A 57671-nucleotide genomic window follows, 5' to 3' on the forward strand; every position below is an offset into this window, starting at 1 on the left:
GGCTCGCTCCCACACTGATTTCGGGTGGCCGCCAGAGCCAGCTCCACCGCCAATCCCCTGTGGGAGCGAGCCTGCTCGCGATGGCGGCGGGACGGTTGGCGGTGATGTTGGCAGAGATCAGATCTTGAAGCTGTCCACCAGTTGCTTCAACCGGTTGGCCTGTTGCGACAGGGCATCGCAATCTTTCAGGGTTTCATTGAGGTTGGCGACGCTTTGCTGGTTCAACAGGTTGATGTGGCTGACGTCCATGTTGAGGGTTTCCACCACGGCGGTCTGCTCTTCGGTGGCCGCGGCCACCGACTGGTTCATGCCGTCGATTTCGCCAATGCGCTGCGTCACGCTGACCAGCCGCAAGCCGGCCTGGTTGGCCACTTCCACGCTTTCTTCGCTGGACACCTGACTGGCGTTCATCGTCGTCACCGCTTCACGGGAACCGACTTGGAGCGAGGTGATCATCTTGTGGATTTCTTCCGCCGACTCTTGGGTACGGTGCGCCAGGTTACGCACTTCATCGGCCACCACCGCAAACCCACGTCCGGCTTCACCGGCACGGGCCGCTTCAATGGCAGCGTTCAACGCCAGCAGGTTGGTTTGCTGAGAGATGCCCTTGATCACGTCCAGAATGTGCCCGATGTTGTCGGTGCTGGCGTTCAGGGTTTCGATCTGGGTGCACGAGAGGCTGATCTTCTGCGACAGCTCGGTCATGGCCTGGATGGTTTTTTCCACCACCTGGCGTCCGTCATCGGCTTGCTCGCTGGCACCACTGGCCTGTTGCGAGGCGTCGGCGGCATTGCGGGCGATTTCCTGAGTCGCGGCGCCCAACTGATTGATGGCCGCTGCCACGCTGTTGGTGCGGGCGCTCTGCTCATCGGAGCCAACGAGCGAGGCATTGGACGAAGTCATCACCCGCTGCGACAGGTCATGCACTTGCCGAGTGGCAGAAGACACTTCCGAGATTGACGCGTGAATCCGTTCCACGAACTGGTTGAATGAACTCCCCAGCTCACCGAACTCATCCTTGCCCTGTACCACCAGACGCCGGGTCAGGTCGCCTTCACCTTGGGCGATGTCCTGCATGGCGCGCCCCATGGTGGTCAACGGACGCATCAACACCTGGATCAACAAGCTCAGCAACAACGCAATGGCCGCCACCGCCACAAACATCGCAATCAGCGCCGAGGTACGGAAATGGCTCAACGGTGCGTAGGCCTTGTCCTTGTCGATCGACAGACCGATGTACCACTGAGTATTTGGCAGGCCCGCGACGGGGGTAAACGAAAGAATGCGATCCTGGCCATTGAGCTCAACCTCCTGGATACCTTTCTCGATGCTCACTGGCGTACCGGGGTAGATGTCCTTGAGATTCTTCATCACCTGGTCCTTGTCCGGGCTGACGATGACCTGACCGTCGCCGCTGACCAGAAACCCATGGCCAATGCCGCCGAAATCCACGGAGTTGATGATTTTCACCAGGGTTTCCAGGCTCAGGTCGCCACCCACCACACCGAGCAGCTCACCGTTGTGCTTCACCGGCAGGGCGATGGTCACCACCAGGCCGCCCACCGCTGCCATGTAGGGCGGGGTGAGCATGGTTTGATCGATGGTGACTGCCTGTTTGTACCAGGGGCGCTGGCGCGGGTCGTAGCCGTCGGGCATTTTTGCGTCAGGGCGTTGGGTGAAGACGCCGTTGGCCTGGCCCACGTAGGTGAACTGGAAATTCGACGTCAACGCCGGCTGATCCACCAGCCCCGGCAGATCGGCACCCGCGCCTTGGTGGGCAATATTCTGCGCCAGGTTTTCCAGCACCAGCACCCGGCCGCTCATCCAGTTCTGGACGCTGCTGGCCGTCAGGTCGCCGGACTGCTGGATGGAAGATTCGAGACTGCTGCCAATGGTTTTTCGTTGCAGGTAGTCGTTGTAGAGCGTGAACAGGGCAAAAGCCAGAACGACCACACCAGAGGCGGCCAGAAGGATTTTATGGCTGAACTTCAGATTCATCGACAGGCTTCTTATGCAGGGAGTGGGGGTGCATTCCGATTGCAGCATTCATGTCACAGCGTGGGCGGACTTTTGGTCTGCTCCACTTTGGTGCACGCATATAACGCTGTCGGCAAAAGTTAAAAAAATATGAGCCCTTTGAACAAATGGGCGACGGAAGGACATGGTGCGTCGAACGGTGGTTGCAAATTCACTGACCGCTGATGACAATGCGACCTATTATCATTTGTGATATCCAGGCCTTCGCGTTCATGTCTTCTCCCCAGTTTGCAGTTCAGGCGCTCTACAGCAACCATCACGGCTGGCTTCACACATGGCTGCGCAGCCGCTTGGGCAATGCTGCCGACGCAGCGGACCTGGCCCAGGACACCTTCGTGCGCCTGCTGCAACGCACCGAACGCCTTGAGCTCAAGTCGCCCCGCGCCTTTCTACGCACCATCGCCCAAGGCCTGGTGATCGATCATTGGCGCCGGGAAGAAATCGAACGCGCTTACCTGGAATCCATCGCCCACCTGCCACCCGCCCAAGCCCCCGACACCGAAGCCCAGGCCTTGATCCTGGAGTTGCTGGAAGCCATCGCCAGAATGCTGGAGGGCCTGAAGCCGAAAGTGCGCAGGGCATTTCTGCTGGCCCAGTGCGAAGGCCTGACGTACAAGCAGATTGCCGAGCAGATGGGCATTTCCTTGCGGTCGGTGGAACGATACGTCGCCGATGCGCTGTATCACTGCTACGTGTTGCGCTATGAAAGCTGAGCCAGTGGATAACGTGTTGAGTCGACGCAGCGGCCCATCCCAACAGGTAGTCAGGCAAGCGATCAACTGGCTGCTGCGCCTGCGCAACCATGCTGCCAATCCGGCCTTGCGCCAACAATGCGAGGTCTGGCGCGCCGCCCATCACGAACACGAATTGGCCTGGCAGCGGGTGCAATCGCTGCACAGTGAATTGACCTCGAACCTGAGGGCGGTCCCCGGCGCCCACGTCGCTCTCGACACCCTGGAAAACAGCGCCCAGCGACTCGGTCGGCGCCAGGCCTTGAAACTGTTGTCGGGGGTGGCGCTGATAGGCTCCGCCGCCTGGCTGGGCAAGGATCTGGGCTGGCAGTCGTGGAACGCGGATTTCGCCACCACCACCGGTGAACACCGAGGCTTCCAGCTGCCGGACGGTACGCGGCTTGAACTGAACACTGACAGCGCCGCCGACCTGGACTACACGACCGAGCATCGCCTGATCAGCCTGACGCGGGGTGAAATCATGCTCACCTGCGGTCACGATCCCGAGCGGCCGCTGCTGGTGCGCAGCCAACATGGTCTGTTTGAAGGGCTGGACGGGCGCTTCGTCGTGCGGCAGGACAATGCCTGCACACGCCTGAGCGTCACCCGTGGCAAGGTCGCGATCCGTTCGCACCGCGGCGGCGATGGGACTGCGCTGATGGTGAGCGCCGGGCAGAGCTATCTGATCAGTTCATCAACCGCGACCATGACGCCGCCGCTGGATATGGACGTCGGCGCCTGGGCGGACGGTTTGCTCGTTACGCGCAACATGCGCCTGGAAGACTTCCTCAACGAGGTAGGACGTTACCGCCAGGGCTATCTGAAATGCGCTGCGTCGATTGCAGACTTGCGCTTGTCAGGTGTTTTCCGCCTGGAAGACACCGACAAGTTACTGGCCGTTCTGCCGCGCACGCTCCCCGTGCAATTACGCTATCGGACCCGCTGGTGGGTCACGGTGCAGGAATCGGCCTGATTTTTTTTGGCGGGTTTTGCGCGCAAGTCCGGCTAGGACAGTAAGCAACGCTTATCTGCCCTTAGCGACTCCAACGGAAACCCACAATGACTGAGCGCGTAAACCTCAACACCCCCTTTGGCTGCTCCTCGCAAACAGGCCTGTTGCGCCATGCCATCCGTGCTGCACTGTTCTGCACGGTGTTGAGTGCGGGCGCCGTGCCGATGTTCGCCGTCGCGGCGCAAGACGGTGTCACCACCGCGCGCCAGAGCTACGACATTGCCGCCGGCCCCCTGAGCGATGTGCTGAACCAGTTCGCTCGTCAGGCCGGCATCACCCTGGCAAGCACTCCGCAGCAGACCAGCGGTATCCAGTCCCCGGGACTGCACGGCGAGTATTCGACGGACCAGGCCCTGAGCCAGCTGCTCAGCGCTTCGGGCCTGACCGCCGTCAGCACCGATGGCAGCAGCTATGTGCTGCAAACCGAGGCCTCGGGCGGCACTTTGGCGCTGCCGACCACCGACATCAAGGGGTTTGCCCTGGGTAACGCCTTGGGCAGCATGGCGGGCTACAACGCCACCCATAGCCAGGTCGCCACCAAGACCAGTACCGCCCTGCGGGAAACCTCGCAAAGCGTCTCCGTGGTAACCCGCGAGCAAATGGACGACCAAGGCGCGCAAACCGTCTCCCAGGCCATGCGCTACACCCCCGGGGTATTGACCAACCCCTACGGCGCGACCCATCGCTACGACTACGTGGCGATGCGCGGCTTCAACGATGGCTCGGTGGACAACATCTACCTCGACGGCCTCAAGTCCATGGGCGACAGCGGCACCTACAGCTCCATGCAGGTCGACCCGTACTTCCTTGAGCGGGTCGACATTCTCAAAGGCCCGTCTTCGGTGCTCTATGGCCGCAGCTCCCCCGGCGGGCTGGTGGCGCTCACCAGCAAGAAGCCACTGTACGAGGCTTATCACCAGATCCAGGCCACGGTCGGCACCCAGGGTCAACGTGGCATGGGTTTCGACTTCAGCGGACCGCTGGATGAAGACAAACGCATCGCCTATCGCCTGATTGGCCTGGCGGACACCTCCGACACGCAGTTCGACCACACCAAGGAAAAGCGCTTTGCCCTCGCCCCCACGGTGAGCATCGACTTTACCGAAGACACGTCGCTGACGCTTCAGGCCTACCTGCAGCACGACCCCGACGGTGGTTATCACGGCGGCATGCCGGCCGACGGCACCTTGCATCAGCGCAACGGCAAGCGTATCTCGGAAAACTTCTTCGAAGGCGAGCCGGGGGTCGATGGTTATGAACGTGATCAGCAGTCATTCGGCTACCAGTTCGAACACCGTTTCAACGATGTCTTCACCGCCCGGCAGAACTTCCGTTATTTGGACTCCCAAGTCACCAATGATCAGGTCTATGCCTACGGTTGGACCACGCCAACTAGCAACGAGCTGAACCGCTACTACACCGGCGCCGAAGAAAAACTGCATTCGTTTATCGTCGACAACATGCTGCAGGCTGAATTTTTCACCGAGGCGACCAAGCACACCGTGTTGATGGGCGCTGACTATCAGCGGCGCAAGACCGTGGTGGACTGGACCAGCGGCAGCCTGGCCCCGATCAACGCCTTCGACCCGGTCTATGGCAACTCGGCTATCACCTACTTCAGCCCCACCAGCTACCTGCGGCGCCTGGAACAGACCGGTGTCTACCTGCAAGACCTGATCGAGATGGATAAATGGCGTTTCTCCCTGGGCCTGCGTCAGGACTGGGTGAAAACCTCGGATGAAAACCGCATCGCTGAGTTCGGCCGCCCGCAAGGCACCGAGATCAACGACAAGCGCAGCAAGCTCACTGGCCGCGCCGGGGCGCTGTACCTGTTCGACAACGGCCTGGCGCCGTACGTCAGCTACTCCGAGTCGTTCAACCCCAACTCCTACGCCGACAGCGCCGGCAATCCGCTGCCGCCGACCGATGGCAAGCAATGGGAACTGGGCCTGAAGTATCAGCCACCGGGTACGGATGACCTGTACACCGCCTCGCTGTTCCGCATCGACCAGGAGAACCTGGCGACCAAACTGCCCCAGGAAAACTTCTACCGCGCCGTCGGTGCCGTTCGCTCCCAGGGCCTGGAACTGGAAGCGCATCTGCAGTTGACCGAGCAGTTCAAAGTGCTGGGCAGCTACACCTTCACCGATATCGAGTATTCGAAATCGATGATCAGCACGTTGAGCACCGCCACCGACATCATCGAAAACAAGGGCAACTCACCGACCCAGGCCCCACGCCACATGGCTTCGGTGTGGGCGGACTACAAGTTCGACAGCGGCGCGCTCGATGGCCTGCGACTGGGCGGTGGCGTACGTTATGTCGGCTACAGCTGGGCCGATGCGGAAAACACCATGAAGGTGCCGTCCTATACGTTGTTCGATGCGTCGGTGGGGTATGACCTGGGCAAGGTCGGCTTGAAAGGCGTGGACGTGCGCCTGAACGCCAACAACCTGACCAACGAAACCTACGTCGCCTCCTGCGCCAGCCTGAGCTACTGCTACCTGGGCGAAGAACGCAACGTGGCGGCTACGGTGAGTTACCAGTTCTGACCTGCTTTCGCAGGACTGTGTAGGAGCTGGCGAAGCCTGCGATCTTTTGATCTTTCACTTGGGATTCAAGCGTCAGGGGAAAGATCGCAGCCTCGTTGCACTCGTCAGCTCCTACACAGCTCCTGCAGGCCCGGCGGGAGCTTCCTTGCGCACCACCCCCTCTTCCCGCACAAACCGGTTCGCCCGGCCAAACGTGCCGAAATCATTGAACCGCACCCCCATCTCACGCATCACTTTGTGGGCCACCGGCACCGTCATCTGGCGGATGTAGAACGGCTCTTTGACCACGAAATGATGGACCCCGTGGCTGCTGCCAAAGTTGAAGCAGAACGCCTGCAACGGCCACAGCCACCACGGGTTGAGTACCTGGGTTTGCTGGATGACATTGCCCGCCTCGATGTCGCCGTAGTAATGCATGTTCGAGCTGATGAAATGCAGGCAAAAGGTGCGCAATACATTCGGCCCAATGATCACCACCGCCGCGATGTCGATCACGTGCATCGCTGCCAGCGTAGTCGCCGACCAATCAATCGACGTGCCAAGCAGATGGGCGACAGTGTTGGACCCATGGAAACCGAGAAATACGTACCACGCGCCCCAGTGCAACAGCGCCAGGGGGAAATACACCTTCAGCGTGCGCCTGAGGATGCTGCGCTTGTGCGCCCAGGTCTTGGCCCGCAGCAGGCGAATGAAGGCCGACATCACGTTGTCGCCCACCATCAGCAAGCGCGCCACCCCCCAGGGCTCGCCGTTGGTGATGGCGCGTTCCTCCATGTCGGCCTCGCTGCCGGACACTTTGTGATGATTGAGGTGCAGGTGGCGGCGGATCCACGGGTTGATGGTGCTGGGGCGCGCCAGCCAGACCAGGCCCATCATCAGGTTGTGGGGTACGCGTTGCTTGCGGAAATACATGCTGTGGATCAGGTCGTGTTCCAGCTCGTGGGTCAGTGAGGCGAAAAAAGCGTTGAGTAGCAGGCACGCCCAACCGGCCAGGTAACCGTTGATGTAGAGCAGTGCCGAACCGACCATCCCGGCCAGGGCGAACGCCAGGATGCCCGCGCCCAACGCATCCTGATGCCGCAGGATCGGGTAGCGCTGGCGCAGCTCCTCGCCACGGGCCAGGACCACTTGGCGAATATGGGCGGACCGCTGTTGTGCATTCAATCGCTCGGGGCTTGCGCAAGTGCCGTGCATGGCTTACATCCTCTGTTAGAGATGTGCTCATCCTGCCGGGCGATGCCCCCTAGGGTGGTAGCCGTAAACGCCAACCTGTTGACCGCAAGCGCCAATCACCATGACTGAACCCACCTCCCTCGCCAGTTGGACCCGCGCCCTGCGCAAACAGCTTGATGCGCTGGGCCTGGACAGCCATGCCCTGTGCCTGGAGGCCGGGCTCGATCCGCAATGGATGGACGACCCGAATGCCCGGTATCCGCTCTCGGCCACCACGCGCCTGTGGGAGCTGGCCGTGCAGGCCAGCGGCGATCCGGCGATCGGCCTGCGGGTTTCGCGCTTCGTCAGTCCCACTACGTTCCACGCGCTGGGTTATGCCCTGGTGGCCAGCGGCAGTTTGCGAGAAGTGTTTGAGCGGATCGTGCGTTATCACCCGGTGGTCAGCGATGCGTTGATACTGCAACTGAGCCGCTGCGAAGACCGTTACCGCTTCACTCTCGATGTGCCCCAGGGCCGGGCGACGCCGGCCTTTGAAGCCATCGATGCATTCGCCGCGATTTACGTACGCACGTGTCGCAACCGACTGGGCCGCGATTACGCACCGCTGGCGGTGTACTTGCGGCGCCCGGAACCATCAGACCCTGGCCCCTGGCATAAAGTGTTTCGTTCACCGGTGTATTTCGGCGCCGAGCAAGATTGCCTGGAATTCAACCTCGTCGATTTCGACAGCCACCTGGACGACGCCAACCCGGAGCTGGCTGAACATAACGAGACGGTACTCAAGCGCACCCTCGCCCAACTCCAGCCGCTGACCTGGGAGCGCAAGGTGCGAGCCGCTATCGAGGCCCAACTGCCCGAAGGCGAACCCAGCGCCGAGCGCATCGCCCAGGCCATGCACCTGAGCCTGCGCAGCCTGCAACGGCATTTGGCCGATGAAGGCTGCCGCTTCGACACGCTGCTTAACGAATGCCGGGAAAACCTGGCGCTGCTGCACCTTCGCGACCCGCAATGTTCGCTGAGCGAAGTCGGTTATCTCTTGGGCTTTGCCGACGCCAGCAGCTTCAGCCGTGCGTTCAAGCGCTGGACCGGAATGACGCCAGGGCAGTTTCGTGACGGCTTGCGCTAGGGGTTTGCGCTGGCCGGGCTGGCCCTATCGCGAGCAGGCTCGCTCCCACATTCGATTTATGGCGCACACAAACCCTGTGGGAGCGGGCTTGCTCGCGAAGACGGCAGCACAGTCAACATCACAGCCAACGGGCCCATCGCTTTCGCGAGCAAGCCCGCCCCCACAGATGCCGGGCCGGCCTCAGGCCGCAGTCAACGCCCGCAACCGCTCGATATCCAGAATTTCGATCTCGCCATAACCCAGGTGCACAATGCCCTGGCCCTGCAAGTCCTTGAGGATCTGGTTGGTGGTCTGGCGCGACAGTGAGAGCATCAGCGCGAGTTGCTCCTGGGGCAGTTGCAAGACCCGTCGCGCCGGTTCGATTTCGCCGTAGCCTTCGGCGATCATCAGCAGGCGATGGGCAACACGTACCGGGGCGGGCATCAGGCTCAGGTGTTCGAGATTGATGAAGGTCAGGCGCAGTTTGTGGCTCATCAGCCGCGCAATATCTCGCCAATAGACCGGGTGTTCTTCCAGAAACGCCATCAACGACGCCTGAGGCAAGTGCAACAAGGTGCACTGGCCCACGCCCACCGCGTCATGGGTGCGCGGCTGGCCATCGAACAGGCAGATTTCACCAAACCAGTGGGGCGCTTCCACCACGCTGAGCAGTGCTTCCTTGCCCTGTTCGTTCACTGCGCCGATCCGTACCGCGCCCTCCAATACGGCGTACATCCCGCAGGGCGGGTCACCGCGCTGGAACAGCCGGTGCCCCGGCACCAGGCGGCGCACCCGCGACATTGCCAACAGACTATTCTGTAACTCAGCGGGCAAGTGGCTGTACCAGTGACCGGCCAACAGGTGCGAGTGCCAGGGATGCGTATTCATGGAAACTCCGGGACAAGTGTCGGCTAACTGACAGAACGCCTCGTGGAACCTGGGCATCATGCAGGCATCACCTCAGGAGGAACAACAATGAAAAGCCTCGTTGATCATCTCAGTCAATACGCCGCCTACCACCGCGATCCACGTAACATCGCCACGCACTTCATCGGTATTCCGCTGATTTTCGTCGCCGTAGCTGTGCTGTTGTCACGGCCGGGTTGGCCGGTGGGCGAGCTCCTGGTGTCGCCGGCGCTGCTGGTAGCGGTAGCCAGTGCCTGGTTCTATCTGCGCCTGGAGTTGCGCTTGGGGGTGGTGATGACGGTACTGCTGGCCCTGGCGCTATGGCTGGGCCAGGTGCTCGCCGCGCAAAGCACCTGGGTATGGCTGGGCAGTGGCTTGGGGATGTTCGTGGTGGGCTGGGTGATCCAGTTCGTCGGCCACTATTACGAAGGCCGTAAACCGGCGTTCGTCGATGACCTCACCGGGTTGATTGTCGGACCGCTGTTCGTGGTGGTGGAGGCGGGTTTCCTGCTGGGGCTTCGTGGCGAACTGAAGCGGGCCATTGAAGAGCGCGCCGGGCCCGTGACATTGCGCAACCAGCGCTCGGCCGTCTGAAAAACAATGCAACGCCAGACTCTGTGGGAGCAAGGCTTGCCCGCGATGCAAACACCTCGGTGTAGCTGCTAGACCGAGGCGATGCCATCGCGGGCCAGCCTTGCTCCCACAAGAGTCAGGCCCTACCCCTCAAGTTACAGCGCACCAAACTCGACCCGTATCGTCAGCGCGCCGGTGTTATCTTTCAAGCCAGCTCCATATTGCCCGGTCAGGTCATCGTTGATGCACAGTTGCAGTTCACCCTGCTGGTCGCCCGGAACCTGCGCCAGATCACCCACCAGGAACGGCTTGCCACCATCGCCCACACGACCGATCAAGGCGCCTTCGGCGGCACCGGGCAAGGCATAGCTGCTGTAGTCGATGTGCCTCGACCCGCCCTTTCCGTCGACATTGCCCCCCTGCGGGCTCGCGCACCATAGCCCACTGACGTAGCGAACCACGCGCGGTACCAACCCGTTGATCTGCACTCCAGTGCCCTGCCAGGCGATGTTGGATTGGACCTGCATGGTCACTGCCTTCAGGTCGTTGGCCACGGTGTCCCCGGCCTGGAACGACAGCGCCGCAATCGTCAGGCTGGGGTTCGAGGTGCCCGTGCTGGGGAACACGCCATCACCCACCAGGAACAGGTTCTTGTGGTCCCAACTGCGCTGGTATTTGTCCACCACCGACTTGGCTGGATCATCGCCCATGCGATAGGTACCCATCAGATGTCCGGCGCCCTGGAAGCTGTAATCTTCGCCTTTGTAGTTGAAGGTTCCTTTGCCAATGGGGGCTGTCAGTTCCACGGCGCCGAGCAGGTCCTTGATGATGTGGCTCGCCAGTATCTTCGCCTGCCTGAAACCTTCCTTGGTGTAATCGGACAGGTCGTAGTGGATTTCCGGCCGAAGAATGCCGAGCCCGTCCTTGTAATTATCCGTCGAGGGCACGATGTAGCTATTGGCCTGGTCGGGATGGTCTTCCACCTGTTCCACCAAGAAGCCGATCCGAAACTGGCGGATGAACAGCTCGTTGAGTTTTTTGATCAGTGCCGTGCCGTAAAGCGCCTCAGTGGGCGGCGCCGGTGTCTCTTTCGCTGGCAATGGGTTGGTGCGGCTTGTGTTCGTCCCATCGATAAAATCAGCCACGGTGACGTAAGGATCGCCAACCGGCCAGTTCCAGCCCTCATTGCCGATTTCGATGCGCCATGCCGCTCGCTGGCTGCGGAAAGCACCGTCGCGCAGGCTCTCGATGCCCGCCGTGGACACCGGGCCACGATAGGGGAAAACCGTCTTGCCTTCTGGCATCAGCCCCCACGCCAGGTAAATCGGATGGTCGGACAGACTGCGTCCCACCTGCCCGCTGCTGTTGGCCACACCTTTGGGCCAGTCCGGGGTCTTGGAGTTGAGCAACAATTTAGGGGTTTCGATGGCATGGGCCGCGAGCACGTATCGCTGTCCGATGGCCACGCCGTTTCCCGTCTTCGGTCCCTCGCCAAGCTGATATTGAATGAATTCGACACCGTTGATGTTCTTGTCCGAGCCCACGGTCACTTTGCTGGCTACGGTCCGATACATGACCCGGACCTTGCCGGTGGCCAGGGCCTTGTTCATGGTCACCGTGGCGTCGTACTTGGCCTGAATCGGGCAGATCGGTGTGCAGTTGGTATTGCCGGCACACACCCGGCGCCCGGCGTAAGGTTGGGAGTTACGCCCAGCCGGCGTCGGGCTGACGACCAATGGCAAGCCATCGAAAGACTGCCCTGTCACCGCCGTGACGAAACTGCCGTCGACCAGCGACAGCGGGATGCTGTGCATCGGGAATGAGTAGCCCTCGGGAAAGGTCATGCCCAGATAAGCCTGGTCGGCGACATTGGCCGACACACCGATTTCCGCCTCGGCCCGGCAATAGGCACTTTGCAGATCGTCGTAGCCGATCGGCCAGTCCACCCCGACGCCGTACTTGCTCTTCAGGCGAAAATCGTTCGGTACCATGCGCAGGCACGTCCCCACCCAATGCCAGGTCGTCCCGCCGCCCACCCGTTCATAGGTGCTGTTGAAGGGCAACGGACCTTTCTGCACCAGATAACTGATCGCCGGTTTGTCCCAACCCAGGATCAGATCGGCGATGGTTGCCCGCGGGGCATTTTCCTTGGTCGGATCACGCGGTGTATCCAGGGTCGATACCGGAGGATAGGGTGATTCCGGGGTTTTCAGGGTCGCGGTGTAGAAGCGCTCCAGATACTGCGTACGATTGGCCGGAATCTCCGGGCCCGATTCGAGCACCAGCACATCCACGCCAGCCATGCCCAATTGATAAGCGATGATGCTGCCGGCCAACCCCGCACCAACGATGACCACCTCTGCTTGTTCGGTACTCATGACGAAGCTCCTTGCTGCGTGTTGGCGGGTACCCCGGTGTAATCCTCAAGGCTGGGCGGCGTCGTATTCCAGTAGCCGAAGAACATCTCGCTGTAGCCCATGGGATGAGCCTGGGCGGCTTTCCAGGCCCATCCATTGATATAAGCCTGGTCGGACACCACCGTCTGCTCATCCTTTTTGAAACTCGCCGCGTCATAGGGCTGGTACCAGACGCCCAGCAACCACAGCTTCATGATCGAACGCGCGGCCTTGGCGGTCTGCGTGTCGGCCGGTAGCGCTCCGTCCATCAATACCGCTTGGGCGATCTGATCCGGGGATTGATTGTCCCCCGCCAGGTTGGCGTATTGAGTCAGCAATGTACTGAGCACATCAGGCGTGACTCTTGGCGTGATGAATTCAAGAAACAGCGGTGGCAAACCCACCTGGTCGATCTCCGGCGCCAATCGCTCAGTGGAAATGCCAGTCAGGACCGATGAAAGGCCTACGAAATTCTCCAGATCACTGCTCATGCTTGACTCCTTGTCCAGTCGTGGACTGCGCGCGTTCGAGCAAATAGGTGAAATCCGCGAAGCTGGTGCGCGGGGATTCGGTGACATGGGTCGCCGCATTGCCATGACACGCCATGCAACTGGAAGACCCTTGGGGTACGGTGCCCTGGATGTAGGTTTCCAGCGTGGCGTTGGCCAGGAACAACGGAGCGGGATTGCCTAGCGGGTTGGCGGCTGATATCTGACAGTTGGGCTGTGGTGCCGACGGCCACTGGGTACTGATCAGTTGATAGTTCGCCCAGACGCTCTGCGGATTGACTGTGCGCAACAGGGCCTGATAGGTGGTGTTCAGGGTTTTGGTGGCTTCGGTCAGCGGTATCTCACGCACGATCTGCGAGGGTGTTGCCTTGACCGCCGGATTCCATGGCCGGGGCGGCGGCTGGTTGATGTCGCTTTGGCTGGCAGTGTTGTAGAACAGATAAGGCCCCATTCGTTGGGCCGGGGGCGTGGTCTTTTCGGGTACGTTCTTCACATGTTCAAAAGTCGACCAGACCCATTGCGCTGCGCTGTCGGTCTTGTGAACGATGTGCAGTCCCACCAATCCCACCGGTTCGGACTTGCACGACTCCCCGACAATGGGTCCTTTGCTCGGGTCGCTGTTTCCCGGGGTATAGACCAGCGCATCGACGGTGTGAAAATCCTGCGGGCGATCATTGGCGCCCAGCACTTTCCACGAGGCTTTCACCATCAGCGCACCGACGTCCTGTGTCTTGGTCGAGCCGCAACTGAAAGCCACGGTGTTGGTCGGGTTTGCGGCAAAAAACTGCTGCTGACCTTCGATGCTGTACAGACCATTGTCGACAATTGAATCGAACATCGATCGGTTGACCACGATTTCGTTGCGCGTATAGGCACCGTTCTGATCCACCAACGGGCCACTCTCGAAGGGTTGGATAAACTCATCCAGCACATCGGGCACCTTGCCCATCTGCTGCAACAGGCGACCGGGTTTGAGCGACTTGCACGCCTCGGGCAGCGTCGCCGGCGCGTCCCAGGCCAACGGCGCCTGACCCTTGGCCCGGAAGATCTGGTAGCTCTCTTTCCAGCTTTCCCACACCGTCGCCCCATCCTGCTTGCCGATGGGAGTGCCGGTATTGGGATTGCCGTTGTCCAGCGCAGGCCAGTTCAAGGCAATGAACGTCTGCCATGACAGGTCATCGAAATCGCGCTGAAGGCTGGCCAGAGTGGGATGTTCCTCGGCAACCGTGACATCGAAGGGTATCTGCGGTGACAACGAGGGGGTGGCGCTGACGGATGGGCTCAATAAAACGCTTAGCAAGGCACAGCCAAACGGGCCATGCCGACTGACTTCCATTCTCATGCTTTATCTCCTTGGCATCAGGGCGCCAGGAGATAACACCGGTCCGTCATGAACTCTCACTTGCCTCCTGGCAAGTCAGAGTCTAGGTAGGGATTTAGATGGGAAAAGGTATTGGTGTAGAACCAATCGAAGCAAGGTGGGGCGGGGTTATTCAGATTCTGATCGGCGCGTCAGCGGCACCGTCATCGCGAGCAGGCTCGCTCCCACAGGAGACTGGGGGCTGGGCCGCAGATGTTGTGGCCGACACCGATCCACTTGTGGGAGCGGGCTTGCTCGCGAAAGCGGCGGGTCAGATTGCATCGAGGGTGAATGTGACTACGCCTTCGCGAGCAAGCCCGCTCCCACAGGTTTTTGGGTTGCCCAAAGACTTGTGGTCAAGCCCATTCCACTGTGGGAGCGAGCCTGCTCGCGATGCTTTTGATCTTAAAGGTTCGAGACTTTCTGCCAGACCTTCGGCTTGAAGAACAGCGTCTCGCCCTTCGCCAGGCCCACCAGGCTGTCGTGGTCCTTCACCACTTCAGCTTCGATCAGATCGCTCTGGCCTTCCACCTTCAGGGTCACCCGGGTGGTGGCGCCCAGCGGGCGGATGTCGCGCACTTCGGCGGCGTGGTGCTCCTCCAACTCCGAACGCGACAGCGAGACTTCGTGGGGGCGGAACAGCACATGCCGATCCTCACCCAAGTGCAGGCGGTTCGAGTCGCCGAGGAAGTGATACACAAAGTCGCTGGCGGGGTTTTCGTAGACATCGCCCGGCGAGCCAATCTGCTCGATCACACCCTTGTTCATCACCACGATCCGATCGGCGACTTCCATGGCTTCTTCCTGGTCGTGAGTCACGAACACCGAAGTCAGGTTGATGTCCTCGTGCAACCGCGCCAGCCAGCGCCGCAGTTCCTTGCGAACCTTGGCGTCGAGGGCGCCGAAAGGTTCGTCCAGCAGCAACACCTTGGGCTCCACCGCCAGTGCCCGGGCCAGGGCGATGCGCTGGCGCTGTCCGCCGGAAAGCTGTTCGGGATAGCGGTCGGCAAGCCAGTCCAGTTGCACCATGCCTAACAGTTCGTGGACCTTGGTTGCGATCTGGCTTTCGTTCGGGCGTTGGTTCCTGGGCTTCATGCGCAAGCCGAAGGCGACGTTGTCGAACACGGTCATGTGGCGGAACAAAGCGTAGTGCTGGAACACGAAACCCACGTTGCGATCGCGCACATCGTGGCCAGACACGTCCTCGCCATGGAACACGATGTTGCCTTGGTCCGGGGTTTCAAGGCCGGCGATGATCCGCAGCAACGTGGTCTTGCCGCACCCCGACGGGCCGAGCAGCGCCACCAGCTCACCGCTCTGGATGTCCAGGTTGATGTTGTCCAGAGCCTTGAAGGTGTTGAAATTCTTGCTGACGTTACGGGCTTCGATCGACATGACTTATTCCTCCGCGCTGCTGTTGCGCAGACGGTTGATACGGTTTTCGCTCCACTGCTTGAGCAGCAGGATCAAGAGCGCCAGGATCAGCAACAGGCTCGCCACGGCGAACGCGGCCACGTGGTTGTATTCGTTGTAGAGGATCTCGACGTGCAACGGCAGAGTGTTGGTGACCCCGCGAATGTGCCCGGACACCACCGACACCGCGCCGAACTCACCCATGGCCCGGGCCGTACACAGCACCACGCCATAGATCAGCCCCCACTTGATGTTCGGCACGGTGACATGCCAGAACATTTGCCAGCCGTTGGCGCCCAGCAGGCGCGCGGCTTCCTCTTCCTGGGTGCCCTGCTCCTGCATCAGCGGGATCAGCTCGCGGGCCACGAAAGGCACGGTGACAAAAATTGTCGCCAGTACGATGCCTGGTAGCGCAAACACAATCTGGATGTCGTGATCCGAAAGCCACGGCCCGAACAGCCCCTGGGCGCCGAACATCAGCACGTACACCAGGCCTGCGATCACCGGCGAAACCGAGAACGGCAGGTCGATCAGGGTCACCAGCAAGCTTTTGCCACGAAATGAATATTTGCTCACGCACCATGCGGCGCTGACACCGAACACCAGGTTCAGCGGCACCGAGATCAGCACCGCGATCACCGTGAGCTTGAGCGCCGACAAGGCATCGGGTTCGAAGATTGCGGTGAAGAACGCCCCCAGGCCCAGCTTCAGTCCCTGGGAGACCACGATGAACAGCGGCAGCAGCAGGAACAGCGCAAAAATCAGCCAGCCAAGGCCGAGCAGGACTCGCCGCGAAGCTGCACTGCCACGGCGAGCGGCGTTGGTGGAGGTCGCGTAAATAGACGTTTGGGACATGTCCGTGCCTCCTTATGGGGTTTCGATGCGCCGCTGCAGCAGGTTGATCACCAGCAACAGAAGGAAGGAAACCACCAGCATCAGTACGCCGATGGAGGTGGCGCCGGTGTAGTCGTATTGGTCGAGTTTGACCATGATCAGCAGTGGCAGGATCTCGGTTTTCATCGGCATGTTGCCTGCGATGAAAATCACCGAACCGTACTCACCCACACCACGGGCAAACGCCAGGGCGAAACCGGTCAGCCAGGCCGGCAGCAACGCCGGCACCAGGATGTGACGAACCACTTGCCATGGCTTGGCGCCGAGACAGGCGGCGGCTTCTTCGACTTCACGGGGAATATCGGCCAACACCGGTTGCATCGTGCGCACCACGAACGGCAGCGTTACGAAGGTCAGCGCCAGGGTAATGCCCAGCGGGGTGTAGGCGATCTTGAAACCCAGGTCGGTGGCAAACTGGCCCACCAGACCTGTCGGCGCATACAACGCCGTCAGCGCGATGCCGGCCACGGCGGTAGGCAGGGCGAATGGCAGATCGATCATTGCATCGATGATCTTGCGACCGGGAAAGGTGTAGCGCACCAGCACCCAGGCCAGCAGCGTACCGATCACGCCGTTGATGATCGCCGCGCACAGAGCCGTGCCGAAGCTGAGCTTCAAGGCCGCCAGCACTCGTGGCGCCGAGATGATTGCCCAGAACTGCTCCCAGGTGAGCTGGGCGGCATGCACGAACATTGCCGCCAGCGGTATGAGCACAATCAGACTGAGATACACCAGGGTGTAGCCCAGCGTCAGCCCGAAGCCGGGTATGACCGGTGAGATGCGACGCGACATAAAGGTCCTTGGGTGAACACATGCAACTGTGGCGAGGGGATTTATCCCCGTTGGGGCGCGCAGCGGCCCTAAAATCCGATTGCAGATAACACTTGGGGCTGCTGCGCAGCCTAACGGGGATAAATCCCCTCGCCACAAGTCTGCGTACAGCTTCATTTTTGGCTTGTTTGAGCCTGCTTCAGCTCACTGCGCCTGATAAATCTGATCAAACACGCCGCCATCGTTGAAGAACTTCGGCTGGGCGGTTTTCCAGCCGCCGAAGTCCTTGTCGATGGTCACCAATTCCAGCTCAGGGAACTGCCGGGAATACTTGGCGGCAACGTCTTTGTCCCGCGGGCGATAAAAGTTTTTCGCCGCGATCTCTTGTCCAGCCGGGCTGTACAAGTGTTTGAGGTAGGCTTCGGCGATCTCGGCGTTGCCCTTTTTCCCGGCGTTCTTGTCCACCACTGCCACCGGCGGTTCGGCGAGGATCGACAACGACGGCACGACGATGTCGAACTTGTCCGCGCCACCGTCTTCCTTCAATGCCAGGAAAGCTTCGTTTTCCCAGGCCAGCAGTACGTCGCCCTGACCGTTGTTGACGAAGGTAATGGTCGAACCACGGGCGCCGGTGTCGAGGATCGGCACGTGCTTGAACAGCGCTTGCACGTATTGCTTGGCCTTGGCTTCGTCACCACCGTTAGCTTTGAGGCCATAGGCCCAGGCCGCGAGGAAGTTCCAGCGAGCGCCACCGGAAGTCTTCGGGTTCGGCGTGATGACCGACACGTCCTCCTTGATCAGGTCACCCCAGTCTTTGATGCCCTTGGGATTGCCCTTGCGCACCAGGAACACGATGGTCGAGGTGTACGGCGTGCTCGCTTCGGGAAGACGCTTTTGCCAGTCCACTGGCAAGGACCTGCCCAGCCTGGCGATTTCATCGATGTCGCCGGCCAGGGCCAGGGTCACCACATCGGCCCGCAGACCATCGATCACCGCCCGGCCTTGCTTGCCCGAGCCGCCGTGGGACTGCTGGATCTTCACGGTGTCATCCGGGTGTGCTTTGCTCCAGAAACTGACGAATTCGGCGTTGTAATCCTGATACAGCTCGCGGGTAGGGTCGTAGGACACGTTGAGCAACTCGTAATCCTTGGCAAAAGCGGACCCTGCAAAAACAGCACTGGCCAACACAGCCAAGGCATAACGGCTCAGGGATTCGCGCAAGCGGGTTGCTGGGTCTTGATCGTTAACGCTAGGTAGAGAAGCGCTCATGTTGTTGCTCCTTGAATGCCAGGAAGTGGAGGGCACTGTTTGCGGCGTGGGAGCAATACTAGGTAGGCGCAGATATTCTTAAAAAGAATATTTAAGAATTTTTATATAACCAAATAAACGTTCAATTCCGTCACAAGGGGATTATTTGATGGCGGGCGCGTGCGCCCAATCCAGCTGCTGCGCGGCAACAGGACGCCCGAACCAGTAGCCCTGCCCCATCCCACAGGCGTGTTTCAGCAGGAACGCGGCCTGCTCGCGCTGCTCGATGCCTTCGGCTTGCACTTGCATACCCATGCTGCGGGCCAGGGCGATGATGACCTGGACAATCGCTGCGTCGTCTTCATCCCACGGCAACCCGGCAACAAAGCCCTGATCAATCTTGAGCTTCTGGACGGGCAGGCGTTTGAGTCGCAGCAGCGACGAATAACCGGTACCGAAATCATCGATAGCCAGTCGCACCCCCAATTCCCGCAGACGGTGCATTTGCTCCAGGGCCACTTCCGGATCGTCCATCACCGCGCTTTCGGTCACTTCCAGTTCCAGACAGGCCGGGTCCAGGCCTGAAACGTGCAGTACCCGCGCAACCTGCTCGTACAACTCGCGACGGGCGAACAGCCGACTGGAAACGTTGACCGCGACAAACGATAACGCCACCCCGGCCTCCTGCCATTGACGCATCTGTCGACAGGCCTGCTCCATGACCCAGGCATCGATTTGGGCTATCAGCCCGGTGCGCTCGGCGATGGGAATGAACTCGGCCGGCGAAACCAGCCCGCGCTCGGGATGTTCCCAGCGCACCAAAGCCTCGACACCGATCAAGCGGCTGGTCGCCAGATCGTGTACCGGCTGGTAATGAACCCGCAGCTCCTGCTGCTGGAGCGCGCGTCGCAGTTCGAAAGCGATCTCGACCCGTTGTTGGGCATGAGCGGTGAGTTCTTCGGTATACAAGGCGTAGCCATCGCGCCCGGCACTTTTAGCCTTGAACAGCGCGGAATCTGCATTGCGCAGCAGTTGCCCCGCGCTGAGGGCATCCCCGGGAAACAGGCTGATGCCCACACTGGCATTGATGAACAAGAGCTGGTTTTCGAGACACACCGGCTCTTTGAGGGCATCGATAATGCGCTGAGCCAGAATCGCCGCCTGCCCCGGCTGCGAGCAATTTTCCACCAGCACCGCAAACTCGTCGCCCCCCAGCCGGGCCAAGGTCACGCCCGGCGCAAACAACCCCCGGAATCGCTCGGCCACGCTCTTGAGCAATTGATCGCCAACGTGATGCCCCAGGCTGTCGTTGATGTTCTTGAAGTGGTCCAGGTCCACCAGCAACAAGGCGCAGCCGCGTTTGTGCAACTGCGACGACGCCAGGGCCTGCTCGGCGCGATCGGAAAACAGCAGGCGATTGGGCAGACCGGTCAGCGGATCGTGGTGGGCCAGGTACGCCAGTTCGTGCTCCGAATCCTTGATGGCGCTGATGTCCGAAAACACCGCGACGTAATGGCTCACCTGACCGTTATCGTCGCGAATGACGCGGATCGTCTGCCATTGCGGATAGATCTCACCGTTTTTTCGCCGGTTCCAGATCTCGCCGCTCCACTCGCCAAGGCTGCCCAGGGAGGCAAACATCTCCTGGTAGAAATCCGCCCCGTGACGGCCAGATTTGAACAGGTTGGGCCGCCGGCCCAGCACCTCCTCCCGGGCATACCCTGTAATCGCCATGAAGGCACGATTGACGTGCACGATCAGGCCGTTCGGGTCCGTCACCAACACCCCTTCGCGCGTGCAATCGAAGACGGCGGCGGCCTGGCGCAAACGTTCGCCGTCGGCACGGTGTTCGCCTTTTCCGAAAAGCCGGGATATCCGCACACCCGCCAGGAAAACCAAGCCGGCGCTGACCAAGACCCAGGCATACCCGTTGATCAACTGCCAGCGAAGCTGATCGGCGGATTGATCGAAAAAGCTGCTCAATAAATAACCAACCAGCTGCAGCCAGACGACCGACAGCACGAGATAAAGCAGTGCTCCACGCATGGCGCTACGGTGATAAATGGTCATCAGGTCATCCATGTCCCCACAAAGAGGCGGGAATTATAGAGTAAGAAACATCCTGCCACTGTTATCTGAAAGGCCGACTGGTTTTATCTGTACGGCAGGTGATAATGCAACGGCTGTTTCTATCTTTATCGAGGGCCCTATAGCCTATGTGGTACGAAGGTTTTCTTGGCTTGTCGCCCTGGTCACTGGTGGCAGTCACCCTGCTGATGACCCATGTCACGATCATTGGCGTCACGGTCTATCTGCACCGTTATTCGGCTCATCGCTCCCTGGAGCTCAACGCCGGCCTCAAACATTTCTTCCGCTTCTGGCTGTGGTTGACCACGGCGCAGAACACCCGCGAGTGGACCGCTATCCACCGTAAGCACCACGCCAAATGCGAAACCGTCGATGATCCCCACAGCCCGGTGATCAAAGGCCTGTCCACCGTGCTGCGCAAAGGCGCCGAACTGTATCGCGCCGAAGCGGAAAACCCCGAAACCCTGCGCATCTACGGCAAGAACTGCCCTGATGACTGGATCGAGCGCAACCTTTACAGCCGCTTCCCGATACTGGGCGTGGCGATCATGGGCGTCATCGACCTGCTGCTGTTCGGCACCATCGGCATCACCATCTGGGCCATCCAGATGATGTGGATTCCGGTCTGGGCCGCGGGCGTGGTCAATGGCCTGGGGCATGCCGTGGGCTACCGCAACTTCGAATGCCGCGACGCGGCGACCAACCTGGTGCCCTGGGGCATCCTGATCGGTGGCGAAGAACTGCACAACAATCACCATACCTACCCCAATTCGGCCAAGCTGTCGGTACGCAAATGGGAGTTCGACCTGGGCTGGGCCTGGATCCAGGTATTCAGTTTCCTGCGCCTGGCCAAGGTCCAGCGCGTCGCGCCGATCGCCCACCGTGTCGAGGGCAAGGGGCATCTGGACATGGACACCGCCATGGCGATCCTCAACAACCGTTTCCAGATCATGGCCCAGTACCGCAGGCTGGTCATCGCGCCGCTGGTCAAGCAGGAACTGGAAAAGGTCGATCACTCGGTCCGCCACCAGTTCCACCGGGCCAAACGCCTGTTATCGCGGGAAACCAGCCTGCTGGATGAGCGTCACCACGCGCGCATCCAGAGCATGTTGGAACACAGTCAGGCGTTGAAGGTGATCTACGAAAAACGCCTGGCCTTGCAGCAAATCTGGGCCAAGACCAGCAGCAACGGCCACGACATGCTCGCGGCCATCAAGGAATGGATTCACGAAGCCGAGGCCAGCGGCATCCAGTCCCTGCGCGACTTCGCGGACCAGCTCAAGACCTACTCGCTGCGGCCTGCAACGGCCTGATAAGCAACCCCGCCATCCGGCGCAATGCTGTTCACTTAAAAAGATGGCGCTTCTCCTTGAGTGGGGAAGCGCCGTTTTTTTAGGGCTTTGTGTGCTAGTGTCGAGCTATGACCCATTATTGCCTCACCTCGACTACCACCACCACGACCGCTGAAAGCGGAGCGTGCGAGGTGTCGTGAGCCAATAGCAGACGAACTTCAAAGGCCCGCCAGCGATGGACAGGGCCTTTTTTTACGCCCTTGTGTCGCTGGCTCAAACGCAAGGAGATGCACCCATGTACGCCCTGTTGATACTCGATATCCAAGTCGGGCTTGTTCACGGCCCGGAAAAACCATGGCGCTGCGAAGAGTTGTTGGCAACAGTGAATACCCTGATGGACAAGGCACGCAGCGCTGGCGCTCCGATTTTTCTCGCGCGCCACATCGGGCCCGAGGGATCTCCAATCGGACCAGGCAGCCCGTTGACGATGGTTGCGCAGGAACTGAAGCTTCTGGGTGAAGAGGTGGTATTCGAAAAACGGCGGCCCAACGCCTTCGAAATGACCGACCTGGCGGACAATTTACGGTCTCGCGGGGCTACCGGCGTGGTGATCACTGGCATGAAAACTCAATACTGCGTCGACAGCACCTGCCGTGCGGCTCGTGATCTTGGCTTCGACGCGGTACTTATCGCCGAAGGCCATACCTGTTCAGACACCCCAGTGATGAAAGCCAAGGACATCGTTGCTCATCACAATGCAACGCTTGAAGGGCCGTTCTGCCAACTGGTTCGGGCTGAAGAGTGGAGCTTTCAGCAGAACTGAAGCTAAGGGAATGCACAGGGCTTGCCGGCCACAAGATGCATGGCCGGCACGCTCATGATCATTGCTCGCAACCGATTCACCACCAGGACGCCTCAGCACCCAAGGCGTCACGCAACTGTGCCGCAGTTATGCGGCGCTGCCCCGGATCAAACGTCAGCGCCACGCGCAACGCCGCCCAGCAACGCTTGGGCAAATTGCGCGGCGCCTTGAGTTCGCGCTCCATGCGGGCGTCTCGAGCTTGGGTTGAAGGTAAACGGCGGAACGGGTGTTTGCCGCTCGCCAGCTCATACAGTAAGCAAGCCACCCCATAGGCATCGGCCCCCGCTGACAGCGGTGCGCCGTCAAGCAACTCAGGGGCGGCGTAGCTCGGGGTCCAAGCGTTGAGGCGATCTCGATTCAAGTTTGGTAGGCCCTTCAACGGCCCTTCTTGCGCCAGGCCCAAACCGAAATCGAACAAACGCACCCCGTCCTCGCTGAGCATGACGTTGCTTGGCTTCATGTCCCCGTGCAGCACGCCCCGGCTGTGGGCATACGCCAAGGCGTCGAGCAGCGGCGCGGCGATGGCATGCAGTTCATGCCAGGGCAAACCCAGCGGCCGCTCGCAAAGCAGCTTGTCCAAGGTCAAGCCACGCATCAGTTCCATGGTGATAAACGCCCGTCGATGGTCAGCGTCCACTTCGAAGGTGTAGGGACGCAACACGTTCGGGTGATGCAATCGCCTGCTCAGGGCGAACTCACTGTAGAGCAGCGCGCTCGCGTCAGGTGAACCATCGAATTGCTCACTGAGCATTTTCAACGCAACGTACGGATCGGGGTCACCGTATTGTTCGTGTAGCAGGTCCCGTACGCGATACACGATCCCCATGCCTCCTGCTCCGAGCAGGCGTTCGAGGCGATAGCGGCCTGCGAGCACTTCGGGCATGTCGCTGACACAGCGATCACGCAATGTCGTCGAATGCAGAGCGCTGGAGAAGGCGAAATATGTGTGGTAGCTCCCCTCTTCGTTCACTGGCCAATCACCACCGCCGTCAAGTTGTCCTTCGCAGCGCCACGCAGTGCTTGCTCGAAAAGACACTCCAAGGCAGTGCGAGGTGAAGCCAGGCTCAACGCATCCCCCAGGGCTTGTGCACTTAGATCCTGATACAAGCCGTCACTGCACAACAAAAACGTATCGTGCGGATGAATCTCCAACTCCAGAACCTCCAGGTTCAACTCTTGCGTAGCGCCGACGGCGCGAGTCAACGCCTTCGCTGCCGGGTGGACACGGGCCTCATGAATATCGATGTGTTGCTTGTCAACCAGCTGCTGTTGCAGTGAATGGTCCCTGGATAGCTGATAAAGCCGTCCGTCGCGCCATAGATAACACCGGCTATCGCCTGCCCAAATACACGCTCCACGATTGCCTTCCAGCAACAATGCCACCACGGTGCTGCCCATGATTGCGCAATGATGTCCTGTGACAGTCAGTTCCTGATTCAATCGCCGATTGATCCAGCGCAGGCACTGGCGCACCGCTTTCGAACGCTTGTCGAGGTCTAGGTGCAGCGGCAACTCCGCCAGATTGGCAACAATCAATTGGCTTGCGATATCACCCCGCGCATGACCGCCCATCCCGTCGGCCACCACCCATAGCCCCTGTTGTGGTGATTCGAGAAAGGCATCCTCGTTCCGTACCCGAACCTTGCCAAGGTCTGTACGTGCGGCGCTGCGCCATCGATCCGCAGCCTGCATCAAAGCCGCACCGGCATTCGAAAAGTGCGCAGCACACTCGTGTCGAAAGGGTTGGGGGTGCGTTGGCTCGTTAACAGATAATTGGCTCGCAAGCCGCCCAGGTCTGCCTTGAGCACGCGCACGTCGCGCCCGGTCATGTACTCGGTTTGCATCAGGTCAAACAAACGAAAAAGCGACCATGGCCCCGTATTTTTCTCGATACCCACCCCTCGCCCGACCATTTTTTCCAACACCAGGACGGTTCGCCCATCCTGGGCATCACTTGGCCAGGAGAATGTCACAGGCAAGATCGGACCATGACGGTACTCAAGCGTCTTGTCGCCAAAACGGAATTCGGCCCGACTCACAGCCGGATCCAGCGTGTACGGCTCAAGTTTGAACTGCACCTGCGGCTCGGTCGGATTTTCGGCAAAAAAACTCCGGCGGATGGTGTTCGCCGCCGTCATCTGGTCAAGATAGGCCTTGGACACCGGCAAGCTTTGGCCGTCGATGCTGCGCAGGCGATAGTGCCCAGGATGACCGCTGACGAAGGGCCGCATGTAACTCTCGAAGAATCGATCGATAACGCCCTGATCCTTGAAGAACTCTCGGAAGTCGTTGACCGCCACGTCACTGGCACTGTGAGCGCTGAACGGATATCGCTTATTGATTGCCTTGCCGTAAAAGTTGTAAATCTCGCTCTGGTAGCGCTGGTTCAGGTAACGGTAGGAATCATTGAGCACCAAGCGCCAGCTGTCCTCGGCCAGAACGTAAAACCATTGGCTGACCGGACGCGGCAAACGAGCCGAGGCGCTGCGCAGGTTGCTCAGTGCATCACGCTGACCGCCCATGCGCCGCTTGGCCCATTCGAACGCAGCCTGCTCCGGTGCACCAACACGGACAAGGTTGGCCAGTTGTAACTGCACTTCGTCGAGCGCCAGCAAGGCCTGAGTCAACTCAGGCATCGGACTATCATCTAGATCCAGCAGACGGTGCAGTGGTTCGAAACGCCGTCGCAATGATTTTTGCGCGGTGTCCGGCAAATTTTCGGCCAAGGAGCCAGCCGTTTTCTCGGTCATGGCAACGATGTGTGTCACGGCACTCCCACCGCTTCCGACCGCAGGCTTCACATCATCGATACGCTCTGCAACGCTCAGGATTTGCGTGTGCTCACGCACTTGCACCAGCATCCGCAGGATCGGCGAGTGAGCCGAGGTCAATCCGGCCAGTTGCTCGGCCCTTTCCCCCATATCGCTGATCGATTGTAGGGTAACCCGGCCAACTGCTTCGCTCCACTGGTCGGCATAGTCGCTGAAGTACAGTTGCTCCACTTCGATCATCAGACGCCGCATGTCCATGCCGCTAAGACCAGTACCCTCGCCCAGTACCCAATTGTCCCGCAGCAACTCCGTGACCAGAGTTGCACCCTGAACTGAAAAGTATCGCTCGTACCCCTGGCGGGTGTAGAACCCCGGGATCACATGATCAGTGCCTGCCAACAACGTACCCTGTGGTCCCAAATGTTGACTGAGACGGTATTGCGGCAGGTGACTGGCCTGTTCTCGGAGCATTCGGTAAACGACGTTCGCCAGGGACTCACTGCGCAGAGTCTCCCGGGCACTGGCCACCAGCGACTCATCAAGCAAATAGGTGAACGGCTGGTCAAGCAGACGCTGAAAGTGAGCATTCAAGCCATCCTGCACCGCCGTATTGCCGGCGTAACGCAGCGACCAGTCGCTGGCAAGCCGATCCTTTAGCCACGCAGTGTCGCGACGCTCCTGCAGGTTAAGCATCAAGTACGCGCGCAAGCTATTGAGCAAATGTTCGCGACTATTCAAATTGCCGCGGATATGCGCCTCAAGCATCTGGGCGACCCGAGGCAGCAGGTGAGCTTGTAATTCACGCTCGTAAGCCCCGACTACCGTTGGATTACTCGCTTGGCCCTGGTACAGACCGACGCGCTCGTACAACGGTACCTCCCCGTCATGGGGGAAAACCCGCGTGGCCTCGTAACGGATATCAAGGGACTTGAGCATCGTGTCATCACCGGCCACCAGGGTCGAGCGCTGTTGATCCCAACGTTGCGCCAACGTACGCAAGCTCTCCAGACGCTCATGGTTGGCCGAAAAACCATTCGCCCACAACAACCCGCCCCCCCCAAGGACCGCCAGCGCTCCCAGGTACAAAACACGCTGGCCCCAATGAATACGTCTGCCTTCGCGCTGATCGAGGCCGGCGAGGTCGGCCTCCGGGAAAATCACCTTTCTGAGCAAATGTTGGACAAATCGCGAACGTCCTCCAGGTGCCACAGACGTACTGCGTAGACTGGCATCGCCCTGGACGACCGAGCCCCTGCCAAAGGCTGGCGGGGAGGCACACGTCAGGTAGAACCCGCGTAACTGGCAGACATCACCGATGAAGGCCAGTTCGACCAGCAGACGCAAGCTGGCACCGATATGCCCCAGTTGATGGGGAAAATCAAGGATCTGGCTACGGCGTCGAGTGTCGCGTTCCTGATGCATGCGCATGAGCACCTGGCCGTTGAGGCGATTCAGCAACGCCTCGAATTCGGCTTGCAACACCGCGACATCGTTACCGCGCTGGTCCTGGTTGAAACTCGCGCCCAACACCTGGTCGCTCTCCTCGCGAGTTAGCGAATCGAAGAACTCGTTGAAGCCAGGCACGCTGTCCGCTTTGCTAAGGACCAGATAAATCGGCACATTAACGTGCAGCCTACGTTGCACCTCCTGCAAGCGGCCACGAATCTGGCAGGCCAGCGTAGCGACCTCATCCTCACGCGCCAGCAGCAGGACGTCGATGGGCACAACCATCAGCAGGCCATTCAAGGGCCGATAGCGGCGACGTCTGCGCAGCAGCTCCAGCAAAGCCACCCAGGCGCTGGCGTCGGCATCGGAATCCTCCTGGCTCAAGTAGCGCCCGGGCGTGTCTACCAGCACGGCGTGCTTGGTAAAGTACCAGTCGCAACTGCGGGTGGCCGATACATCAGTCATCGGCTTTTGCTCATGCCTGTTGAGGGGGAATTCCAGACCCGAGCGATCCAGCAGGCTAGTCTTGCCACCAGCGGACGGCCCCATCAGCAAATACCAAGGCAGTTCGTTTCGCCAGCGCCCGCCACGACCAGAATAAAAAAGTGAGGTTTTCAGCGTTCTTAACGCCTGCTTGAAGCGCGAGCGCAGTTCGCGTTGCTCATCGTCAATGCGGGTCTGGCGCCGAATGGCGTCCCGGTCGCTGATGACCTCCTTGGTTCTCAGGGTCGCGCCGGTTCGCCCATTAACGAAAACCATGCCCAGCCCCCAACCCAGTAGCAAGATGCTGATCGACAACAGCCGTGTCGTGGGGGTCGACCAAAACTTGTAATCATTGACCGCCAGCAGCGGTCCGACGAACCAGACCAACAACCCCGCACAAAATACCAGCAGCAACGTCCAGACCCAGGTTCGACGCACACAAGCACCGGCTTTTCGGAAAAACGATTTCATGAGACGTCCCTGTTTAAGGTCGCGGCTGAGCGGTGACCGGCTCAAGCGATTGATAAGGTTGCAGTACGCTTTCGCGATGTTCGTCCAGTACCCAGGCGAAGCTCCAATACATCACCCCCAGACATACCAGGGTGAAGGCCACCACAGTCCAGGCCGGGACAATGCGCATCGGAGTGCGAGGTACACCATCGAGGCCTTCCCAGTGGGGTGACAGTTCACGAGGGGTGTCACCTCGGGCCTGACGGATCATTTGGTAAAGCGCGTCACGGATACCTTCGAGCTCAAGAACTCCGCGGGCCTGAACCCGATACTTGCCTTCGAAACCCAGGGAGAGGCACAAGTACAGCAGCTCAAGCATCGGCAGATGCTTGATGGGATTTTTCGACAGGCGATCGAGCAACTGGAAGACTTTCTCTCCGCCGAATGTCTCGTTGTGAAAGGTACTGAGTAGACTGATTTGCGACCAACCGCTCCCATGACCCCACGACGTGGTAGCTACCGCTTCATCAATCACTGTACACAGCACGTAACGGGCGGCGACCAACTGGCTGCTTTCAACACCACCTTGCAAGGCCCGGGCTTCGAACTGTTCCAAGCCCCAGGTCAGTTCCCTTTTGAGCGTTTGCAGATCTTCTCGATCACGTCCGTGTTTGAGCCGCACCACTTGCGACAGCAACCCGGATGCCGCCGCCACCAGTGGATTGAGGCTGACATTCAATGTCCGGGACGGCGACAGGTGAGCGGCGTAGACCATTCGATCTTGCAACTGTTCGATACGTGGCGGTGGTGTAGCGTCGGTCAATGGCCCGGAGCCGGGGCGTTGACCATGATGATCGAGCAGAACCGTTGTTTCGTCCTGAGGATTTTCCTTATCCATTTCGTTCAGTTCCTGATGGCCCAGAAATTCAGTTCAAGGTCGGCAAATTCCCCGGAAACATGGAAAGCAAAGCCCGCAGAGTGCTTGAGTTGAGCCAGGTCTTCGGGACTGGGCTCGAGGATGAAATAGGTTTTGTTGGCATGAAACGCAATCTGCCGCGGCGCCACGGGCAAAGGCCGGATCTTGATGCCAGGCAGATGCAGGTTGACCAACTGGCGAATGCGTTCCACCGGACCGACCTTCAGGTGCGAAGGCAAGCGATGGCGCAAAGCTTCGCCGTCGCAGTTGGCACTTGCCGCCAATACGAACGAAGCCGAGTCCAGTAACGAAAGATCCGGTATCGGCGAGACCATGATCCCGTACTGACGCACCTGCAATTGCAGCTCGATAGCATGCTGCTCAAGCACCATCGACAGCATCTGGCGGATCGCTTGCATCAGGCTTCGAAAGCACGCGCCCTGATCATTGTGCTGGTAGCGGTTGTTGAGCGGCGGGCGCTTGTTGTCACTGGAGAAAGTCGCCAAATCACCCAACAGAACCAATAGCGCGCGGTATAGCGTTTCGGGATGCGCCTGTTCCAGCTCCAGATAATGACGCAACAACAGTTCGGTGCGGTTGATCACCTGCAGCATCATGAAATCACCGACTTGTGCGCCCCCCGTCTTGCCATTGGTACCAACACGATCAGCAAGACTGTCACCCCGATGAGCAAGCATGCCGACGACTTCCTTGAGGCATGACAGCAGATAACTGGATGACCGAGCCTGGATAAACGTTGGAACAAAGTCTGGATTGAGCTTGATCACTCCATCGGACGTCGCGTCGAGTACCTCACAGAGCTTGAGCCTCACAAACGCTTGGTCGCTTTGCTGCTCGCCCAACAGCAGGCGCAAGTCCGCGCGACCACAACTGATCACGCTTGCGTTAGCATCTCCCGCATTGGAGTCGGTGACCCGCGATTCATAGGTCGTGAAGCGGGCCAACACATCAGACTGTTCTGGGCGGCGGGCCTCTATGTGATTGCCGGTCACCAGCGGCAGCGCTAGGTAGATCGACATGTTGCGGGTATTGGACGGCACCTCCAAGATCAGCGGTTCGGCGTTGCCACCCAACTCGAACAAGCTGCCGTCCGGCAGGACCCCCGAAGCGTGGCTGACCACCAGCTGGCCCATGCCAAGAAACTGAGCATCGATTTCCAGCGCCAGAAAACCCCATGCATAACTGGCCAACAAGCGGGTGCGGACCTTCAACTGGTGATCGAAGTAACGATCGTTGTGCTGCAAATGCTGCGGACGCAGCAGCATGCCTTCCTGCCAGATGACTTTATCGTGATTCATCGGTCATCTACCTTGGCTGTTTTTTCAAGGGTGCTGGCGATACCTTCCTGATCGAGAGTCAGGTTCACTTCGGTCACGTGCGCCGCGGCGAGTGGTAGCGTGTAGCGCCATCGGGTTCGCGGCAGGTCGCGGTACGCTGCCAGCACGCCGACATAATGACCGCCCCCCACGATGCCGAGCCTGAGTTCGATGGTTTCACCCGGACGCAGCTCCAGTTCTTCGCTGGAAACCAGATCGGGCGATAGGGTTTCCCTGGCGCGCTCGTACAGACTGAAGAAATCCGCACTCTCGAAAGCCACCGGATGCTTGAGTTCAAACAACCGCACCACCACCGGCGACGGTCGCCCGTTGAGGTCCGGATTGAGTTGATCAGTGGCAGTCAGCGTGAGGTTGAGTTTGGTTATCGTCGAAAATGGCGATAGAAAGGCGCATCCGGCCAACAGCACCGTAGTGACAAGCACTGTCAAACTTCGGAGAAAAAACATCATGCAGCGAGACATATCCATCATCCGTGGCGATCGTTGTGCAGAGTGGAAATTAAACGAATCTGTTCTTCATAAGCCTGGGCAAAGTCGCGAGCCAACAGACGCTCGGTCCACTCATCGTCCTGGCACAGGGACTGGTGATAGCGGCCGTAAGCCCTCCAGTAGCGGCCCGAGGTATTGACCAGTGGCTTGTCACCCAGCTCCAGACGAAGAATCAATTGCCGGGGTGAAAAATGTTCGAGCGTCGCACGCAAGGTCGCGCGACTGGCACTGAGCAAGGCCACGTGATGGGCCTGTAGATCGCGAAATCCTCGAGCGACGGCTTGTTCGGCCGACAGCTGACCAGGCTTATCCGACCGCAACAGCATCTGCAGCGCGTGATGGCTGTCGTCGGCAAACTTCAACGGGTTCTTCTGCTCGCCCTCGGCGACGGTGTGGGCCAGACGCAGTTCGTTTTTCAACTCCGAACGGATCCGCAGACTCCGCTGCAAACCCTTGACGCTTTGCTTGAGCAGCAGAGCAGCATTGATCGCCAAGGCTTCGCGGGCCTCTCCGTCCAGGCTATTGAGATCCATGCCCAGCGCGCTGCCGAAACGCTCCCAGAAACTATCGTTTGAGGGTTCCAACGCGCCGGACGGTGGGGCCGTGACCGGCTCAGGTGTGGTCACGGCGTCGACCAGTTCCGGCAGCAGCAGGCTTTCCATATCGATACGAGCGTAGTCCGAACGCCCCAGGGTGTCGGACGGGACCGCTGCGGGGTTTATCAGATTATCGATATCAGAAAACAGGTGCTCTCGTTGATCCATGGCCTTCAGCGGGTCTAGATCCAAAAACATGTCGTCAGGGATCAGACTGCCGGCCGGTACCGCACGCTGGGGTTCAGCACGGCTGCTCGCAGGGCCGGAAATCAACCGGGCCCGAATTTCGAAATCGCCCAGGACGTAGGCTTTGCCGTCCTTGATACGTACCGGCTCGTCCTTGGGCAGCCGCACACCACTTTCACTGTCGGTCACGCCGTTGCCACTGATGTCGGTGAGAAAAAACACACCTTCATGGAAACTGATCTGTGCATGACGCTTGGACAGAAATCGCTGCCGGTCGGGAATAACCCAGTCGCAGCCCTCGCCCCGCCCGATCACGCCGCCGGCCGGTCCGAAAGTCTTCTGGCACAACTGCACCGCGACAAACTGCCTGGCGTTCAATACTTCGAAAACAAGTTCCATTGATGAGCTCCTTGTGGTCATTTGCCGCGATTGACCGCCTGCGGATCGCCCAGTGGGCGATAACTGCTGTCATTGAATTTGTAATTGCCGCTGCAACCGCCGAGGCCAAGTAACACCGCCAGGGTCAGCAGGACGGTTTGCCGGGAATAGACAGACATGGAAAAAAATCTCCAGAAGTGAAAGGAGCAGACAGGGATAGGCAGGAGTGAACAAGAGCGAGGGTCATTCATCGAAGTCCCTGCGACAGATCTTCAGGCGCCCAAGGCGATACAGCAGTGTGCGCAGCGGCAAACCGAGTTCGCGGGCGGAAAGCGTCTGGTTACCGGCGTTTTTGCGAAGGCAATCGATCAGCAACTTACGTTCGATTTGCCTCATCCGTTCACGCAAACTTAAGTGGCTTTGGTCTGGAGGAGTTTCGATGTGCAAAGCAAAATGCTCGACCAATAGTTCTGCGCCCTCACACAGCAGCACGGCTCTTTCCACCATGGCTTTGAGTTCACGGATATTTCCGGGAAAACCATATGCAGCCAAGTGGCCCAGCGCCGCGTCGGACCAGCGCACCGGATCTCGTCGCAAGAACGTGCAAGCCTTGTCGGCGAAATGCCGCGCCAGCTCTAGGATGTCTCCGTCGCGCTGACGCAACGCCGGCAACTGGATCGGAAACTGAGCAAGGCGGTAGTACAGGTCCTCGCGGAACTTGCCCTCCTCCATCAACTGTTTCAGGTTGCGATGCGTAGCGGCGATGATGCGCACGTCAATTGTGTGGGTGTCGTTGGACCCCAGCGGACGGACCTCTCCCTCCTGCAACACCCGCAGTAGCTTGGCCTGAAGGGACAACGGCATGTCACCAATTTCATCGAGCAGCAGAGTGCCTCCGTTGGCCGCATCGAACAGCCCTGGGCGGTCCCGATCTGCCCCGGTGAAAGCACCTTTGCGATAGCCGAACAGCTCGCTCTCCAGCAAATGTTCGGGAACTGCCGCGCAGTTCTGGACGATAAACGCCTTGGAGCGCCGCCCACCGCAATCGTGGATCGCCCGAGCCACCACCTCCTTGCCTGTACCGGTCTCACCACACAGCAGGACGGTGTAAGGGCTGTGCAGGACTTTGCTGATCAATGACCAGGTCTGGCGCATTGCCGCGCTGTTGCCGACCAGCCCATAGCCACCTGCGCCGGGCAATTTTGTGGGGACGGGCCGGGTTGGACGGGACACACGCTGTAACTGATGCATCCGGTTTAGGGCGAACACCCCAAGGTCCCCCAGAGGCTCGGCAAACCCATGCAGGTCCATGTGCCGATCGCTAGCGCACAACAACAGACCTTCTACGGTTTCCTGCTGAGTGACGAGAGGCACGCAGAGCAGCGACTGCCACGGAACTGCCCGCGTCGGCAGAAAACTGATTTTGTGCAGACTGCCACTCAATGTGCCAAGACACACCACGCGATTCTGATCCAAGGCGAACTGCAACAGTTGCTCATCGCTGTAATCGGTAGGAAGGCTGCTGCGCTCACGAAACTGCAGTTGGCCTTCCAGGCATTCGGTGTGCATTTCCAGGCGAGAGTGAGTAGCGTCAAACACGTACAACTGCGCCAATTCGCAGCCACTGAGACTCGCCACACCCAGGATGAAATCGGCCGACAATGCAGCATCATCCACCGCCCGCGACAGGCGGGAAAACTGCGCCAGAAGGGCTTCAGCGCAGGCCAGCGGTTGCGCAATCTGCTTGAACATCGTGCCCATCAAGTGAACTCGCAAATTACGCTTGCTTCACCGGTGAGCGTGGCGTGTACGTGTCGCAATTGTTCACCATTCGCCATGGCCGCGAGCAAGCGGTCGGCAACCAGCGGCATTAGTTGTCGGTCAAGCAAATGGTCAATCAGCCGCGCGCCACTGTCGCTGCGGGTACAGCGCTCGACGAATTGATCAACGACGCGCTCGCAATAGCTGAACCTCAGTTGCCGACGAAGCAGCCTCTCCCCCAAGCGATCCAGTTTGATTTCCACCAGCTCGCGCAATACCGGCCCGCTCACCGGGTAGTACGGCACCACACACATGCGCGAAAGCAGTGCCGGTTTGAAATGTTTACTGAGTATCGGGCGAATGGTTGCTTCGAGGTGCTCGACACTCGGTTGCACGCCGTTTTCGCATAGCTCACTGATGAGTTCGCTGGCCAGGTTTGACGTCAGCAGAATCAGGGTGTTACGAAAATCGATCTCTCGCCCTTCCCCGTCATTTGCCAGACCTTTGTCGAATATCTGGTAGAACAGGTTCAGCACATCCGGGTCGGCTTTTTCGACCTCATCAAGCAACAGCACGGAGTAGGGCTTTTGCCGCACCGCCTCCGTAAGCATGCCGCCCTCGCCAAAACCGACATAACCCGGTGGCGCGCCGATCAGCCGCGAGACGGTATGTTTATCCTGGAACTCTGCCATATTGAGCGTGGTAATGAAGCGACTGCCGCCATACAGCAGGTCGGCCATGGCCAGCGCTGTTTCAGTCTTTCCGACCCCGCTCGGTCCCACCAGCAGAAACACGCCCACCGGGGCATCGGATTTGTTCAGACCAGCAGCGGCGGCGCGCATTGCGCGATCAAGTGCCTGCACGGCCTGCTCCTGACCGCGAATGCGAGCGCGCAAGTCAGCAGAAAAACTGGCGACTCTCGCGTTGTGCTCCCTTGCCAGTTGCGCCAGCGGAATCCCCGTCCAGGCGCTGATTACCTCGGCCACCAGTCGCGGGCAAACCTCGAAACTGACTAGGCGCTCTTGAACCTGCGCAGCCATCAACGCACTGTGGGTCTCGTGCAACAACGCTTCCAGGGGTTCGACTCTCAGCGCTTGATCCAACGCCGCTGAGCGCGTACTGGCCAATTGTTGACGCAACGACAGCAGGCGTTCGGCCAGCGTTCGTTGCTCCGTCCAGCGAGCTTCCAGCACCTGACACTCGTCTTGAATTACAATCAGACGTGTCTCTAGGGCCGCCAGTTGCGGAATATCAATCGACAGGCCAGCCTCTGCGTCACGTCGCAACGCCTGGCGCTGCTGCTCGCCTTCGGCCAATTCACCCCGCAATCGCTCAAGGCTTTGCGGTGCAGTAGCCAAGCTGATACGCACTCGAGCGCAGGCAGTGTCCAACACATCGACAGCCTTGTCCGGCAGTTGACGACCGGCCAGATAGCGGGCCGACAAGTGTGCTGCAGCGACCACCGCATCATCTCGCAGGTAGATACCGTGACTGGCCTCATAAACCCTAGCCAGCCCCCGCAAAATCGTCACTGCGTCACCGACGGTAGGTTCGTTCACTCGCACGGGTTGGAAACGCCGGGCCAGAGCCGGATCTTTCTCAAAATATTTTTTGTATTCAGTCCAGGTGGTAGCCGCTATGGTGCAAAGCTCACCTCGCGCCAGGGCTGGCTTGAGCAGGTTGGCCGCATCGGAGCCGCCGGCGTTACCGCCCGCGCCGATCAGCGTATGAGCCTCGTCGATGAACAAGACGATAGGCTTAGGTGAAGTTTTGATCCCGTCGATCACACCTTTGAGGCGTCGCTCAAATTCGCCTTTGATGCTGGCTCCGGCCTGCAGCAACCCCATATCCAACGACAGCACTTCAACGGCTTCGAGTACAGACGGCACTTCCCCGCCGACAATGCGCAAGGCCAGCCCTTCGACAATGGCAGTCTTGCCCACTCCCGCTTCGCCGACCACGATCGGATTGTTCTTGCGGCGACGAACTAGGATATCGATCATTTGCCTGATCTCGTCATCCCGGCAAAGCACCGGGTCGAGATGGCCGTCACGTGCCTGCTGGGTCAGGTTATGAGTGAAGCGCTGCAGCAGGGAATCGTCTGGTGCGATCAATTGATTCGCACTCGGTTGGGCTCCTCGCGACAAGAGCAGCGCCTTTATGCGCCCAGTGTTCATCCGAGCGAGAAATGCCTGATAAGGGCTGTCTGCGTAACGATCCGGATTGCGCAGCAATGCCAGGATCAAAGCGGCTTGCCCGACCTGGCATTGCCCAAGCTCGAGATCGGCCACTCGCAATGCATCTTGTAGCCATTGCACCAACTCAGGTGCGAATACCGGATTATCCGAAGCGCCGTGTTCAATCCGCGGTTGCAGGGCGGCGCTCAGTTCGCTGGCGCTTATCCGGGCATCCAGCAAGGCATGCGTGAGCAGACCCTGCGGGTGCTCCAGCAATCCCAGCAACAGATCTTCCACCAGGACTTTATTGGCGCCACGAGACACGCAGCGCTCGGCAGAACGCTCCAAGTCCCTGCGCGTATCGGCGTCCAACGCCTGAATGAGTTGCTGTAGATCTACGTTGATCATGTCATCCATTCCAAATGAATTTTACTGCCCAGGGTCACTACACCATCGGCGTGTTCTTGCCCCATCCAGCTGGTCCAGCCGAGGCGACAGGTATTCCCTTCACCGATACGCAGTTCACGTATCTCTCGTTGGCGCAGGACCAGACGGATGTCATATTCAAGGGGGGCACGCAGGGTGAAACGCACCAGTGAGCACAACGGCTGATAACCGACTCCAATGGGCAGAAATTCATGGAAACGTTGCCAATCCAGTTCGTGGATATGGATCCGGAACTTGCCGCTGCGATCACGAACCTGCTCTCCCAGGACCAGGTCTGCGCTCAGCAGGCTATTGGAGCTTCCAAGGCGATTGCGTTGCTCATCCGGGATGTCCACACAGCGTTCAACACACTGCTCGATGTTCATCTCGGCGTGCTTGAAGTAGTAACGCAGTACGGCTTCGATCAACGCCGCCGAATGAACCCGCAGACTCAGCAGACCCAGATACGGCAACAAGCGGTTCCAGTTCAGTTGAGTGGACTTGCGGATTTCTTCGCCGCCCAAGCCGATCAGCGCAAATAATTGCTCGGAAAATGGATCGTCGGCACCGCTCAAAAAACTGGCGCAATAGCGGTATTTACGCCAAATCGGCAGCATCAGCCGATGCAGTCGATGATGAAACAGATCAAGGAACTGGCGTGTCGGATTGCCGTTCCCGTCCTCTCCGAGGGCCTGCTCACCATAGAACGCCGGTAGCGGCGAGCCTGTGCCCACCAAACCGATCAGATTCAGACACAAACGAGCCCGTACCTGCCCATGCTCCTCAAAAAACTCCACACGATCGATATCACTCGCAGGGAATGCCAGGCTTGGATTCGCCTGAAACTCCAGACGCTCGTAGAGTTCCTCATCGTTCAAGAACGGGCAGAACTCACGCAGCCGATCAATGACCAGCAGCACGGCCTGAAACAACGAGTACTCACGTATCCCTTGCGTCAGCGCGCTTAGAGAAGCGGCTGCTGACCCATGCGGGGTGTCCATTGATACACCTCTCCCTGAGTGCTGCTCACCCGCAGTTCGTGGTACGAATTGAGGCTGGCGTATAGCGAGAAAAACTCGTTAAGGACCGAGGCGAAAACGAACAAATCGCCTTCGCCGATATACCCTTGTGGATCGATGGTCAGCTCTGTGCGCAAGCCACGAACAGGCAACCCCCGATGCAGGCGATCGACGTGCTGATGTCTGATCGATTTGAGTCCGTCCAGCAGACGCCTGCTGACCTTCTCCGTCTGCTCGTCGTAATAACGCGGGAAATCGTAGGTTTCGAGAATCACCTTGAGGGCGTTCACGTCCGCCAACGACAGATAGTTGAGTGACATGTTGCTGACCAACTTCCAGAGGAAGTCGCGGTTGAGCGGAGGGGCAAAACTCGGAGTGACCGGGCTGATGTTGCGAAAGCTCAGCGATTCAGGGCTGCCTTCACCGGGTTGGTCGATGTCACCCAGACGCAGTTGCTGCGGCAGGTTTCGATTGGTGCACATCAGCTCGATCGACAGGGTCTCATGAGGCTCAGCGTGCCGAACATCAAAGCCCAGGCAGGTGTCCAGGCCGCCGTGCAGCAAGGACAGACGCTGACGGACGCTGTAATAGGGCCGGTGATGGGGCGCTTCGAAGCTTGAGTCGTGTTCAAACGACTCGAACGGCACATAGGGCTGATAACCCAAACCGCCGGGGTTCCAGCCGATGACACTTTCGACAGAAAACACACCGCAGTGCTCCCGGTCATAACTGGCCGGCAGAAGCAGGTACTCATCCTGTTTGCCATCCAGACGGATCGGCTGCGCATCATGGGTGAACAGATTGACGATAGGTGTGCAATAAAGCTTCACGTTATCCAGCGTCGGACGCAGCCGCTGGACACCGCACTTGCCAATATCGAAGCGCAGATCCAGGCCGCGCATCTGCTTGAGGGTCTCTTGCGGTAACGCGCTGAGAACGTCCAGCCCATGGACATCGACGAATAGGAACTTGTCCTGAAAGGCAAAATATTCCTGCAGGTAACGATAGCCGCGAAAGGTATTAAGCGGATAGGGAATCAGGGCCTCTTCTTCGGCAAACCCTACTGGCTGGACACGGTCGGCACCGATCCTGAAGGTTAGGGGCGAGCCATCTCCAATGTTCAAGGGCATGCCAGCGCCATTCAGCGGGATCAGCTCGATGCTTTTGAGGTTGCGCAACAAGTTGAGATAGAGCATCTGGCTGATATAACGCTCACCGGCGAGGTGCAGTCGCAGACTGCTCAGTTGCAACTCACCCAAATGCCCCTCGCACCCCATCTCCAGACGCAGGCTCAATAGCGAACCATCGCCCTGCATCGAGTAGCTCAACCCGGTAAGGTCCAGCGACAGCACTTCGGTCGGGTAACACGTACGGAAACGGCAGCGTACCTCCTGGATCGGCTTGCTCTCGACCGACGTGTCACGCTCCACCCGAATGGCAGGGCCGGATCGCTGGAGCGGATCGAACTGCAATATGCTGAACCCCGGTAAGGGCCGCATGTAGTTTGGCCACAACAGGTGCATCAGCGAATGGCTCAGTTCCGGCAGTTCGTCATCGAGCTTCTGGCGCAAGCGCCCTGTCAGAAAGGCGAACCCTTCCAACAACCGCTCCACGTCCGGGTCACGCCCGGCGTGCCCCAGGAATGGCGCCAATGCCGGGTTGCGCTCAGCAAAACGCCTGCCCAGTTGGCGAAGTGCGGTCAGCTCGCTCTGGTAGTAATGGTTGAACGACATCGATAGCTATCCTTGGCTGACCTTGATTTGGCCGCGACCGTCCAGGCACGCGGTAAAACTCACTTGCTGCTTGCCACCGTCCATAACCAGCAAAGCGTCGATATTGAAGGACAGCCGAAGCTGATCAGCGCTACTTGGCACTGACGCAACACAAACACTACTGAGACGTGGCTCGTAGGACTCGATGAGCGCCTTGATCGCCGTACGGGCTTGGCTCCGGGCATCGTGAGGACTCAAGCGCATGTCATTGAGATCCGGCATTCCATAATCGGGAGACGTCCGCACGCTACCCACACGGGTGCTGAGCATCTTGGCCAGATGTGCAGCCACAGAAGCCATAGCGCAGACATCGCGACTCAAACCTGAACGTTTTTCAGCATCGCCGTTCAAGCGCTCGAAAAGACTGCCATATCCAGCCATAGACGACGCCCGCTTATGCCTTATCCAACTTGCCAACCAACGAGAGGGTGAAATCGGCCCCCATATATTTAAAGTGCGGGCGCACGTTCAAGCTGACGCGATACCAGCCCGGCTCGCCGTCCACATCGCTGACAGTGATCTGGGCAGCACGCAGTGGACGACGACCACGAACCTCGGCGCTTGGGTTTTCCTGGTCGGCGACGTACTGGCGGATCCACTTGTTCAATTCCAGCTCAAGGTCGGTGCGCTCTTTCCACGAACCGAGTTGCTCCCGCTGCAACACTTTCAAGTAGTGAGCCAAGCGGTTGACGATCATCATGTACGGTAGTTGGGTGCCAAGCTTGTAGTTGAGCTCTGCATGCTTGTCCTCGGCGCTGATCCCAAAGTACTTGGGCTTCTGCACGGAGCTGGCGGAGAAGAATGCGGCGTTATCACTCCCTTTGCGCATGGTCAGGGAAATGAAGCCCTCCTCCGCCAACTCGTATTCGCGGCGGTCGGAAACCAGCACCTCGGTGGGAATCTTGGTTTCAATTTCGCCCATGCTTTCGAAGTGGTGCAGCGGCAGATCCTCGACCGCCCCTCCACTTTGAGGACCCACGATGTTCGGGCACCAGCGGAATTTGGCAAAACTGTCGGTCAGGCGAGTGCCGAATGCGTACGCAGTGTTACCCCACAGGTAGTGCTCGTGGCTATTGGTTACGGTCTCCTTGTACACAAATGACTTGACCGGGTTTTCTTCCGGGTCATATGGATTGCGCAACAGGAAGCGCGGCACGGTCAGGCCGATGTAACGAGCGTCTTCCGACTGGCGGAAGCTCTGCCACTTAGCGAATTGCGGACCTTCAAAGTGGTCTTTCAGATCCTTCAGGTCCGGCAAGCCGGAGAAGCTTTCCAGACCGAAGAACCTTGGGCCGGCGGCGGCAATGAACGGCGCATGGGACATGCTAGCGACGCTGGACACGTGCTGCATCAACTTCACATCTGGTGAGCTCGGGGACATGTAGTAGTTGGCGATGATTGCGCCCACCGGCTGGCCACCGAACTGGCCGTATTCCGCAGTATAGATGTGCTTGTACAACCCCGACTGCATCACCTCCGGCGAATCTTCGAAATCGTCCAACAGATCATTCTTGGAAACGTTGAGGATCTCGATTTTGATGTTTTCACGGAAGTTGGTGCGCTCGACCAGCAACTGCAAACCGCGCCACGCCGACTCCAGCGCCTGAAACGCCGGGTGATGAAGAATCTCGTCCATCTGCTGGCTTAGCTTGGCATCGATCTCGGCGATCATGCGGTCAACCATGACTTTCTTGACCGGCTCGCCACTGTTTTGCGGCTTGAGTAGTTCTTCGATGAACGCCGACACACCACGCTTGGCTATGTCGTAGGCTTCGTCATCCGGGGTCAGGCGGGTTTCGGCGATGATACTGTCGAGAATGCTGTATCCGCCGTATTCACTGTTCTTTTGCTGCGCTGCTCGGGTGTTCATAGTGGAGGCTTCCTTGACTGATAGGGACTCAGGATTGCTTGGCTTCGGCGCTCAGGCCCAGCTCACCCAGTACACGTGCACGCGATTCGTCGTCGGCGAGTACGCCTTCAATGGCTTTGCGGAACGCAGGTGCGTTGCCCAGGGGGCCTTTGAGGGCCATCAGCGCGTCGCGCAACTCCATCAGCCTCCGCAGCTCAGGCACTTGATCGACTAGGTTGGCTGGGTTGAAGTCCTTCATCGAATTGACGCGCAGATGCATGGACAGCTCTTCTGTCCCACTCTCGGTCTGCAAACGATTTGGCACGCTCAGCGTCAGGCTCAACTCTTGTTTAGCCAGCACCTCGTCGAAGGTCATCTTGTCGATACTGATCGGTTTGCGATCCTCAACCTTGCGTTCGTCCTTGCGGCGGGTGTAGTCACCGATTGCCAACAACTTCAGCGGCAACTCGATCTCTTCCTGAGCTCCGCCGGTAGCGGGTTTGAAGGTGACGTTGATGCGTTCCTTTGGGGCAACCGAGCCTTCTTTGGCCATGACTTTCTCCTAACGATTGAGGCCTAGGGCCTATTCAATGACCCGTTCGAGGTCGAGGTGACACAACCTGCGGTAGGTCTCTTCCTTGCGCTCGCGCACTGCATGGTTTTGGGGCAGCAGCTCACAGCAGTTGTGCAACAGATGCAGCACCTGCAACACGAGATCGGGCTCCCAGGCATTCAAGTCCGAGTTCTGCAGCGTCTGATCGAGGGCTTCAAGCTGGACCTTGGCAAGTTCGTATTTCCTGGCCGAGAAACACAAACGAGCCATCGCAAAACGCCAGCAGAACCGCTCGCGCGCACCGTGAGCGTTCTGCATACCTTGTTTGAGCATCTGGATGGCGGGTTTCAGGCCCCCCTGACGCAGGACCAACTGAGCCTCCTCCAGAGCCAGCTCCCAAAGCATCTGATTGCGGGTGACATCAGCTTTGGGCTGGAGGGTGTGGTTTTGTAGATGAGGCATGACCTGGGCAGCAATCCAGGCTCGGGTAGCCGGATCGGCGAACGGCGCGCCGTCATGCCAACGAAGATCGATAATCCCCGCTAGCCGTTGAATGAACAATGCGAATTGGATTTCCACTTCACGCATGGCCAGCTCAGCGTTCAAGCCTTGCAGGCACTCCCATGCGAGTCGCTGGCCGTCGAACCAAAACGGGGACTTCGCCAGGCTACCTTCAATCTCCAACAACAGATCCGCAAAATGGCCTTGTTGGAGATTGTCCTGATAACTTTTGAGTTTGTCCGTAGGCAGCCCGCGTAGAGACGTAATCTGCTCAGCGTTGCGCTCGGGTAAAGCGTCGATGGGCAGCCAAATCAGCGTGCGATTCAGACGAAGAGCGCGAACGTCGGTCGCTTTCTGTTTGAGCCACCAGGTGCACAACATACGAGCGCCTTCCTGCTGCACTCGTAGGGCCTTCTGGGCCTCTTTTTCGTTCTCTATCACGACACCGACTGCGAGCAACTGTGTTGCCGCTTGCTCCACCTTAACCGCTACATCCCCAACCACGCCGGATTGTGGTCGATTGTCAGAAACGCGCCGGATCATATTTCTAAGTCGCCGACACAGCGGCAACAACAACGGTGCTTCATCGCCCAAGTGAGCGGTGCAAGCGGCGTCAAGGCCTTCCAGTTGCTCCACCAGATGTCGGAACAACGTCAGTTGGTCCCCAATCGCGATGTCATCCACCATCACCTGCTCCAGGCGAGACACCAACCAATTGATGCTCGCAGCGCGGGTTCGGGCCTTGGCCGGGTAGATCTCGGTCCAATGGTTTTTACACAGGTATTGCAGGACACAAAGGCCGGCAAGCAACCCCTGTAGAGATTCACGCTGATACAACGCCCATGTCAGCCAGGCGGCTACGCGCAGATCCTTCGACTGGGTTCGCAACAGGGCTTCACTGTGTTCAAGTACTTTCAGCCAATCGACCTGACCGCCTTGATGCATCGACTGGGATTTACCCAGCTCGCTTTCCAACGCTTCGTATTCATTAGAAAAACGCACGTCCGCACCGGCGAAACTCTCTGCAGACACAGGAGACTCGGCGAGAGCCAGATAATGGGCGGGCAGTTTTCCGGAATACGGCATTCACGTCTCGATTCAGGGAATTCAGTTAGGGAGGTAAAGTAGTTAGGGCAGCATGGTTATTTAAGATCAGCATTCGATTTCACTTCTAGGATTTTCACCCAATACAATCGAGCCCCTCCAACACAAACTCTTACATCGTTCTCCAATCACTCGAATGCCGCAAAGAATGCCAAAATACGGAACACAAAAAAGTAGGAATTTTCTCCTTTCGCAAGAGAATAAGAACAAATCGAACGATCGGAATTTTCCTCCTCCACCACCACATTTGCCTACGAAAACATGCCGCCCAGTCAACTTTTAAGTTACTTCAAATAGTTTCTGGACGCCGATGCATTTATCTCGAAGAAATTTCCTACAACCTTTTCTTTTTTTAAGCTTCAGACCTTGTCGGGCATCAGGGGCTGCTTCAATGAAACAAGGAGCCGAAGCCATTACCCAAGGATGAACTGATGCACTCCACTACTGAGTTATCCAATTTTCACCTCTCGATCCCTGACCTCGACCATGATCTACAGGTCTTGGCCTTCAATGGTTATGAAGCCGTTAGTACGGCTTATTCTTTCGATATTGACCTCGTCAGCGAGCGAAAGAATATGGACCTTGAACATTTATTAAATAAACGAGCGTTTCTTGCATTAAACAAACAGGGTCGCGGTGTACATGGACTAATTTATCGCGTTGTACAAAGTGAGTTCGGGGAGCGCCTGGCTCATTACACGATCAGGTTGGTTCCGCGACTGGCTTATTTGCAGCACCGTACTAATCAACGGATTTTCCAACACATAAATGTCCCGCAAATCATCTCGTCAATCTTAAAAGAACATGGCATTCTCGCGGACGCTCATAGCTTCCAATTAAACTCCAACTATCCGCCACGTGATTACTGCGTGCAGTACCACGAGTCTGACTTACACTTCATTGAGCGTCTGTGTCACGAAGAAGGCTTGCATTATCACTTCCAGCACAGTGCATCGGACCATCGTTTGGTATTTGGCGATGATCAAACGGTGTTTCGCCGGCTGGAACGGTCCATTGTGTATAGGCACGAAAGGGACCTGGTTAACGACGAACCGGTCATCCAGCGTTTTGATCTTCGATTGGAGATACGACCCAGCAGGGTCACTCGTCGTAATTACGATTTCAGGAAGGCGGCATTTCCTTTGGAGAACGGCTGTCATCCAGACAGCGACAGCATCTGGCCAGACTTGGAAGACTACGATTACCCCGCCGATTTTGCTCAGGACAAACGCGGTAGGTTACTGAGTCGGCGAGCCTTGGAACGGCATCGTGCCGACTACCGCCAGGCTGAAGGTAAAAGTAATCAACCGGAGCTGGCGACGGGACACTTCCTGGCATTGAACGGGCACCCTCGCCAGGAATGGAATGATCTTTGGCTGCTGACCGAAGTGCATCATCAAGGCAGGCAACCGCAAGTGTTGGAAGAAAACCTCACCTACACCCCCTCCGCGAATGAAGGCGACTTCTATCAGGGTTACCGCAATCGTTTCATTGCCACACCTTGGGATGCAACCTACCGTTCGCAGCGGGTTCATCAGAAACCACACATATCGGGCAGCCAGACCGCCATAGTCACTGGTCCTGAAGGCGAAGACATCCATTGCGACCCCTATGGTCGCGTCAAGGTCAAGTTTTTCTGGGATCGCGCAGGTCATCTCAATGACCGTAGCAGTTGTTGGTTACGAGTTGCGTCCAGTTGGGCCGGCAACGGCTACGGAGGTGTCACGATTCCAAGGGTGGGCATGGAGGTGCTGGTGACCTTTATGGAGGGCGACCCCGACAAGCCTTTGATCAGTGGATGCCTGACCAACAGCGTCAACCCTTTGCCCTACCCGCTGCCTGCACACAAGACCCGCACGGTGTTTCGCTCTCGCAGCTCGCCAGGCAACAAGGGCTTCAATGAGTTGCATCTGGAAGACCGCGTGGGTCAGGAGCTGATCTCCCTGCATGCCCAGCGCGATATGGAGCAGAAGGTTGAGAACGACAGTCGTCTGGAGGTTGGCAACGAACGACGAGAGATTATCAAGGGCAACAGCACCACGGTACTGCAAGCCGGCGAGCATCGAACGACGGCTGCCGATCGCGTAAACCTGATTGGAGGCAACGATTATCTGCGTGTCGCCAACCGGCACACGAGCGTTGAACAAACACTGGTCGTTGAGGCCGGACAGCAAGTCCATATCAAGGCAGGCGCCCATGTGGTTCTCCAGGCAGGCGCAACCCTCAGTTTGAATGCCGGTGGCCAACATCTGGTGATCGACCACAGCGGTATCCATAGCAGCAGTGAAATCCAGATCGGTGGATCACCACTGTCCGGTGCCACCGCCCCGTCATTCAAGCCCGGATTAGCACCCTCCCTGGCAACGTTACCGGATCAGCTCCCGCTGCTTGCGCCTACTCAACGCGCCCTGATGGCGACCAGTAAAGCCTTGGGGTCCGACTTTTGCCCTATCTGCGAGGCCTGCCGGGAGCGTATCTGCCCAATGGAAGCCGCTGCATGACTCATTCGCGCCCTTATCAATGGTTACTCACACACCAGAATCTCGGCCACAGTTTATGTCTCGTTCTGGACTCCGAAAATGAGCGCCAGATACGCCAGACGTTGCTAAAGAACAGCCGTCCTCACCAGTACCTCAGTGTCTATGGGCAAACGTTGGTCGCAGATCTCTTTGATGCGGGGCCGTTTGTCTTCACCGTCGATCCCGGCGACAAAAATATCAACGAGTTACTCATGCGCCCGGACAGTGACTGGGGGTGGTTTGCCAGCGTTCCCAAAGGGCACATGCCCATGTTTGTGGAACACTGGCGTAAACGGTTGATCATCGGAGATCGCCCGCATCAGGCACTGTATCGCTTTCAGGACAATCGAGTACTGGCCAAGGCGCTCAGGCATCTGCCCGTTGAAGCCTACCCGGGCTATCTCGGGCCGGCGATCAGCGTGTGCTATTGGCAGGGCGCCAGTTGGGAATGCACGGATAACCCGGCGCCGGGCACTACTGCGGTGCCTGATTTTCCTCTTTGGCTACAGCTACCACTTGCTCAACAGCAAGCGATGAAAACTCGCCTGATCAATGCCCATCGCTTTTTGTTGGCCGAACATCTCCAGGCCTACGCTCAGCTCGCCGAGCAACAGGATCCGCAGACATGGTTGCGCGCCACGCTTGAACAAGCCGAGGAATGGAATTGGCTGGCGCCCGACCCTCTGGCGTTTTTGCTCACCCATCGCCTGCAAGCACCCACCCAGGAGCTGGCGCCGCACTGGCAAGCGCGCCCAGGTGAAAATCCCGATGAACACTTTGAACGAGTGCGCTTGGCGGCGCAGGTTTGGCAAGGAGGTGCGCCGCAATGAACGATCACCTGCGGATGATGAACCTTGGCCTATGCCTGGCGATAACGGCCGGTTGCGCCCAGGAACAGGTGAATACCTTCATCTTTACCGCTGACTTGCCGCCCGACTTTGCCTACGTTGCGGTGGTGTACTACTCCCCCGCCAGGGGTGAGAGCTGCACCGTCGAGAAAAGGGACAACAAAGCCCCCGTGTTTAACAGAGAGTGGCGAAAGGAATACATACCTGACTCCCGGATCACTATTCGAACCACCCGTAAGGGCTGTCCGCTGGTGATCAATCGCATCAAACTCACAATCAACTCCGCCTATGGCAAAGGCTGGAGCGATATGAGCCATGACACAGCCAACGTCGTTATTCGCGATGAGCTGGAAGACACATACAAGGGCACTTTCAACCCAGCGGGAGAAAGCCTCTTTTATGGTCAGTGCCAATGGTTTTTCCGTACCTCAGGAAAGCCGCGCCTTCTCAGAAAAATCCTCGATTGTAAAAAAACCAACCCACTCGGCGAATCTGGACACGGGCATCCTTTCGCCGCGTACACCCTCGAACAGCTACCAGGCAAGACCGTGAAGATGAAAATTTCCCTGGCGCCGGAGGAGGAACCCTACTTCACCGGTAAATGGGTGAAGTTCAAGAGCGGATATAAACGCTGTATGGGCCAGGGCTTTGAAGATCAACATGCTTTTTGTCACGGCAATTTTAAAGACTTCAGCACATTCCAACTACCCGACGGCCGTATCTGCTCCGTCTACCCTGGATGCATCGAATAAGGAAAGGATTCAATGGCAGTTTTAGATAAGGAAATGATGTCTTCGTTAGGTGGAAGAATGGTCTCTTGCCCCCGACAAGACCAGTGGACCACTTTTCAACTCACTGACGAGTTCGGTTCAGGCGAACCGTATGCGGGACTGGCCTATACAGCGATTGATGCCGAAGGGCTTGAATATCACGGCCGGCTAGGCATTGATGGGGCGGGGAAAGTGGCTAACCATTGTGCAGGGCCCATTGCCCTTGCGTTTACTGATCTTTATCAAGGCAACGACGCAGGGTACAACCAGCTGATTAGCAGGAAGCATTACCCCCTAAAAATCACCGAACTGCAAGTTCGCGCCGAACAAACACGCTTCCTGAACAGCAACGCCGCCCGCACCCGAGAAAAACCCGCGCAAACCGGCACCGATGAATTTTTCCAGGTGGAAGTGCGCCATCTGGTCCAACATGTCACGCATCTACCGCCAGAGGTGAACCGTCATTACCCCCTCGGTCCGGGCCCCGCAAGACTCATGGGCAAACATGGCAAGTTCGGTGTTGCCTTGATGCCCCAAAGGCACACCGTGCTGGAGGTACGCCCACTGCGGGCGTTGCGGCCCATGCTGTCCACCGCTCCCGAGTTCTGCGCGCTCAACTTATACCAACTGGCGCTCATGTCGACCCTGACCTATTGTCCCTTCGGCCAGACACCTGACAAATCGCCGATAGAAACACCGGTAAGTTTCACCCAACAGCCGAGCGTGGGTAATTGGTTCGCGGATGCATTGGCTAAATTCGAAGAGATCTGGAAGCTCTATCCAGAGCAAACAGAACCTGACTTCTACCCTCTGTACGAGGACGTGCCCTACTCCAAGCGCCTGGAGATCGTTCCGTTCGACCCAACTCTTTACGCGGCCAACGATCCAGAGTCAGGTGAACATCAGGAACATCCCGCCAACATTCATTTTTTCGACGACACCGACAAGCAAGACAGCACGGACACTCAAGCCTTCATCACCCACAACGACGAATTGATCCTGATTGCAGTGCGTGGAACCCAGCAATTCGCCGACGGCCTGCGCGACGCCGATGCGCTCCAAGTGCCTTTTGAAGAAGGTGCCGGCCAGGTGCATCAAGGTTTCTATAGAGCCGCCAAACACGCCGCGACCTTCGTAACGAGCTATCTGGACAGATTCTACGCAGGGCAAAAACTGCTGATCTGCGGCCACAGCCTAGGAGGCGCAGTGGCGTTATTGCTTTGTGAGATGCTGCGTCGTAGACATGAAAGCTACAACCTCCAGCTCTATACCTACGGCGCACCCCGTGCCGCTGATTCCACGTTCATAAAAAACGCCGAGCCTCTGGTGCACTATCGCATGGTCAACCACAACGACCCGGTACCCAGTTTGCCAGGCAGTTGGATGAACACCAGAGTAGGTATATATGGCGCCGGCACGGCACTGATGTTCACCAACGTGCCGCTCGGCCTGTCGGTGTTTGTGGCGGGCATAACCAACTGGACGGGCGAGGCCTACGAACACCACGGTGTCTTGCAACATTTCTTGCCGGTGGAACTCGGTCGCCGGGAGAAATCCTCGATTCTTTGGACCCCCAGTTGCGACACCATTACTCAACACGCCGCCTGCGAAATAGCCCTTCACCATAAGCGCGGCTTGCCGGATCGTGCTTCATTCCTGTCTCAACTCTTCGACGTTAGAAACCATTTCATGGTCCCCAGCTATATCCCCGCTTGTTGGGCTACCTTGCGCCGCTGGCAGCAAGCACAGGCTACTGGAGACACCTTAGTGACAAAGCTCGAATATGAATGGGTAAGTAGTGCACTGGAACGGATTACCCAGCAGTTACGTGAAGAAAACCGTAACCTGGCGGCACGATCGGCACCAAATAGGCGTAGCGAGAAACCCGTTAATGTTGCACTTGCCCGCGAGATCGAGAAGATACACACCACACGCGCTCGTCTAGCCACACTGCGTACCGCGTCGGTCAACGAAAAAGACGTTTATGGAAGCTTGTCAGGGCAACCCGAACGATTGGCGCAAAGTTTAGCCCGGTGGCACGAACATCCACAGAACAGCGTCGCCGTGCAACTGGCCATGGCTCCGAGTGAGGAGATCGATATCGAATTAATCAGAGGTGCTCACGGGTACTCCGTCGGTAAGCATTACCCGCTGGACGTTGATTCGATCATTTGACCCAAGCGTTCTGGCTCGCGTCGCGGACACCGAGTGTCCGCGGGGTTGCAGCATCACTTCCTAGCCCGAGCTGTAACACAGCTGAAAAAAAATATATCAATATGCCACTATAGTCCTGCCCGATGCTGCCGACACAGGCAGCATCGTTTTTAAATCATAAGGACTTGATGCATGTCTTTTCACACCTTCCGCACCCTCGCTGCACTGACGTTACTCGCCTGCCTCACGCTCACCGGCTGCGCCCACGTTCAACCTCCCGTACCGCTGGACCATCAGTTCTGGGATGCCAAGGAGCCAACCATCGGTGTGGCAATTACCGTAGTGCCCGAGCCTGTGCTGGCGCTGACCGGCAATCAGGGCCTTCTGGATTTGGCTATCAACAAGGGCGTTAACAGTTCGCTCAGCGACAATGTCGAGAAATGGCAAGTCAACGACCTCAACACGCTGCCGGATGCCATTGTCGCCAAGTTGCAGGCCAAGGGTTACAAGGCCAAGCGTATCGACGAGCCGGTGGACCTGAAGGTCTATAAGGAAGTCAGTTTCCGCGAAGGCTACACGGTCCGCGACCTGACGCCGCTGAAGGCGACTTACGGGGTGGATCGCCTGTTGTTGGTCAACATTCTGGCTACCGGCGCCACTCGCAGCTATTACAGCGTCGTGCCGACCAGCGTGCCGATGGCGCAGGTGGGCGGGCAAGGCATGGTGGTTGATCTGGCCGACAACAAGCTGCTGTGGTTCAAACCTTTTGCCGTCGTGCAGGCCGCTCAGGGTGAGTGGGACGAGCCTAACTACGCCAATTTGACCAACGCGTTCTACCAGGCGATGGATACCAGCCGCCAGCAAATGATCACCCCGTTCGAACAATGAAACGGGCGCTGATCGCGGCCGGCACGCTGGCCCTGCTGGTGCTGGCCGGTTGTGCGCAAAAGCCTGCGCCGCCGGCCGGTTTCAAGTCGCAAGATGCGGTGACCTACGTCCAGGCCCATGGGCTCAAAGTGGATGTACAACTGCCGCCGGCCTTTGTGGGGGCCAGCACTGTGGTCGACGCCAAGGCCGCGCAGCAGGCCGCGTCGTCGAGCCATAATCTGATCGCCAGTTCCGGCAACACTGCCGGGCTTGCCGGTTTGCTGGTCGCCAGCCTGATCAATACTCAGATGGGCAGCGGCAGCTTGCAGCGGGATGCGGAAACCGCCGCCGCCAAGGAGTCGCGCCCGCTGGCCGACCTGTTGGCTGGCGTGCCGTTGCAGGAACGTCTGCAACAGCGTTTCCAGCAGGCGTCGCTGGCGGCCGGCCTCAAGCAGGGAGCGGGGCCCGTAACCGCGCGCCTGCTGGTCGAACCTAAACTGATGCTCACTCCTGATCGCGGTAGTTTCGTGCTGATCAATCAGGTGCAGGTTCAGGATATTGCGGGTTCGGCGCTGTACCGCATGCGCATTGAAGTCACCAGCCAGCCGATTCGGCGCTGCGGCAAACGCTGCATCGACGATGGCAGCCTGGATCTGACGCAAGTCACGGCGGTGCTGGACGAGTGCATCGATGAGTCGATGCGCGTGCTGACCACTGACCTGATGCTGCCGACCCCACCGCCAGCCGCCCAGGAAACCTTGCGTTATGTGCTCGATGGTCAGCGCGTGGTCGAACGCGGATATCAATTGGCCCACAACGGCAGTTACTGGCGTTATCGCAACCTCTACGGCGCGGTGAAATCAGTGCCGGTGCCGTTCGAGGATGCGCTGACAGAGGCGCAGTTGCAGAAGGTATACGGGCGTTAATCTGGGCTGCGCCGCCGAGCGGGGATAAATCCCCTCGCCACAACCAACAGCCGGCCATCGCGAGCAGGCTCGCTCCCACATTGGCGGTTTGGGGCCTTCAACGTTCGGGACATGCGCAACAAAAAAGGGCATCCGACTCAATCGGCATGCCCTTTTTTTCTACCGTTGCCCCCTAACCGGGGAACCCGCGGCGATTATGGATTGACGCTGTCCTTCAACATTTTGCCCGGCTTGAAGGCGACCGTGTTGCTGGCCTTGATTTTCACCGGCTCACCGGTCTGTGGGTTTTTGCCGGTACGCGCGCCGCGGTGGCGCTGCAGGAAGGTGCCGAAGCCGACCAGGGTGACGCTGTCTTTGCGGTGCAGGGCGCCGGTGATTTCTTCGAGAACGGCGTTGAGGACGCGGTTGGCTTGCTCTTTAGTGAGGTCGGCCTTTTCCGCGATGGCGGCGGCGAGTTCTGGTTTACGCATGAATGAAGCCCCTTTTGACGGTTTTTTTGTTGTTATGTCTGGGCTGTACTCATGGGAACAGCCCCTAAGGCGCCGCAGGCTCTACTCTGCGGCAGACGGGAGTGAGGATGGCACGGGGCCGCAGGCGACGCCAGTGTCAGGGTGGCCTTTGTCGCGCCGAAAGCAGGGTATTTGCGACAGAAGGACTGGCATTTACGCCAGCAGCGCTGGAAGCTCTTTGTTCAGCGCCAGTTTTTCCATCACCGCCGCGCCTGTCAGGGCATAGCCCAGCAGATTGCCGTGGGCGTCGCGGCACAGGGCCTTGATGTCACTGCCCTGCCCTTCGACACTCCACACGCCTTCGCTGCCCCGTGGCGGTGGCGAAACCACCAGTGGGCACACCGGGGTTTTCACGGTAATCGGCATGGCACCGTAGCGCACGGCGGTCGGGTTGCCGGCCAGGGTTTGGGCCAGGGCGCGAGCGCAGCTCATCAGCGGCATGACGTACAGCAGGTTCAGGCCGTCGACTTCGGCGCAGTCGCCCAGGGCGTAGATGTTGGCGTGGGAGGTTTTCAGGTGGCGGTCGACCACCACGCCGCGATTGACCACCAGGCCGGCAGCGGCGGCTAGGTCGATGCGGGGGCGCAGGCCGATGGCCGAGACCACCAGGTCGCAGGCGATCACCTGGCCGTCGGACAGATGCGCCTCCAGCCCGTCGGCCACCCGTTGCAGGCGATTGAGCACCGGCCCCAGGTGGAAACGCGCGCCGAGGCTTTCCAGCCCGGCCTGTACCGCAGCGGCGGCGGCAGGGTGCAGCAGGGTCGGCATGACTTGCTCGCACGGCGCGACCAGCTCCACTTCGTAACCGCCCAGGATCAGGTCGTTGGCGAATTCGCAGCCGATCAGCCCGGCACCGAGCAAGAGCACCCGGCGCTTGCCGGCGGCCGCTGCGCGAAAGCGTGCGTAGTCTTCCAGATCGTTAATGGGGAAGATCAGGTCCGAGGCATCACCCTGCACCGGCACGCGCACGGTTTCTGCGCCCCAGGCCAGGATCAGGTCGCGGTAGTTCACCGTTTCTTCGCCGATCCACAAGCGTTTGTGGCCTGGATCGATGCCGCTGATACGGGTGTGGGTGCGCACTTCGGCGTTCAGTTGCTCGGCCATGGCGCCCGGCTCGGCCATGCTCAGGCCGTCGGCGTCTTTGTTTTTACCAAAGCCTGTGGAGAGCATCGGCTTGGAGTAGGAGCGGCCGTCATCGGCGCTGATCAGCAGCAGCGGGGTTTCGCTGTCGAGTTTGCGAAACTCCCGGGCCAGGTTGTAACCGGCAAGGCCCGTACCGACGATGACGACAGGTGCACTCATGTTGCTCTCCATGTAGCTCTCCATGCAGGAAACGATCAGATAGCGATCATTTCGAAATCCGATTTACCCACGCCGCAGTCCGGGCAGAGCCAGTCTTCGGGTACGTCTTGCCAGGCAGTGCCGGGCGCGATGCCATCATCCGGCCAACCAAGGGCTTCATCGTAGATCAGGCCGCAGACAATACATTGCCACTTTTTCATTCAGGTACTTCCTCAGGTGTCGGCATTTGCCGGTATGGTTGGGTCGATGTAAAGCTGCCCCTTCCGGCTCAGGGCGTTTTGTACTGATCGGTCGCGATAGATGCAAGCATGATCGACGCTAAGACCGCCCCGCTGAATCAAATTCGCCACCCGACATGGTAAGCTCGCGGCCTCATTTGCTGCCATTCAAGACCTCTGTGCCGCATACAAATTCGATATTTCCTACACTCCAATGGTTGCCCCAGCCCCTGCTGTCGCCTCGCCCTGACGCCTGTGTGCTCGACTGGCTGTTCGACGAAGGGTCCCTGACCCAGCGCCTGACGCGGCTGTCGGATGAGCGTTTCAGCGTGACGCCGCTGTTCGAAGGTTGGCAGCCCTTGCGTGCCGACGAATGTGCCGCGCTGGATCTGGCCGAGGGCAGCGAAGGCTGGGTACGCGAGGTGTATCTGCGCGGCCATGGCGAGGCCTGGGTGTTTGCCCGCAGTGTGGCGGCGCGTAGCGCCTTGCAGGGCGACGGTTTGCAGATGGACGAACTGGGCAGTCGTTCCCTGGGCGAGTTGCTGTTTTGCGACCAGGCGTTCCAGCGCCGGGCCATCGAGGTTTGCCATTACCCCGAGCAATGGTTGCCGGCTGAGGTGCGCGCCCGTGAATTGTGGGGCCGCCGTTCGCGTTTTGATCGCGGAACGTTGAGTGTGCTGGTGGCGGAAATTTTTCTGCCGCGCCTGTGGACCGTCGCCCGCGCCTATTCGGAGAACTGCTGATGTACGTGCAACTGCTCAAATCCTTGAACCGCCTGAACCCGCGGGCGTGGGACTTCGTGCAACTGACGCGCCTGGACAAGCCCATCGGCATTTATCTGCTGTTATGGCCGACGTTATGGGCCTTGTGGATTGCCGGCGAAGGTTCGCCGTCCCTCGCCAACATCGTGATTTTCGTGCTTGGCGTGATACTGACCCGCGCCGGTGGTTGTGTGATCAACGACTGGGCCGACCGCAAGGTGGACGGCCACGTCAAACGCACCGAACAGCGCCCGCTGGTGAGCGGCAAGATCAGTTCGAAAGAGGCGCTGGTGTTCTTCGCGGTGCTGATGAGCGTGAGCTTCCTGCTGGTGCTGTGCACCAATGCACCGACCATTTTGCTGTCCCTCGGCGGGCTGGCGCTGGCGTTCAGTTATCCGTTCATGAAGCGCTACACCTACTATCCGCAAGTGGTGCTAGGGGCCGCGTTTTCCTGGGGCATGCCGATGGCGTTCACCGCCGAAACCGGTCATTTGCCGGCGGCGGCCTGGCTGCTGTACATCGCCAACCTGTTGTGGACGGTGGGCTACGACACTTATTACGCGATGACTGACCGGGACGATGACCTGAGGATCGGCGTCAAGTCCACGGCCATTCTGTTTGGCGATGCCGACCGGGTGATCATCCTGACGCTGCAGGGCCTGGCCCTGGGTTGCCTGCTGCTGGCCGGATCAAAATTCCAGCTGGGCAGCTGGTTCCACCTGGGGCTGGTGGCCGCTGCCGGGTGTTTTGCCTGGGAATTCTGGTACACCCGCAGCAAAGACCGGATGCGCTGCTTCAAGGCGTTTTTGCACAACCATTGGGCCGGGTTGGCGATTTTCGTGGGGATTGTGCTGGATTACGCGCTGCGGTGAGACCGCTGACCCAGCGCTAAACCCACGATCATGAAAATCTCTGTGGCGAGGGAGCTTGCTCCCGCTCGGTCGCGCAGCAGCCGCAAACGCCTGGGGCCGCTGCGCCGCCCAGTGGGAGCAAGCTCCCCTACCCAAAAAAGCAGTTTGGCGCTGGTCAGTCACTTCTTGGGCTTGGCGACCTTCCAGGCACCTTCCATCAGGCCGTCTCCGGTCATTTCGCCAGCTTTCGTGTCCCTCACAAAGGTGTACAGCGGCTTGCCATCGTAGGCCCACTGCGACGAACCGTCGTCACGGGTGATCACCGTCCAGTGACCCGAAGGCATGGCAGCGCTTTCAGCCATGAGCGGGGGCCAGTTCTCGGCACATTTGGCATTGCACGCCGACTTGCCGTCTTTGTCTTTCTCAAAGGTGTACAACGTCATGCCCTTGTGATCGGTCAGCACACCATCAGTGACCATCGCCGGCTCGTCAGCCGCATACGCCAGCGCCGGCAGCACCAAGGCAACCGCCAGGCCCAGAGCCTTGATGGAACGGGTAAGGTAAGTCATGGAAACCCTCTTTTGCAGTTGTCAGGATTCGGACTCAAAAGCGTAGTCCAGGATCCTCTACACTGCCGGTTGCCGAAACAAGTGTCACACGACTGCAATAATTCCGTTATCTAATGCGGCGCAAGACAGTTAAATGACAAGAGGATTACCCCATGGTTGGCAGGAGCATTCTGATCGTCGACGACGAAGCGCCCATCCGCGAGATGATCGCCGTTGCGTTGGAGATGGCCGGCTATGACTGCATGGAAGCAGAAAACTCTCAGCAGGCCCACGCCATCATCGTCGACCGCAAGCCCGACCTGATTCTGCTGGACTGGATGCTTCCCGGCACGTCTGGCATTGAACTGGCGCGACGCCTCAAGCGCGATGAGCTGACCGGTGATATCCCGATCATCATGCTCACTGCCAAGGGCGAAGAAGACAACAAGATCCAGGGCCTGGAAGTCGGCGCCGACGACTACATCACCAAGCCGTTTTCCCCACGGGAGCTGGTGGCGCGCCTTAAGGCCGTGCTGCGGCGCGCCGGTCCGACCGATGGAGAAGCGCCGATTGAAGTCGGCGGCCTGCTGCTGGACCCCATCAGCCACCGCGTGACCATCGATGGCAAACCCGCCGAGATGGGCCCGACCGAATACCGCCTGCTGCAATTTTTCATGACCCACCAGGAGCGTGCCTACACGCGCGGCCAACTGCTGGACCAGGTCTGGGGCGGTAATGTTTATGTCGAGGAGCGCACCGTGGACGTGCACATTCGTCGCCTGCGCAAAGCCCTCGGCGATGCCTATGAGAATCTGGTACAAACGGTGCGCGGCACCGGTTATCGTTTTTCGACCAAGGCCTGACCCGAGCCCTTACCGCCCGACAAGCTGACAAGGACGCGCGTTCAATTGAATCAAAACTGGCATGGCACCCTGATTCGCCACATGTTGTTGCTAGTGACCGGCTGTCTGGTCGTGGGCCTGATCACGGGCTTCTACGGCTGGAGTCTGGCTGCGGGCCTGGCGCTGTACCTGGCCTGGACGCTCAAGCAATTGCTGCGCATGCATGAGTGGCTGCGCCTGCACAAACCCGACGAGGCTCCGCCCGACGGCTATGGCCTGTGGGGTGAGGTATTCGACAGCATCTATCACCTGCAGCGGCGCGACCAGCGCGTGCGTGGCCGCCTGCAAGCAGTGATCGACCGGGTCCAGGAGTCCACTGCGGCGCTCAAGGACGCGGTGATCATGCTCGACAGCGACGGCAACCTGGAATGGTGGAACCGCGCCGCCGAGACCCTGCTGGGCCTCAAGACCCCCCAGGACAGCGGCCAGCCAGTGACCAACCTGGTGCGCCATCCTCGCTTCAAGGAATACTTCGAACAGGAAAACTACGCCGAGCCGCTGGAGATTCCTTCGCCCACCAATGACCGGGTGCGCATTCAGCTGTACCTCACGCGCTACGGCAACAACGAGCACTTGATGCTGGTGCGTGACGTGACGCGCATCCATCAGTTGGAACAGATGCGCAAAGACTTCGTCGCCAACGTCTCCCATGAGTTGCGTACGCCGTTGACAGTGATCTGCGGGTATCTGGAAACCCTGCTGGACAATGTCGAGGAAGTGAACCCACGCTGGAGCCGGGCCTTGCAGCAGATGCACCAGCAAAGCGGGCGTATGCAGACCCTGCTCAATGACCTGCTGTTGCTGGCCAAACTTGAAGCCACCGATTACCCCTCGGACAACCAGCCGGTGCCTGTCGATGACTTGCTGCAAATCATTGTGGAGGATGCCCAGGAACTCTCCGGGCCCAAGCAGCAAACCATCACCCTTGAAGCCGACCCGAACGTGCAGCTCAAGGGCAGCGAGGCCGAATTGCGCAGTGCCTTCTCCAACCTGGTGTTCAATGCCGTCAAATACACGCCGGAGCAAGGCCGCATTCACGTTCGCTGGTGGGCCGACGGCCAAGGCGCACACCTGAGCGTGCAGGATTCGGGCATCGGCATCGACAGCAAACACCTGCCGCGCCTGACCGAACGTTTCTACCGCGTCGATTCCAGCCGCAACTCCAATACCGGCGGCACCGGGCTGGGCCTGGCGATCGTCAAGCACGTTTTGTTGCGGCATCGCGGGCGCATGGAAATCAGCAGCGTGCCTGGCCATGGCAGTACGTTTACCTGCCATTTTGCCCCGGCACAGACGGTTCGCTCGCGCCTCACCAGCGCCGCCGATTGATACCGGCCAGC

48 protein-coding genes are annotated in these 57671 nt (G+C 58.9%); 17 read left to right on the forward strand and 31 right to left on the reverse strand.

Annotated elements, in window-relative coordinates:
• Positions 1-117 precede the first annotated feature (117 nt).
• On the reverse strand, positions 118-1998 hold the full coding sequence (locus tag BMY45_RS16400) for a methyl-accepting chemotaxis protein (RefSeq protein ID WP_092399374.1): 1881 nt from the start codon (positions 1996-1998) through the stop codon (positions 118-120).
• A 251-nt stretch (positions 1999-2249) separates the two neighbouring features.
• Between BMY45_RS16400 and BMY45_RS16405 the strand changes: the two genes are divergently transcribed.
• The 3 genes from BMY45_RS16405 (at position 2250) to BMY45_RS16415 (ending at position 6332) form a co-directional block, all read left to right on the forward strand.
• On the forward strand, positions 2250-2750 hold the full coding sequence (locus BMY45_RS16405; RefSeq protein WP_092399821.1) for a sigma-70 family RNA polymerase sigma factor: 501 nt from the start codon (positions 2250-2252) through the stop codon (positions 2748-2750).
• Positions 2740-3741: a FecR domain-containing protein gene (locus tag BMY45_RS16410; protein WP_092399376.1), complete on the forward strand. Its 1002-nt coding sequence runs from the start codon at positions 2740-2742 to the stop codon at positions 3739-3741. Before BMY45_RS16405 ends, BMY45_RS16410 begins: the two co-directional genes overlap by 11 nt.
• Before the next feature lie 86 nt (positions 3742-3827).
• Positions 3828-6332 carry a TonB-dependent siderophore receptor gene (locus tag BMY45_RS16415; RefSeq protein WP_092399379.1) on the forward strand — a complete coding sequence of 835 codons (2505 nt, stop codon included), beginning with the start codon at positions 3828-3830 and terminating at the stop codon, positions 6330-6332.
• A gap of 111 nt (positions 6333-6443) precedes the next feature.
• On the opposite strand, the gene BMY45_RS16420 is transcribed toward BMY45_RS16415, so the two are convergent.
• Positions 6444-7526 (reverse strand): fatty acid desaturase, encoded by a 1083-nt coding sequence (locus tag BMY45_RS16420; RefSeq protein WP_092399381.1) that lies wholly within the window; start codon positions 7524-7526, stop codon positions 6444-6446.
• Positions 7527-7626: 100 nt separating this feature from the next.
• Between BMY45_RS16420 and BMY45_RS16425 the strand changes: the two genes are divergently transcribed.
• Positions 7627-8631, forward strand: coding sequence for an AraC family transcriptional regulator (locus BMY45_RS16425; RefSeq protein ID WP_092399383.1), 1005 nt, complete (start codon positions 7627-7629; stop codon positions 8629-8631).
• Between the two features lie 180 nt (positions 8632-8811).
• Here BMY45_RS16425 and BMY45_RS16430 read toward each other — a convergent pair whose 3' ends face one another.
• A complete protein-coding gene (locus BMY45_RS16430) occupies positions 8812-9498 on the reverse strand; it encodes a Crp/Fnr family transcriptional regulator (protein ID WP_092399385.1) in 687 nt (228 codons plus the stop codon).
• 87 nt (positions 9499-9585) lie between these two features.
• On the opposite strand from BMY45_RS16430, the gene BMY45_RS16435 reads away from it, so the two are divergent.
• On the forward strand, positions 9586-10110 hold the full coding sequence (locus BMY45_RS16435; protein ID WP_092399387.1) for an Mpo1 family 2-hydroxy fatty acid dioxygenase: 525 nt from the start codon (positions 9586-9588) through the stop codon (positions 10108-10110).
• A 134-nt stretch (positions 10111-10244) separates the two neighbouring features.
• Here the strand turns inward: BMY45_RS16435 and BMY45_RS16440 are convergent, their stop codons facing one another.
• From BMY45_RS16440 to dibA, 8 genes are all read right to left on the reverse strand, one after another.
• Positions 10245-12467, reverse strand: a complete 2223-nt coding sequence (locus BMY45_RS16440) for a GMC oxidoreductase (RefSeq protein WP_092399389.1) — start codon at positions 12465-12467, stop codon at positions 10245-10247.
• Entirely contained in the window at positions 12464-12976 is a 513-nt protein-coding gene (locus BMY45_RS16445; protein WP_092399391.1) for a sorbitol dehydrogenase, read from the reverse strand. The genes BMY45_RS16440 and BMY45_RS16445 overlap by 4 nt, the downstream gene beginning before the upstream one ends.
• Entirely contained in the window at positions 12966-14336 is a 1371-nt protein-coding gene (locus BMY45_RS16450) for a cytochrome C (RefSeq protein ID WP_092399393.1), read from the reverse strand. The genes BMY45_RS16445 and BMY45_RS16450 overlap by 11 nt, the downstream gene beginning before the upstream one ends.
• A gap of 423 nt (positions 14337-14759) precedes the next feature.
• Complete coding sequence (locus BMY45_RS16460; RefSeq protein ID WP_092399397.1) at positions 14760-15749, reverse strand: sulfate/molybdate ABC transporter ATP-binding protein; 990 nt, start codon at positions 15747-15749, stop codon at positions 14760-14762.
• A 3-nt stretch (positions 15750-15752) separates the two neighbouring features.
• Positions 15753-16622, reverse strand: coding sequence for a sulfate ABC transporter permease subunit CysW (cysW, locus tag BMY45_RS16465; RefSeq protein WP_092399399.1), 870 nt, complete (start codon positions 16620-16622; stop codon positions 15753-15755).
• Positions 16623-16634: 12 nt separating this feature from the next.
• The gene (gene cysT, locus BMY45_RS16470; protein ID WP_092399401.1) at positions 16635-17453 is read right to left on the reverse strand and encodes a sulfate ABC transporter permease subunit CysT; all 819 of its coding nucleotides are present in this window, start codon (positions 17451-17453) and stop codon (positions 16635-16637) included.
• Positions 17454-17636: 183 nt separating this feature from the next.
• Positions 17637-18701 carry a sulfate ABC transporter substrate-binding protein gene (locus BMY45_RS16475; RefSeq protein ID WP_092399403.1) on the reverse strand — a complete coding sequence of 355 codons (1065 nt, stop codon included), beginning with the start codon at positions 18699-18701 and terminating at the stop codon, positions 17637-17639.
• Positions 18702-18842: 141 nt separating this feature from the next.
• Entirely contained in the window at positions 18843-20750 is a 1908-nt protein-coding gene (dibA, locus tag BMY45_RS16480) for a phosphodiesterase DibA (protein WP_092399405.1), read from the reverse strand.
• Positions 20751-20896: 146 nt separating this feature from the next.
• Between dibA and desA the strand changes: the two genes are divergently transcribed.
• Together desA and BMY45_RS16490 are read left to right on the forward strand one after the other, a co-directional pair.
• A complete protein-coding gene (gene desA / locus BMY45_RS16485) occupies positions 20897-22081 on the forward strand; it encodes a delta-9 fatty acid desaturase DesA (protein ID WP_092399407.1) in 1185 nt (394 codons plus the stop codon).
• Positions 22082-22355: 274 nt separating this feature from the next.
• The gene (locus tag BMY45_RS16490; RefSeq protein ID WP_092399410.1) at positions 22356-22883 is read left to right on the forward strand and encodes a cysteine hydrolase family protein; all 528 of its coding nucleotides are present in this window, start codon (positions 22356-22358) and stop codon (positions 22881-22883) included.
• Positions 22884-22959: 76 nt separating this feature from the next.
• Here BMY45_RS16490 and BMY45_RS16495 read toward each other — a convergent pair whose 3' ends face one another.
• The 16 genes from BMY45_RS16495 to tssA all read right to left on the reverse strand — a co-directional run bounded on the left by BMY45_RS16495 (position 22960) and on the right by tssA (position 43138).
• Positions 22960-23844 (reverse strand): serine/threonine-protein kinase, encoded by an 885-nt coding sequence (locus BMY45_RS16495; protein WP_256573668.1) that lies wholly within the window; start codon positions 23842-23844, stop codon positions 22960-22962.
• 44 nt (positions 23845-23888) lie between these two features.
• Positions 23889-24614 carry a PP2C family protein-serine/threonine phosphatase gene (locus tag BMY45_RS16500; protein WP_092399412.1) on the reverse strand — a complete coding sequence of 242 codons (726 nt, stop codon included), beginning with the start codon at positions 24612-24614 and terminating at the stop codon, positions 23889-23891.
• Complete coding sequence (gene tssM / locus BMY45_RS16505; protein WP_092399414.1) at positions 24614-28093, reverse strand: type VI secretion system membrane subunit TssM; 3480 nt, start codon at positions 28091-28093, stop codon at positions 24614-24616. Before tssM ends, BMY45_RS16500 begins: the two co-directional genes overlap by 1 nt.
• A 13-nt stretch (positions 28094-28106) precedes the next feature.
• Positions 28107-28970 carry a type IVB secretion system protein IcmH/DotU gene (icmH, locus tag BMY45_RS16510; protein ID WP_092399416.1) on the reverse strand — a complete coding sequence of 288 codons (864 nt, stop codon included), beginning with the start codon at positions 28968-28970 and terminating at the stop codon, positions 28107-28109.
• 5 nt (positions 28971-28975) lie between these two features.
• The gene (gene tssK, locus BMY45_RS16515; protein WP_092399418.1) at positions 28976-30307 is read right to left on the reverse strand and encodes a type VI secretion system baseplate subunit TssK; all 1332 of its coding nucleotides are present in this window, start codon (positions 30305-30307) and stop codon (positions 28976-28978) included.
• Positions 30304-30807, reverse strand: a complete 504-nt coding sequence (gene tssJ / locus BMY45_RS16520; protein ID WP_092399825.1) for a type VI secretion system lipoprotein TssJ — start codon at positions 30805-30807, stop codon at positions 30304-30306. The genes tssK and tssJ overlap by 4 nt, the downstream gene beginning before the upstream one ends.
• 5 nt (positions 30808-30812) lie before the next feature.
• Positions 30813-32015: a type VI secretion system-associated FHA domain protein TagH gene (tagH, locus tag BMY45_RS16525; RefSeq protein WP_092399420.1), complete on the reverse strand. Its 1203-nt coding sequence runs from the start codon at positions 32013-32015 to the stop codon at positions 30813-30815.
• 17 nt (positions 32016-32032) lie between these two features.
• Positions 32033-32173: a type VI secretion protein gene (locus tag BMY45_RS16530; protein ID WP_092399422.1), complete on the reverse strand. Its 141-nt coding sequence runs from the start codon at positions 32171-32173 to the stop codon at positions 32033-32035.
• A gap of 64 nt (positions 32174-32237) precedes the next feature.
• Positions 32238-33746 (reverse strand): sigma-54 interaction domain-containing protein, encoded by a 1509-nt coding sequence (locus BMY45_RS16535; protein ID WP_092399424.1) that lies wholly within the window; start codon positions 33744-33746, stop codon positions 32238-32240.
• Positions 33747-33754: 8 nt separating this feature from the next.
• On the reverse strand, positions 33755-36340 hold the full coding sequence (gene tssH / locus BMY45_RS16540) for a type VI secretion system ATPase TssH (RefSeq protein ID WP_092399426.1): 2586 nt from the start codon (positions 36338-36340) through the stop codon (positions 33755-33757).
• On the reverse strand, positions 36337-37359 hold the full coding sequence (gene tssG / locus BMY45_RS16545) for a type VI secretion system baseplate subunit TssG (protein ID WP_092399428.1): 1023 nt from the start codon (positions 37357-37359) through the stop codon (positions 36337-36339). The genes tssH and tssG overlap by 4 nt, the downstream gene beginning before the upstream one ends.
• On the reverse strand, positions 37323-39110 hold the full coding sequence (tssF, locus tag BMY45_RS16550) for a type VI secretion system baseplate subunit TssF (protein ID WP_092399430.1): 1788 nt from the start codon (positions 39108-39110) through the stop codon (positions 37323-37325). Before tssF ends, tssG begins: the two co-directional genes overlap by 37 nt.
• A gap of 6 nt (positions 39111-39116) precedes the next feature.
• Positions 39117-39530: a type VI secretion system baseplate subunit TssE gene (gene tssE / locus BMY45_RS16555; RefSeq protein ID WP_092399432.1), complete on the reverse strand. Its 414-nt coding sequence runs from the start codon at positions 39528-39530 to the stop codon at positions 39117-39119.
• Positions 39531-39543: 13 nt separating this feature from the next.
• Positions 39544-41019 (reverse strand): type VI secretion system contractile sheath large subunit, encoded by a 1476-nt coding sequence (gene tssC / locus BMY45_RS16560; protein ID WP_092399434.1) that lies wholly within the window; start codon positions 41017-41019, stop codon positions 39544-39546.
• A 28-nt stretch (positions 41020-41047) separates the two neighbouring features.
• Positions 41048-41551, reverse strand: a complete 504-nt coding sequence (gene tssB / locus BMY45_RS16565; RefSeq protein WP_092399436.1) for a type VI secretion system contractile sheath small subunit — start codon at positions 41549-41551, stop codon at positions 41048-41050.
• Positions 41552-41581: 30 nt separating this feature from the next.
• Positions 41582-43138 (reverse strand): type VI secretion system protein TssA, encoded by a 1557-nt coding sequence (gene tssA, locus BMY45_RS16570; protein WP_092399438.1) that lies wholly within the window; start codon positions 43136-43138, stop codon positions 41582-41584.
• Positions 43139-43587: 449 nt separating this feature from the next.
• Between tssA and tssI the strand changes: the two genes are divergently transcribed.
• From tssI to BMY45_RS16600, 6 genes are all read left to right on the forward strand, one after another.
• On the forward strand, positions 43588-45657 hold the full coding sequence (tssI, locus tag BMY45_RS16575; RefSeq protein WP_092399440.1) for a type VI secretion system tip protein TssI/VgrG: 2070 nt from the start codon (positions 43588-43590) through the stop codon (positions 45655-45657).
• Positions 45654-46505: a DUF4123 domain-containing protein gene (locus BMY45_RS16580; protein WP_092399442.1), complete on the forward strand. Its 852-nt coding sequence runs from the start codon at positions 45654-45656 to the stop codon at positions 46503-46505. The genes tssI and BMY45_RS16580 overlap by 4 nt, the downstream gene beginning before the upstream one ends.
• Positions 46502-47275, forward strand: a complete 774-nt coding sequence (locus tag BMY45_RS16585; protein WP_092399444.1) for a hypothetical protein — start codon at positions 46502-46504, stop codon at positions 47273-47275. Before BMY45_RS16580 ends, BMY45_RS16585 begins: the two co-directional genes overlap by 4 nt.
• 12 nt (positions 47276-47287) lie before the next feature.
• Positions 47288-49468: a lipase family protein gene (locus BMY45_RS16590; RefSeq protein ID WP_092399446.1), complete on the forward strand. Its 2181-nt coding sequence runs from the start codon at positions 47288-47290 to the stop codon at positions 49466-49468.
• A 171-nt stretch (positions 49469-49639) separates the two neighbouring features.
• A complete protein-coding gene (locus BMY45_RS16595; RefSeq protein ID WP_092399448.1) occupies positions 49640-50335 on the forward strand; it encodes a hypothetical protein in 696 nt (231 codons plus the stop codon).
• Positions 50332-51240 carry a hypothetical protein gene (locus BMY45_RS16600; protein WP_092399450.1) on the forward strand — a complete coding sequence of 303 codons (909 nt, stop codon included), beginning with the start codon at positions 50332-50334 and terminating at the stop codon, positions 51238-51240. Before BMY45_RS16595 ends, BMY45_RS16600 begins: the two co-directional genes overlap by 4 nt.
• A 194-nt stretch (positions 51241-51434) precedes the next feature.
• Here the strand turns inward: BMY45_RS16600 and BMY45_RS16605 are convergent, their stop codons facing one another.
• The 3 genes from BMY45_RS16605 to BMY45_RS16615 all read right to left on the reverse strand — a co-directional run bounded on the left by BMY45_RS16605 (position 51435) and on the right by BMY45_RS16615 (position 53251).
• A complete protein-coding gene (locus tag BMY45_RS16605) occupies positions 51435-51710 on the reverse strand; it encodes an HU family DNA-binding protein (RefSeq protein ID WP_024777879.1) in 276 nt (91 codons plus the stop codon).
• Between the two features lie 192 nt (positions 51711-51902).
• The gene (locus tag BMY45_RS16610) at positions 51903-53051 is read right to left on the reverse strand and encodes an NAD(P)/FAD-dependent oxidoreductase (protein ID WP_092399827.1); all 1149 of its coding nucleotides are present in this window, start codon (positions 53049-53051) and stop codon (positions 51903-51905) included.
• A gap of 35 nt (positions 53052-53086) precedes the next feature.
• Entirely contained in the window at positions 53087-53251 is a 165-nt protein-coding gene (locus BMY45_RS16615; protein ID WP_047226732.1) for a rubredoxin, read from the reverse strand.
• Positions 53252-53448: 197 nt separating this feature from the next.
• Between BMY45_RS16615 and BMY45_RS16620 the strand changes: the two genes are divergently transcribed.
• Positions 53449-54012 (forward strand): chorismate--pyruvate lyase family protein, encoded by a 564-nt coding sequence (locus BMY45_RS16620; protein ID WP_092399829.1) that lies wholly within the window; start codon positions 53449-53451, stop codon positions 54010-54012.
• Entirely contained in the window at positions 54012-54902 is an 891-nt protein-coding gene (gene ubiA / locus BMY45_RS16625; RefSeq protein WP_092399452.1) for a 4-hydroxybenzoate octaprenyltransferase, read from the forward strand. The genes BMY45_RS16620 and ubiA overlap by 1 nt, the downstream gene beginning before the upstream one ends.
• Positions 54903-55060: 158 nt before the next feature.
• On the opposite strand, the gene BMY45_RS16630 is transcribed toward ubiA, so the two are convergent.
• Entirely contained in the window at positions 55061-55450 is a 390-nt protein-coding gene (locus tag BMY45_RS16630) for a COG4315 family predicted lipoprotein (protein WP_092399454.1), read from the reverse strand.
• 152 nt (positions 55451-55602) lie between these two features.
• Between BMY45_RS16630 and phoB the strand changes: the two genes are divergently transcribed.
• Together phoB and phoR are read left to right on the forward strand one after the other, a co-directional pair.
• Entirely contained in the window at positions 55603-56292 is a 690-nt protein-coding gene (phoB, locus tag BMY45_RS16635; RefSeq protein WP_003177195.1) for a phosphate regulon transcriptional regulator PhoB, read from the forward strand.
• 81 nt (positions 56293-56373) lie between these two features.
• Positions 56374-57660 (forward strand): phosphate regulon sensor histidine kinase PhoR, encoded by a 1287-nt coding sequence (phoR, locus tag BMY45_RS16640; protein WP_256244288.1) that lies wholly within the window; start codon positions 56374-56376, stop codon positions 57658-57660.
• Positions 57661-57671 lie beyond the last annotated feature (11 nt).

It is taken from the genome of Pseudomonas sp. NFACC39-1 (assembly GCF_900110355.1).
GTDB lineage: Bacteria > Pseudomonadota > Gammaproteobacteria > Pseudomonadales > Pseudomonadaceae > Aquipseudomonas > Aquipseudomonas tehranensis.

Coding starts and splice junctions, on each gene's coding strand:
- phoR (WP_256244288.1), top strand. CDS start 56,374: ATGTTGTTGCTAGTGACCGGCTGTCTGGTCGTGGGCCTGATCACGGGC.
- BMY45_RS16630 (WP_092399454.1), bottom strand. CDS start 55,450: ATGACTTACCTTACCCGTTCCATCAAGGCTCTGGGCCTGGCGGTTGCC.
- BMY45_RS16490 (WP_092399410.1), top strand. CDS start 22,356: ATGTACGCCCTGTTGATACTCGATATCCAAGTCGGGCTTGTTCACGGC.
- BMY45_RS16500 (WP_092399412.1), bottom strand. CDS start 24,614: ATGCAGGCTGCGGATCGATGGCGCAGCGCCGCACGTACAGACCTTGGC.
- tssE (WP_092399432.1), bottom strand. CDS start 39,530: ATGGCTGGATATGGCAGTCTTTTCGAGCGCTTGAACGGCGATGCTGAA.
- tssA (WP_092399438.1), bottom strand. CDS start 43,138: ATGCCGTATTCCGGAAAACTGCCCGCCCATTATCTGGCTCTCGCCGAG.
- tagH (WP_092399420.1), bottom strand. CDS start 32,015: ATGGAACTTGTTTTCGAAGTATTGAACGCCAGGCAGTTTGTCGCGGTG.
- BMY45_RS16580 (WP_092399442.1), top strand. CDS start 45,654: ATGACTCATTCGCGCCCTTATCAATGGTTACTCACACACCAGAATCTC.
- BMY45_RS16430 (WP_092399385.1), bottom strand. CDS start 9,498: ATGAATACGCATCCCTGGCACTCGCACCTGTTGGCCGGTCACTGGTAC.
- tssI (WP_092399440.1), top strand. CDS start 43,588: ATGCACTCCACTACTGAGTTATCCAATTTTCACCTCTCGATCCCTGAC.
- BMY45_RS16460 (WP_092399397.1), bottom strand. CDS start 15,749: ATGTCGATCGAAGCCCGTAACGTCAGCAAGAATTTCAACACCTTCAAG.
- BMY45_RS16435 (WP_092399387.1), top strand. CDS start 9,586: ATGAAAAGCCTCGTTGATCATCTCAGTCAATACGCCGCCTACCACCGC.
- BMY45_RS16445 (WP_092399391.1), bottom strand. CDS start 12,976: ATGAGCAGTGATCTGGAGAATTTCGTAGGCCTTTCATCGGTCCTGACT.
- BMY45_RS16610 (WP_092399827.1), bottom strand. CDS start 53,051: ATGAGTGCACCTGTCGTCATCGTCGGTACGGGCCTTGCCGGTTACAAC.
- BMY45_RS16425 (WP_092399383.1), top strand. CDS start 7,627: ATGACTGAACCCACCTCCCTCGCCAGTTGGACCCGCGCCCTGCGCAAA.
- BMY45_RS16400 (WP_092399374.1), bottom strand. CDS start 1,998: ATGAATCTGAAGTTCAGCCATAAAATCCTTCTGGCCGCCTCTGGTGTG.
- tssH (WP_092399426.1), bottom strand. CDS start 36,340: ATGATCAACGTAGATCTACAGCAACTCATTCAGGCGTTGGACGCCGAT.
- dibA (WP_092399405.1), bottom strand. CDS start 20,750: ATGACCATTTATCACCGTAGCGCCATGCGTGGAGCACTGCTTTATCTC.
- ubiA (WP_092399452.1), top strand. CDS start 54,012: ATGTACGTGCAACTGCTCAAATCCTTGAACCGCCTGAACCCGCGGGCG.
- BMY45_RS16440 (WP_092399389.1), bottom strand. CDS start 12,467: ATGAGTACCGAACAAGCAGAGGTGGTCATCGTTGGTGCGGGGTTGGCC.
- BMY45_RS16415 (WP_092399379.1), top strand. CDS start 3,828: ATGACTGAGCGCGTAAACCTCAACACCCCCTTTGGCTGCTCCTCGCAA.
- BMY45_RS16585 (WP_092399444.1), top strand. CDS start 46,502: ATGAACGATCACCTGCGGATGATGAACCTTGGCCTATGCCTGGCGATA.
- desA (WP_092399407.1), top strand. CDS start 20,897: ATGTGGTACGAAGGTTTTCTTGGCTTGTCGCCCTGGTCACTGGTGGCA.
- BMY45_RS16600 (WP_092399450.1), top strand. CDS start 50,332: ATGAAACGGGCGCTGATCGCGGCCGGCACGCTGGCCCTGCTGGTGCTG.
- tssC (WP_092399434.1), bottom strand. CDS start 41,019: ATGAACACCCGAGCAGCGCAGCAAAAGAACAGTGAATACGGCGGATAC.
- BMY45_RS16420 (WP_092399381.1), bottom strand. CDS start 7,526: ATGCACGGCACTTGCGCAAGCCCCGAGCGATTGAATGCACAACAGCGG.
- BMY45_RS16615 (WP_047226732.1), bottom strand. CDS start 53,251: ATGAAAAAGTGGCAATGTATTGTCTGCGGCCTGATCTACGATGAAGCC.
- tssG (WP_092399428.1), bottom strand. CDS start 37,359: ATGGACACCCCGCATGGGTCAGCAGCCGCTTCTCTAAGCGCGCTGACG.
- BMY45_RS16595 (WP_092399448.1), top strand. CDS start 49,640: ATGTCTTTTCACACCTTCCGCACCCTCGCTGCACTGACGTTACTCGCC.
- BMY45_RS16405 (WP_092399821.1), top strand. CDS start 2,250: ATGTCTTCTCCCCAGTTTGCAGTTCAGGCGCTCTACAGCAACCATCAC.
- icmH (WP_092399416.1), bottom strand. CDS start 28,970: ATGGATAAGGAAAATCCTCAGGACGAAACAACGGTTCTGCTCGATCAT.
- BMY45_RS16450 (WP_092399393.1), bottom strand. CDS start 14,336: ATGAGAATGGAAGTCAGTCGGCATGGCCCGTTTGGCTGTGCCTTGCTA.
- phoB (WP_003177195.1), top strand. CDS start 55,603: ATGGTTGGCAGGAGCATTCTGATCGTCGACGACGAAGCGCCCATCCGC.
- BMY45_RS16590 (WP_092399446.1), top strand. CDS start 47,288: ATGGCAGTTTTAGATAAGGAAATGATGTCTTCGTTAGGTGGAAGAATG.
- BMY45_RS16475 (WP_092399403.1), bottom strand. CDS start 18,701: ATGAGCGCTTCTCTACCTAGCGTTAACGATCAAGACCCAGCAACCCGC.
- cysW (WP_092399399.1), bottom strand. CDS start 16,622: ATGTCCCAAACGTCTATTTACGCGACCTCCACCAACGCCGCTCGCCGT.
- tssF (WP_092399430.1), bottom strand. CDS start 39,110: ATGTCGTTCAACCATTACTACCAGAGCGAGCTGACCGCACTTCGCCAA.
- tssK (WP_092399418.1), bottom strand. CDS start 30,307: ATGAATCACGATAAAGTCATCTGGCAGGAAGGCATGCTGCTGCGTCCG.
- BMY45_RS16605 (WP_024777879.1), bottom strand. CDS start 51,710: ATGCGTAAACCAGAACTCGCCGCCGCCATCGCGGAAAAGGCCGACCTC.
- cysT (WP_092399401.1), bottom strand. CDS start 17,453: ATGTCGCGTCGCATCTCACCGGTCATACCCGGCTTCGGGCTGACGCTG.
- BMY45_RS16410 (WP_092399376.1), top strand. CDS start 2,740: ATGAAAGCTGAGCCAGTGGATAACGTGTTGAGTCGACGCAGCGGCCCA.
- tssM (WP_092399414.1), bottom strand. CDS start 28,093: ATGAAATCGTTTTTCCGAAAAGCCGGTGCTTGTGTGCGTCGAACCTGG.
- BMY45_RS16530 (WP_092399422.1), bottom strand. CDS start 32,173: ATGTCTGTCTATTCCCGGCAAACCGTCCTGCTGACCCTGGCGGTGTTA.
- BMY45_RS16535 (WP_092399424.1), bottom strand. CDS start 33,746: ATGTTCAAGCAGATTGCGCAACCGCTGGCCTGCGCTGAAGCCCTTCTG.
- tssB (WP_092399436.1), bottom strand. CDS start 41,551: ATGGCCAAAGAAGGCTCGGTTGCCCCAAAGGAACGCATCAACGTCACC.
- tssJ (WP_092399825.1), bottom strand. CDS start 30,807: ATGTCTCGCTGCATGATGTTTTTTCTCCGAAGTTTGACAGTGCTTGTC.